47 protein-coding genes (1 of these 47 running past the window's edge) are annotated in these 57671 nt (G+C 60.6%); 24 read left to right on the top strand and 23 right to left on the bottom strand.

The genetic code is table 11. The features are described 5' to 3' along the window. Together folE2 and HU743_RS12705 are read right to left on the bottom strand one after the other, a co-directional pair. Positions 1 to 356, bottom strand: partial view of a GTP cyclohydrolase FolE2 gene (folE2, locus tag HU743_RS12710; protein ID WP_186648969.1) — the 5' end (the start) only. 541 nt of this gene lie to the left of the window's left edge; the window shows 356 of its 897 coding nt (coding positions 1-356); its start codon is at positions 354 to 356; its stop codon lies beyond the left edge, outside the window. A gap of 281 nt (positions 357 to 637) precedes the next feature. Next, a complete protein-coding gene (locus HU743_RS12705; protein ID WP_186648967.1) occupies positions 638 to 1015 on the bottom strand; it encodes a glutamine synthetase in 378 nt (125 codons plus the stop codon). A 179-nt stretch (positions 1016 to 1194) separates the two neighbouring features. Here HU743_RS12705 and zigA point away from each other — a divergent pair, with 179 nt between their 5' ends. After that, complete coding sequence (gene zigA / locus HU743_RS12700) at positions 1195 to 2400, top strand: zinc metallochaperone GTPase ZigA (RefSeq protein WP_186546167.1); 1206 nt, start codon at positions 1195 to 1197, stop codon at positions 2398 to 2400. Continuing rightward, complete coding sequence (locus HU743_RS12695; RefSeq protein ID WP_186649049.1) at positions 2400 to 3050, top strand: DUF1826 domain-containing protein; 651 nt, start codon at positions 2400 to 2402, stop codon at positions 3048 to 3050. Before zigA ends, HU743_RS12695 begins: the two co-directional genes overlap by 1 nt. A 3-nt stretch (positions 3051 to 3053) precedes the next feature. Here the strand turns inward: HU743_RS12695 and HU743_RS12690 are convergent, their stop codons facing one another. Then, entirely contained in the window at positions 3054 to 3410 is a 357-nt protein-coding gene (locus HU743_RS12690) for an NADH:ubiquinone oxidoreductase (RefSeq protein WP_186546165.1), read from the bottom strand. A 41-nt stretch (positions 3411 to 3451) separates the two neighbouring features. On the opposite strand from HU743_RS12690, the gene HU743_RS12685 reads away from it, so the two are divergent. Next, positions 3452 to 4417, top strand: coding sequence for a CobW-like GTP-binding protein (locus HU743_RS12685; protein WP_186648965.1), 966 nt, complete (start codon positions 3452 to 3454; stop codon positions 4415 to 4417). Positions 4418 to 4423: 6 nt separating this feature from the next. Here the strand turns inward: HU743_RS12685 and HU743_RS12680 are convergent, their stop codons facing one another. Continuing rightward, complete coding sequence (locus HU743_RS12680) at positions 4424 to 4837, bottom strand: DUF3301 domain-containing protein (protein ID WP_186546337.1); 414 nt, start codon at positions 4835 to 4837, stop codon at positions 4424 to 4426. 117 nt (positions 4838 to 4954) lie between these two features. Here HU743_RS12680 and pdxY point away from each other — a divergent pair, with 117 nt between their 5' ends. After that, positions 4955 to 5827 carry a pyridoxal kinase PdxY gene (gene pdxY, locus HU743_RS12675; protein ID WP_186630750.1) on the top strand — a complete coding sequence of 291 codons (873 nt, stop codon included), beginning with the start codon at positions 4955 to 4957 and terminating at the stop codon, positions 5825 to 5827. Between the two features lie 117 nt (positions 5828 to 5944). Here the strand turns inward: pdxY and HU743_RS12670 are convergent, their stop codons facing one another. After that, the gene (locus HU743_RS12670; protein WP_041073853.1) at positions 5945 to 6427 is read right to left on the bottom strand and encodes an acyl-CoA thioesterase; all 483 of its coding nucleotides are present in this window, start codon (positions 6425 to 6427) and stop codon (positions 5945 to 5947) included. A 279-nt stretch (positions 6428 to 6706) separates the two neighbouring features. Here HU743_RS12670 and HU743_RS12665 point away from each other — a divergent pair, with 279 nt between their 5' ends. Continuing rightward, positions 6707 to 8470: a cation:proton antiporter gene (locus HU743_RS12665; RefSeq protein ID WP_186618804.1), complete on the top strand. Its 1764-nt coding sequence runs from the start codon at positions 6707 to 6709 to the stop codon at positions 8468 to 8470. 21 nt (positions 8471 to 8491) lie between these two features. On the opposite strand, the gene HU743_RS12660 is transcribed toward HU743_RS12665, so the two are convergent. The 3 genes from HU743_RS12660 to uvrD all read right to left on the bottom strand — a co-directional run bounded on the left by HU743_RS12660 (position 8492) and on the right by uvrD (position 12383). After that, a complete protein-coding gene (locus tag HU743_RS12660) occupies positions 8492 to 8899 on the bottom strand; it encodes an SMI1/KNR4 family protein (protein ID WP_003187120.1) in 408 nt (135 codons plus the stop codon). Between the two features lie 134 nt (positions 8900 to 9033). Continuing rightward, positions 9034 to 9909, bottom strand: coding sequence for a Tim44 domain-containing protein (locus tag HU743_RS12655; RefSeq protein WP_186648963.1), 876 nt, complete (start codon positions 9907 to 9909; stop codon positions 9034 to 9036). 290 nt (positions 9910 to 10199) lie between these two features. Next, positions 10200 to 12383: a DNA helicase II gene (gene uvrD, locus HU743_RS12650; protein ID WP_186618803.1), complete on the bottom strand. Its 2184-nt coding sequence runs from the start codon at positions 12381 to 12383 to the stop codon at positions 10200 to 10202. A gap of 258 nt (positions 12384 to 12641) precedes the next feature. Here uvrD and HU743_RS12645 point away from each other — a divergent pair, with 258 nt between their 5' ends. The 3 genes from HU743_RS12645 (at position 12642) to HU743_RS12635 (ending at position 16923) form a co-directional block, all read left to right on the top strand. Next, the gene (locus HU743_RS12645; RefSeq protein WP_186648961.1) at positions 12642 to 15515 is read left to right on the top strand and encodes a GGDEF domain-containing phosphodiesterase; all 2874 of its coding nucleotides are present in this window, start codon (positions 12642 to 12644) and stop codon (positions 15513 to 15515) included. A 127-nt stretch (positions 15516 to 15642) separates the two neighbouring features. Beyond that, positions 15643 to 16509 (top strand): transcriptional regulator HexR, encoded by an 867-nt coding sequence (hexR, locus tag HU743_RS12640; protein WP_007962240.1) that lies wholly within the window; start codon positions 15643 to 15645, stop codon positions 16507 to 16509. A 210-nt stretch (positions 16510 to 16719) separates the two neighbouring features. Further along, positions 16720 to 16923, top strand: a complete 204-nt coding sequence (locus HU743_RS12635; RefSeq protein ID WP_186546158.1) for a hypothetical protein — start codon at positions 16720 to 16722, stop codon at positions 16921 to 16923. Here HU743_RS12635 and HU743_RS12630 read toward each other — a convergent pair. Beyond that, positions 16865 to 17827, bottom strand: coding sequence for a LysR family transcriptional regulator (locus HU743_RS12630; RefSeq protein ID WP_186648959.1), 963 nt, complete (start codon positions 17825 to 17827; stop codon positions 16865 to 16867). The two genes, HU743_RS12635 and HU743_RS12630, sit on opposite strands and share 59 nt — an antisense overlap. A gap of 190 nt (positions 17828 to 18017) precedes the next feature. Between HU743_RS12630 and HU743_RS12625 the strand changes: the two genes are divergently transcribed. Both HU743_RS12625 and oadA read left to right on the top strand, forming a co-directional pair. Then, entirely contained in the window at positions 18018 to 19433 is a 1416-nt protein-coding gene (locus HU743_RS12625; RefSeq protein WP_186546156.1) for an acetyl-CoA carboxylase biotin carboxylase subunit, read from the top strand. A 98-nt stretch (positions 19434 to 19531) separates the two neighbouring features. Then, complete coding sequence (gene oadA / locus HU743_RS12620; RefSeq protein ID WP_186648957.1) at positions 19532 to 21340, top strand: sodium-extruding oxaloacetate decarboxylase subunit alpha; 1809 nt, start codon at positions 19532 to 19534, stop codon at positions 21338 to 21340. 210 nt (positions 21341 to 21550) lie between these two features. Here the strand turns inward: oadA and HU743_RS12615 are convergent, their stop codons facing one another. The 3 genes from HU743_RS12615 to HU743_RS12605 all read right to left on the bottom strand — a co-directional run bounded on the left by HU743_RS12615 (position 21551) and on the right by HU743_RS12605 (position 25703). Next, on the bottom strand, positions 21551 to 23761 hold the full coding sequence (locus tag HU743_RS12615) for an autotransporter outer membrane beta-barrel domain-containing protein (protein WP_186648955.1): 2211 nt from the start codon (positions 23759 to 23761) through the stop codon (positions 21551 to 21553). Between the two features lie 287 nt (positions 23762 to 24048). After that, positions 24049 to 24885 carry an amino acid ABC transporter permease gene (locus tag HU743_RS12610; protein WP_186648954.1) on the bottom strand — a complete coding sequence of 279 codons (837 nt, stop codon included), beginning with the start codon at positions 24883 to 24885 and terminating at the stop codon, positions 24049 to 24051. Next, on the bottom strand, positions 24882 to 25703 hold the full coding sequence (locus HU743_RS12605; RefSeq protein ID WP_186648952.1) for a transporter substrate-binding domain-containing protein: 822 nt from the start codon (positions 25701 to 25703) through the stop codon (positions 24882 to 24884). Before HU743_RS12605 ends, HU743_RS12610 begins: the two co-directional genes overlap by 4 nt. Positions 25704 to 25816: 113 nt before the next feature. On the opposite strand from HU743_RS12605, the gene HU743_RS12600 reads away from it, so the two are divergent. Continuing rightward, positions 25817 to 26719, top strand: coding sequence for a homocysteine S-methyltransferase family protein (locus tag HU743_RS12600; RefSeq protein ID WP_186648951.1), 903 nt, complete (start codon positions 25817 to 25819; stop codon positions 26717 to 26719). Positions 26720 to 26840: 121 nt separating this feature from the next. On the opposite strand, the gene HU743_RS12595 is transcribed toward HU743_RS12600, so the two are convergent. The 3 genes from HU743_RS12595 to HU743_RS12585 are packed head-to-tail and all read right to left on the bottom strand — an operon-like array spanning position 26841 to position 28605. Then, complete coding sequence (locus HU743_RS12595; protein WP_186648949.1) at positions 26841 to 27512, bottom strand: GNAT family protein; 672 nt, start codon at positions 27510 to 27512, stop codon at positions 26841 to 26843. A gap of 10 nt (positions 27513 to 27522) precedes the next feature. After that, positions 27523 to 27969, bottom strand: a complete 447-nt coding sequence (locus HU743_RS12590) for a GNAT family N-acetyltransferase (RefSeq protein ID WP_186546147.1) — start codon at positions 27967 to 27969, stop codon at positions 27523 to 27525. Between the two features lie 12 nt (positions 27970 to 27981). Beyond that, positions 27982 to 28605 carry an FMN-binding negative transcriptional regulator gene (locus HU743_RS12585; protein WP_186648947.1) on the bottom strand — a complete coding sequence of 208 codons (624 nt, stop codon included), beginning with the start codon at positions 28603 to 28605 and terminating at the stop codon, positions 27982 to 27984. A gap of 92 nt (positions 28606 to 28697) precedes the next feature. Between HU743_RS12585 and HU743_RS12580 the strand changes: the two genes are divergently transcribed. Continuing rightward, positions 28698 to 30251, top strand: coding sequence for a PLP-dependent aminotransferase family protein (locus HU743_RS12580; RefSeq protein WP_186648945.1), 1554 nt, complete (start codon positions 28698 to 28700; stop codon positions 30249 to 30251). On the opposite strand, the gene HU743_RS12575 is transcribed toward HU743_RS12580, so the two are convergent. The 6 genes from HU743_RS12575 to aspA all read right to left on the bottom strand — a co-directional run bounded on the left by HU743_RS12575 (position 30208) and on the right by aspA (position 42110). Beyond that, positions 30208 to 34824, bottom strand: coding sequence for a DUF6543 domain-containing protein (locus HU743_RS12575; protein WP_186648943.1), 4617 nt, complete (start codon positions 34822 to 34824; stop codon positions 30208 to 30210). The genes HU743_RS12580 and HU743_RS12575 overlap by 44 nt on opposite strands. Positions 34825 to 35083: 259 nt before the next feature. After that, positions 35084 to 36109 (bottom strand): histone deacetylase family protein, encoded by a 1026-nt coding sequence (locus tag HU743_RS12570; protein WP_186648941.1) that lies wholly within the window; start codon positions 36107 to 36109, stop codon positions 35084 to 35086. Between the two features lie 257 nt (positions 36110 to 36366). After that, positions 36367 to 37362 carry an AraC family transcriptional regulator gene (locus HU743_RS12565; RefSeq protein ID WP_186648939.1) on the bottom strand — a complete coding sequence of 332 codons (996 nt, stop codon included), beginning with the start codon at positions 37360 to 37362 and terminating at the stop codon, positions 36367 to 36369. Positions 37363 to 37562: 200 nt separating this feature from the next. Continuing rightward, a complete protein-coding gene (locus HU743_RS12560) occupies positions 37563 to 38567 on the bottom strand; it encodes an asparaginase (RefSeq protein WP_186648937.1) in 1005 nt (334 codons plus the stop codon). A 171-nt stretch (positions 38568 to 38738) separates the two neighbouring features. Further along, positions 38739 to 40187: an alanine/glycine:cation symporter family protein gene (locus HU743_RS12555; protein ID WP_186618786.1), complete on the bottom strand. Its 1449-nt coding sequence runs from the start codon at positions 40185 to 40187 to the stop codon at positions 38739 to 38741. A gap of 498 nt (positions 40188 to 40685) precedes the next feature. Next, entirely contained in the window at positions 40686 to 42110 is a 1425-nt protein-coding gene (gene aspA, locus HU743_RS12550; RefSeq protein ID WP_186546138.1) for an aspartate ammonia-lyase, read from the bottom strand. Positions 42111 to 42290: 180 nt separating this feature from the next. Between aspA and HU743_RS12545 the strand changes: the two genes are divergently transcribed. The 5 genes from HU743_RS12545 (at position 42291) to HU743_RS12525 (ending at position 46093) form a co-directional block, all read left to right on the top strand. Further along, complete coding sequence (locus HU743_RS12545) at positions 42291 to 43199, top strand: LysR substrate-binding domain-containing protein (protein WP_186546137.1); 909 nt, start codon at positions 42291 to 42293, stop codon at positions 43197 to 43199. A 330-nt stretch (positions 43200 to 43529) separates the two neighbouring features. After that, the gene (gene purE / locus HU743_RS12540; RefSeq protein ID WP_007920220.1) at positions 43530 to 44021 is read left to right on the top strand and encodes a 5-(carboxyamino)imidazole ribonucleotide mutase; all 492 of its coding nucleotides are present in this window, start codon (positions 43530 to 43532) and stop codon (positions 44019 to 44021) included. Between the two features lie 10 nt (positions 44022 to 44031). Further along, positions 44032 to 45114, top strand: a complete 1083-nt coding sequence (locus tag HU743_RS12535; RefSeq protein WP_186546135.1) for a 5-(carboxyamino)imidazole ribonucleotide synthase — start codon at positions 44032 to 44034, stop codon at positions 45112 to 45114. A 106-nt stretch (positions 45115 to 45220) separates the two neighbouring features. Beyond that, entirely contained in the window at positions 45221 to 45466 is a 246-nt protein-coding gene (locus HU743_RS12530) for a GlsB/YeaQ/YmgE family stress response membrane protein (protein WP_016772475.1), read from the top strand. Positions 45467 to 45556: 90 nt separating this feature from the next. Further along, the gene (locus HU743_RS12525; RefSeq protein ID WP_186648935.1) at positions 45557 to 46093 is read left to right on the top strand and encodes a DUF3299 domain-containing protein; all 537 of its coding nucleotides are present in this window, start codon (positions 45557 to 45559) and stop codon (positions 46091 to 46093) included. A 124-nt stretch (positions 46094 to 46217) separates the two neighbouring features. On the opposite strand, the gene HU743_RS12520 is transcribed toward HU743_RS12525, so the two are convergent. Beyond that, positions 46218 to 47117, bottom strand: coding sequence for a D-hexose-6-phosphate mutarotase (locus HU743_RS12520; protein ID WP_186648933.1), 900 nt, complete (start codon positions 47115 to 47117; stop codon positions 46218 to 46220). A gap of 57 nt (positions 47118 to 47174) precedes the next feature. Then, on the bottom strand, positions 47175 to 47579 hold the full coding sequence (locus HU743_RS12515; RefSeq protein ID WP_003229628.1) for an acyl-CoA thioesterase: 405 nt from the start codon (positions 47577 to 47579) through the stop codon (positions 47175 to 47177). 377 nt (positions 47580 to 47956) lie between these two features. Here HU743_RS12515 and HU743_RS12510 point away from each other — a divergent pair, with 377 nt between their 5' ends. From HU743_RS12510 to HU743_RS12480, 7 genes are all read left to right on the top strand, one after another. Further along, positions 47957 to 49255 carry an MFS transporter gene (locus tag HU743_RS12510; RefSeq protein WP_186648932.1) on the top strand — a complete coding sequence of 433 codons (1299 nt, stop codon included), beginning with the start codon at positions 47957 to 47959 and terminating at the stop codon, positions 49253 to 49255. A 233-nt stretch (positions 49256 to 49488) separates the two neighbouring features. Beyond that, a complete protein-coding gene (locus HU743_RS12505) occupies positions 49489 to 50487 on the top strand; it encodes a phosphate ABC transporter substrate-binding protein PstS (protein ID WP_042561820.1) in 999 nt (332 codons plus the stop codon). Positions 50488 to 50960: 473 nt separating this feature from the next. Continuing rightward, on the top strand, positions 50961 to 52994 hold the full coding sequence (locus HU743_RS12500) for an ABC transporter permease subunit (protein WP_186546336.1): 2034 nt from the start codon (positions 50961 to 50963) through the stop codon (positions 52992 to 52994). A 16-nt stretch (positions 52995 to 53010) separates the two neighbouring features. Beyond that, positions 53011 to 54681 carry a phosphate ABC transporter permease PstA gene (gene pstA, locus HU743_RS12495; protein WP_186648929.1) on the top strand — a complete coding sequence of 557 codons (1671 nt, stop codon included), beginning with the start codon at positions 53011 to 53013 and terminating at the stop codon, positions 54679 to 54681. Positions 54682 to 54775: 94 nt separating this feature from the next. Beyond that, complete coding sequence (pstB, locus tag HU743_RS12490) at positions 54776 to 55609, top strand: phosphate ABC transporter ATP-binding protein PstB (RefSeq protein ID WP_186546130.1); 834 nt, start codon at positions 54776 to 54778, stop codon at positions 55607 to 55609. Between the two features lie 118 nt (positions 55610 to 55727). After that, entirely contained in the window at positions 55728 to 56489 is a 762-nt protein-coding gene (gene phoU / locus HU743_RS12485) for a phosphate signaling complex protein PhoU (RefSeq protein WP_186531114.1), read from the top strand. A 167-nt stretch (positions 56490 to 56656) separates the two neighbouring features. Continuing rightward, on the top strand, positions 56657 to 57601 hold the full coding sequence (locus HU743_RS12480) for a response regulator (protein ID WP_186648927.1): 945 nt from the start codon (positions 56657 to 56659) through the stop codon (positions 57599 to 57601). Positions 57602 to 57671 lie beyond the last annotated feature (70 nt).

Below are 57671 nucleotides of genomic sequence, written 5' to 3'. Positions count from 1 at the left end.
CATCCGGCGAGAGGACTGACCAGCGCCGGTCTGTTCAGCAGTAATTCGGTGCGGATATTCAGGTACGCGCAGTGCGATAAACCCGCGTGGCTCTGCAGAAACTGCTCAAGAACCTGGCGCAGTAAAGCGGGGGAAAGTGCCTCTTGCTCGAGAGGCTCCAATGCCACAAACAGGCGCGACATATGAATGCCGCGTGCCTCACCATTATCCAGACTGACGCCTGCATCGGCCTTGGCGGTCAGCCGTTGCCCCTCCAGCCATACAGGCAATGCGATGCCGCGCATGCCCACCCAGTCGAGGGGCAAGGCCTCACGAGCGGCCTGCGCGGCGATGTCCGGTAGCGTCAACGCGTTCATGTTCAGACTCATCGTGTGATTTCATTTAATGTTATAGTATAACATTAAATAGCACGATAGCTTTTTCATGAACACACTTTCATGTGGGCAAGCCGCCCGTTAGCTGGGCCTCAGCTAAAGCGGGTTTCTCTGGGCTATGAGGAACACTCCGGCCCGCCGTTTGATGGCAGATTATCAGCGCAAAAAGTACATCAGCAGCCCGAGCGTTCCACGTGAAACACCGCATTCTGCGCTACAGCCAAGGCTAATCGCGTCCGGAATGCATTGGGCAAAACGACGAGCTAACAGCCGGTGACCCGGCTGCACGTGAATTTCGCCCTGCTTCCCCCCGAACTGGAGAAGCGATTGATGGTGGTCCAACCCACCCGCCGGGTGTAGCCAACCCATGCTTCGCCATCGGAGGCGATCCCGGTGAAGAAGGTCAACTGGCCAAAGCGGCTATTGGTCTGTGCCCAATACCGATTGCCGTTCTTTTCGAACCCGCGCAAGTACAGCGTGGTACCGACGGTATTGACGCTATAGGCGTTGCCCTCGGCATCCTGACACGCCAGCAGATTTGCGCTACGCGTGCAGGTGGCGAGTTCCGGCAGTTGCGCCCAGGCGTTGCCCGTCGTCAGTAACGCAAAGCTCAATATCAAGCGCCTCAGCGTAGCGTTCATCGTCGTGTCCTGAGTTTGATTCACTCTTTACCGAAGGAAGCCAAAGGAGGGCTCGCTTGTTTGTGTTGTTATACTATAACATCAATCGAAAGCCAGCCTGAGCACTGCCGATTACCAGCGCTAAAACGCAATGCGCCAGCAAAAGCGCACATCGGCTGCCACCTGTAGAGGATTATCCAATGTCAGCCGAACTGCCTGTGACCGTACTTTCAGGATTTCTCGGTGCCGGAAAAAGTACGCTTCTCAATTACGTACTACGTAACCGGGCCGGACTGCGTGTAGCCGTCATCGTTAACGATATGAGCGAAATCAACATCGATGGCAGTGAAGTTCAGCGTGATGTCAGCCTGAACCGCGCGGAAGAGAAAATAGTCGAGATGAGCAACGGCTGCATTTGCTGTACGTTACGCGAAGACCTGCTGGAAGAGGTCAGCAAGCTCGCCCGCGAAGATCGCTTCGATTATTTGCTGATTGAGTCCACCGGCATCTCCGAGCCACTGCCGGTAGCGGAAACGTTCACCTTCCGCGATGAGCACGGGCAAAGCCTCAGTGACATCGCGCGTCTGGACACCATGGTCACGGTGGTCGATGGCATGAATTTTCTGCCGGACTTTCAGGCTGCCGAAAGCCTCGCCTCGCGTGGCGAGATTCTCGGGGAAGAAGACGAACGCTCCATCACCGATCTGCTGATCGAGCAGATCGAGTTCGCCGACGTGTTGCTGATTAGCAAGATTGACCTGATCAGCCAGCGTGAACGCGAAGAATTGATCGCGATCCTGCAACGCCTTAACGCCCATGCCGAAATCATCCCGATGGTGATGGGTGAGGTGCCGCTGGAGAAAATCCTTAACACCGGTCGCTTCGATTTCGACAAAGCCGCACAGGCACCCGGCTGGCTGCAAGAGTTGCGCGGTACGCACACACCGGAGACCGAGGAATATGGCATCGCCTCAACGGCCTACCGTGCGCGCCGGCCTTTTCATCCGCAACGCTTCTTCAGTTTCATCGACCGTCCATGGCCGAACGGCAAACTGCTGCGTTCCAAAGGCTTCTTCTGGCTCGCCAGCAAGCCCACGGACGCGGGCAGTTGGTCGCAGGCCGGCGGTTTGATGCGCCATGGTTTCGCCGGCCGCTGGTGGCGTTTCGTGCCGAAGGACCAGTGGCCACAGGACCAGGAGAATACCCGCGCCATCATGGAAAACTGGACGCCGAGCGTCGGCGATTGTCGCCAGGAGCTGGTGTTCATCGGGCAGAACATCGATTTCGCCCGATTGTCTGCCGAACTGGACGAATGCCTGCTGACCGATGATGAAATGGCACTGGGTGTCGAGGCTTGGCGGTTGTTGCCGGATCCGTTCGGCGCCTGGGACGAAGAGGCCGCATGATGCTTGCACTGAAACCATTACAAAAGCGGACTCGCCTGCACCATCAGGGGCCGACGCCTACAGCGCTGGCGCGAATTCTCGACGACGACGTCAACCTCGCCATCTGGCAGCGGCAATTGCCCCTGCATGTCGCCGATTTTGCCCGTTTGTTGCTGTCGCTCGACGAACCCCTGGCGGAGTCGTTGTGCCTTGAGCTTGCGGATGAGGACAGCGAGCCGGATCTGGCCGGGCTGGCCTCGGGATTTCGCGACCTTGAGGGCTACGAAGGCTTTGTTGCCGACCTGAAATGGCTGGTCGGTGCCTTCGCCTGTCTGTTGGGCGCGCGACGCATCGGCCTGCGTCTGCGCGCGTTGGATAAGGCGATGTGTCCCCGTTTCCATGTCGATCATGTGCCCGTACGCCTGATCACCACCTATGCCGGCGTGGGTAGCCAATGGCTTGAGGAAGGCGTGATGGATCGCAGGCAACTGGGTCAGGCCACCGCGGAGCCTGAGGATGCCGCACAGATTCAGCAACTCGGCAGCGGCGAGGTCGCGCTTCTGAAAGGCGAGAAGTGGCACGGTAACGAGGGGTTCGGGCTGATCCACCGTTCGCCGCAATTGGCCGTCGGCGAACGTCGGCTGATAGTGACCCTCGACTGGCTCGGCTGACCGTCAAGGCTTGCGCCATGATCCGCGGCTTTGTGCTTCGCAATAGGGCTTCAGGTAGGCTGCATCGGTCGCCACGCCGTAATAGTGGATATCCTGGCGATAGGGCATATTGGCAACCTGCGCGTTGCTGCACACGCCGAACGCGCCGCTCGGGCACTGGTCGAGGTATTGCACCTCGACTTTCTGCCCGGCCAGCGTCGGTTGGCAGAAACCGCCGCTGAACAGTTTTTTCGGGATGGAGCGATTCTGCTGGCAGACTTTGACATCGAGGCGCTCGCCCTGGCTGTGTACCAGACAGGCCTGAGCCAACGCTTCGCTCGACACCAGCAGCAACAGCAACGACCATCCCATCCAGCGCATTTGCAAACTCCTCAAAAACGTTCTTCAAAGAAATGCCCACCATGCTGCAGAACATTCCGACCCATGTCATCGCAGGCCCCTTGGGCGCCGGCAAGACCAGCCTGATTCGCCACCTGATGGCGCAGCGACCGGAGGGCGAACGCTGGGCGGTGCTGATCAACGAGTTCGGCCAGATTGGCCTGGACGCGGCGCTACTGAGCAGTGACGCCGATGGTATAGCACTCGGCGAAGTGGCCGGCGGCTGTTTATGTTGCGTCAACGGCGCGCCGTTCCAGATCGGCCTTGGCCGATTGCTGCGCAAGGCCAGGCCAGACCGGCTGTTTATCGAACCGTCCGGGCTGGGTCATCCGGCGCAGCTCCTCAGGCAGTTGAACGAGGCTCCGTGGCTGGGTGTGCTGGCGGTTCAGCCCTGTGTGCTGGTGCTGGACGCGCAGGCTCTGCACGCTGGGAAACCGTTGCCGCAGGCCCAACGGCAAGCACTGACTGACGCAGGTCTGTTGCTGCTGAACAAGGCGGAAAACCTTGATCAAGCGGCCCAAGAAGAAATCGCCAGCCAGTTGCCACCCGTCAGCCTGATCTGGACACAGCAGGCGCAGCTGTCTTTGAGCGAGTTGCCGGGGCGGACGGCACGAGCCTCGACGGGCGTCGATAAGCTGGTGACGCCCAAAGGGCTGGGCCAGATCCCGGCCGTCTGGAGCGATCCGGCGCTGCCGATCTGCCTGAGTCAGGCCCAGGCGGGGGGCTGGAGCATCGGTTGGCGCTGGCATCCGGGGCAGACGTTCGATACGCAAGGCATCATCAAGTGGCTGACACGCCTTGATTGGCAACGGGCCAAGCTGGTTATCCACAGCGCGGATGGCTGGGTGTCGGCGAATGCGCTGGATAATGCCGAACTGACCTGGCGCGCCAGCGAATGGCGAAAAGACTCGCGCCTTGAGCTGATTTTTACCGAGCCGCAGAATGTCGATGAGTTACAGGCGAGTCTGGAGCAATGCCGGATTCGGTGAAACAGCTTAAGGTTTCCACTTCGTGTGTTCCTGCCGCCACTGGCTGAGCTCGACCACCTGCGCCCGCGGTTTTTGCACCTCAACCACCGGCGGTGTGTCGTCGAACGGCGCGGGGTAGGGCGCCAGTTCGATCTGTGCGCTGTGCGCGCCGAATTGCGTGACCGTACCGTTATGGCGGCTTTCGCCTGTCACGGTGAACTCGAAATTGTAGACCCGCGCCAAGCGGCGTCGCCCGTTGGCGTCCTTGATCAAGCCGATCTTTTTCAGGGCCACGTTGCCGTCAAGCAACTCGACGCCAACGTTGAGGCAATGCTGCTTGACCCGTTCCAGCGCCCGTTCGCGCAAGCCGTGGTTGTGCCATAACCACGCACCGGCAGCGGCGAACAGCATCAGCACAAAGATGTTTTCCAGGGTCAGCATCAACATCGAACTCCAAAAGATGGCATCAGCTTAACTGCGTCGCCGGTCTGTCGTACAGGCTGTGTTTCGTCGCATACTGCGCGGCTTGAATTTCAATCGTTTTACGGAATGCCCCGAATGAAACGTACGCCTCATCTGCTCGCCATCCAGTCCCATGTGGTGTTCGGCCACGCCGGCAACAGCGCAGCGGTTTTTCCGATGCAGCGGGTCGGGGTCAACGTCTGGCCGCTCAATACCGTGCAGTTTTCCAATCACACTCAGTATGGTCAGTGGGCCGGTGAAGTGTTGGCACCGCAGCAGATTCCCCAGCTGATCGAAGGCATCGCCGCGATTGGCGAACTGGGCAACTGCGATGCGGTACTGTCGGGTTATCTGGGCAGTGCCGCCCAGGGCCGGGCAATTCTCAGCGGCGTAGCGCGCATCAAATCGGTCAATCCGAAAATGCTCTACCTGTGTGATCCGGTGATGGGTCATCCCGAGAAGGGCTGCAGCGTGCCGACCGAGGTCAGCGATTTCCTGCTGGACGAAGCGGCGGCGGTGGCGGACATCCTGTGTCCGAACCAACTGGAGCTGGACAGCTTTTCCGGGCGCAAGCCGCAGTCGCTGTTCGATTGCCTGGCCATGGCGCGAGCGCTGCTGGCGCGTGGGCCGAAGGCAGTGCTGGTCAAGCATCTGGACTACCCGGGCAAACCGGCGGATGGCTTCGAGATGCTGCTGGTGACGGCTGAGGGCAGTTGGCATCTGCGCCGCCCATTGCTGGCGTTTCCGCGTCAGCCGGTGGGTGTCGGCGACCTGACGTCCGGCCTGTTTCTGGCGCGGGTGCTGCTCGGCGACAGCCTGCTGGCGGCGTTCGAGTTCACTGCAGCGGCGGTGCACGAGGTGCTGCTGGAAACTCAGGCGTGCGCCAGTTATGAGTTGCAACTGGTGCGGGCGCAGGACCGGATAGCGCATCCGCGGGTAAAGTTCGAAGCGACAGCGATCAGTCTGTAACACCGAGTCGTCTTTATTCGCGAGCAGGCTCGCTCCCACATTTGGAATGCGTTCCACCTGTGGGAGCGAGCCTGCTCGCGAAAGCTATCTATCAGTCGGCATCAATCCAGCGTCTGATCAAGCGTCGCCCTTGATCTCCTGATAACGCTTCTCCAGCTCCTGACGAATCTGCCGACGCTGCTGCGCCTGCATGTAGCGGCGCTTGTCTTCGCTGTTCTGCGGTTGCAGCGGCGGTACCGGGGCAGGCTTGCGCTGGTCATCCACCGCGACCATGGTGAAGAAACAACTGTTGGTGTGACGCACCGAGCGTTCGCGGATGTTCTCGGTCACCACCTTGATGCCGACTTCCATCGAGGTATTGCCGGTGTAGTTGACCGAGGCGAGGAAGGTCACCAGTTCGCCGACATGGATCGGCTCGCGGAAAATCACCTGATCCACCGACAGGGTCACCACATAACGGCCGGCATAGCGGCTTGCGCAGGCGTAGGCCACTTCGTCGAGGTATTTGAGCAGGGTGCCGCCGTGGACATTGCCAGAGAAGTTGGCCATGTCAGGGGTCATCAGTACCGTCATCGACAGCTGGGCGTTTCCGGGTTCCATAACGTTCTCACGGATCAAGGCTGATTGCTGGAAGCACCTCTGCGGGCGCCTGGTCGCTTTTCAAAAAGCACCGTTATCGGGACGCCGGGCAACGGGTCGCCGTCACGCGGGTGTCGATCTGTTTCCATATATTGCACCGGCTTCCAGACGGAAGTCGCGGTGTTAACCTGCAAAAGCCCTGCCCAAGGGCAATTCCCACACCAAAAGCGGATTTTTACCCTGCTCGCGCAGACCTTTCTGACGTCTGTCCATGAGCCTCGTGATCAAGGAGCCCACGCCATGCATGCCATCAGTTTCATTCAGGATCTGGCAGTGATCATGTTGGTTGCAGGCGTGGTGACCGTGTTGTTTCATCGTTTCAAGCAGCCGGTGGTGCTTGGCTACATCGTCGCCGGCTTCATCATCGGCCCGCACACGCCGCCGTTCGGCCTGATCCACGACGAAGAAACCATCAAGACCCTCGCCGAGCTCGGGGTGATATTCCTGATGTTCTGCCTCGGCCTGGAGTTCAGCCTGCGCAAGCTGTTCAAGGTCGGCGCCACGGCGTTTATCGCGGCGTTTCTCGAAATCATCCTGATGATCTGGATCGGTTACGAAATCGGCCGCTGGTTCGACTGGAACACCATGGACTCGCTGTTCCTCGGCGCGATCCTGGCGATTTCCTCGACGACCATCATCGTCAAGGCTCTCAATGATCTGAAGATGAAGAACGAGCGCTTTGCCCAGTTGATCTTCGGCGTGCTGATTGTCGAGGACATCCTCGGCATCGGTATCATCGCCTTGCTGTCGAGTATTGCCGTCAGCGGCACAGTGAGTTCGGGCGAGGTGTTTTCTACAGTCGGCAAGCTGTCGCTGTTCATGATTGTCGCGCTGGTCATCGGCATCCTTCTGGTGCCGCGCCTGCTGGCCTACGTGGCGAAATTCGACAGCAACGAGATGCTGCTGATCACCGTGCTCGGCCTGTGTTTCGGCTTCTGCCTGCTGGTGGTCAAGCTCGAATACAGCATGGTCCTCGGCGCCTTCCTGATCGGCGCGATCATGGCCGAGTCGCGGCAACTGCTGAAGATCGAACGGCTGGTCGAGCCGGTTCGCGACCTGTTCAGTGCGATTTTCTTTGTCGCGATCGGCCTGATGCTCGACCCGCTGATCCTCATCGAATATGCCTGGCCGATTGCGGTAATCACCGTGGCTGTGGTGCTCGGCAAGATGTTGTCCTGCGGCCTCGGCGCGTTTATCGCCGGCAACGACGGACGTACCTCACTGCGGGTTGGCATGGGTCTGTCCCAAATCGGCGAGTTCTCCTTCATCATCGCCGCGCTGGGCATGACTTTGCAGGTCACCAGCAACTTCCTTTATCCGGTCGCCGTGGCCGTGTCGGTGATCACCACGCTGCTGACGCCATACCTGATCCGCGCGGCGGATCCGCTGTCGATCAAGCTGTCTGCCGTCGTGCCCAAGCGTCTTGGCCGCGTGCTGGGCATGTACGGCGAATGGTTGCGCAGCATTCAGCCGCAAGGCGAGGGCGCGATGCTGGCGTCGATGATCCGGCGAATTCTTTTGCAGGTCGGGGTGAATCTGGCACTGGTGATTGCGATCTTCTTTGCCGGCGCGTATTTCGCCGAGCGCATGTCGCTGTGGCTGCAAGACTGGATTGGCGACCCGAGCTGGCAGAAGGCATTGATCTGGGGCGGGGCGCTGCTGGTATCGTTGCCGTTCCTGATAGCTGCGTACCGCAAGCTCAAGGCGCTGTCGATGCTATTGGCGGAGATGGGCGTCAAGCCGGAAATGGCCGGGCGTCACACGCAGCGAGTGCGCCGGGTGATCGCCGAAGTGATTCCGATCCTCTCGCTGCTGGTGATTTTCCTGCTGTTGGCAGCCTTGTCGGCCAGTATCCTGCCGACCAACAAGTTGCTGGTGCTGATTGCCGTGGTCGCGGCCGCCGTGGCGGCGCTGCTTTGGCGCTGGTTTATCCGTGTGCATACGCGGATGCAGGTGGCCTTGCTGGAAACCCTCGACAACCACAAGGAGTCGTCGGGGCATTGACCACTCGGGGCGTCAGGCGAATCAGCTTTCCAGCCAGACGTCCCGCGCCCAGTGCCAGACCGATTCCCAGGTCTCTTCGGCAATCAGCTCTTCCTCGGCCTGCCACAACACCACAGTGCCGTCTTCTTCGACACAGTAGTAATCGTCGCCGTCCTGGCAGATAGGGATCAGGCTGCGATCGACACCGGCATCCCAGGCATTGGCGGCGACGTCCGGCAGGTAAGTGTGTGATTGCGGGTCGGTGACCGTCACCGGTTCCAGGCTGCCGTACACCACATCGCTGACCGTCAGCAAAAACTCCCTGAAGACAAACGGGATATCGATGAACAGTTGTTCTTCGATTTCCACCAGCAGGTCTTCGTCAGGCAACTCCAGCGGAACCGGCACGGGTTCGTTGGCTTCGCGCAGTTGTTCGATGATTTCTTCCACGTCCGGGATCCTCTTGCTGAATGGCGCGGTTCATATGGGCCGGTTTATACAGTAGCTCGCTATAGATGCAACCGTGAAATGAAAAACCCCGGCCTGGGCCGGGGTCTGTTACCACAAGGAAGCGCAGGAAGGGATCAGCCGTTCTGGCGGATACCGGCCACCAGCCAAGGCTGGTTCTCGCCCTGCGGACGTTCCATGTTCCAGCTCTCGCTGAACACTTCGCCCTGGTCGAAACGCGAAGTTTTCGAAACGCCGGTGAAGGTCAGGGTGGCGATGGTCTTGTCGGCACGATCGTCGACGCCGTCCAGCTGCACCTGCAGGTTGTCGATGTAAGTCGACTGGAAGCCCTCGCCCAGGTCCGCACGCTCACGCTTGAGGAAGTCGAGCATTTGCGGGGTCACGAACTCGGCGATCTTGTCCATTTCGTTGGCGTCCCAGTGCTGCTGCAGCGACTGGAAGTGGCTACGCGCGGCTTCAAGGAAGTTTTGCTCGTTGAACCACGCCGGTGCGTTGATCACTGGGCGGGCGGCAACAGGCGCGGCCGAACCACCAAAGATCGAACCCATGGCAGCAGGCTTTTGCTCGAAGGCTTCACGCTGCATCGGCGCGCCGGCCGGAGCGAATTGCTCCTGCTGCTTGCGACGACGGGCGGCGATGAAGCGGAAGATCACGAACGCGATCAGGGCCATGATCAGGATGTCGAAAATCTGCATGCCCTGGAAACCGCCGCCCATGAACATCGAGGCAAGCAGGCCACCGGCAGCGATACCGGCCAGCGGGCCGAGCCATTTCGAGGCACCGCCGGCCTTGGCCGCAGTGCCCGCCGCACCGGCAGCACCCGCGGTTGCGGCAGCGCCACCAACGCCTGGAGAAGAAGGAGCCATCTGGCTGGTCTGGTGCGTCGGCGCAGCGCCGGCGCTTTTGCCACCACCAAAGCGCTTGGCGTTGGCGTCGAGGCTCATCGTCAGGCCGATGCACAACGCCATGGCGATGCTAAGAAAACGTTTCATAAAAGGTATTCCCGTTTTGTGGAGACTCGCGCGTCATGTTGCACAGCTGAAGTGTTACTGGCTAGCGAGAGAGTGTTTCGGGCTTTTGCCTGACAGGTTGCGTTCAGCTTGGCGAGGCAATCGGCCGATGTACTTTTGGCTGTAGGAAAAGACGATTGGTTCAGAAAGATAACGGCCTCCTGTAGGAGTGAGCCTGCTCGCGATGAGGGTGTGTCAGTCAATACATTGATAATAGACAGACCGCTATCGCGAGCAGGCTCACTCCTACAGAAAAGCAATCGAGTTGGGCTTTAAATGGCTTCCAGCTTGGCGTAGCCGAGCATCAGCCACTTGCTGCCTTCACTGAAGTTGACCTGCACCCGCGCCTGGGCACCGGAGCCTTCGAAGTTGAGGATCACGCCATCGCCGAAGATCGAGTGGCGCACGGTCTGACCGAGGCTGAAGCCGGTTTCCGGGATCTCGCTGCCACTGAACAGGTTGCTGCCGCTCATCGACTGGTTGCCGCCGAACGGGCGGCTGACACTGTTCGACAGGCGCACTTCCTGAATCAGGCCTTTCGGCACTTCACGGACGAAACGCGAGACCTTGTTGTAGGTTTCACTGCCGTATAAACGGCGGGTCTCCGCATAGGTCATGACCAGATTCTGCATCGCCCGAGTGATGCCCACGTAGGCCAGGCGCCGCTCTTCCTCAAGGCGACCCGGTTCTTCCAGGCTCATCTTGTGCGGGAACAGACCTTCTTCCATGCCCACCAGGAACACGTAAGGGAACTCCAGACCTTTGGCGCTGTGCAGGGTCATCAGTTGAATGCTGTCTTCGTGTTCGTCGGCCTGGGTGTCGCCGGCCTCCAGCGAAGCGTGGCCGAGGAACGCGGCCAGCGGTGTCAGCTCTTCATCTTCTTCGGTGTTCTCGAAGTTGCGCGCGGCGCTGACCAGTTCCTCAAGGTTTTCCACCCGGGCCTGGCCTTTCTCGCCTTTTTCCGCTTCGTGGTAGGCGATCAGGCCGGACTGCTCGATAACGGTCTGGGTCATCAGGTGCAGCGGCATCTCGGCACACTTGGCGGCGAGGTTTTCGATCAGCTCGATAAAGGCGCCGAGGGCGCCCGCCGCGCGTCCAGTCAGGCCTTTGTTGGCGACCAGTTGGCGCATCGCTTCCCACATCGACACGTCGCTGTGGCGCGCATGTTCGCGGATCGCTTCGACGGTTTTCTCGCCGATGCCACGGGCCGGCACGTTGATTACCCGCTCCAGCGCCGCATCGTTGCCGCGACCTTCGAGCAGGCGCAGGTAGGCCATGGCGTTTTTGATTTCCGCCCGTTCGAAGAAGCGCTGACCGCCATAGATGCGGTACGGAATACGCTCGCGCAGCAGGGCTTCTTCGAGAACGCGCGATTGGGCGTTGGAGCGGTACAGAATCGCAATGTCGCTACGGGCCAGACCGGTTTTCAGCGCGCTTTCGATGGTTTCGACCACGTAGCGCGCTTCGTCGTGTTCGTTGAACGCGGCGTACAGGTTGATCGCTTCGCCATCGCCGCCGTCGGTCCATAACTCTTTGCCCAGGCGCCCGGTGTTGTTGGCGATCAGGGCGTTGGCGGCTTTGAGAATACCGGCGGTGGAGCGGTAATTCTGCTCCAGGCGAATAGTCTCGGAATCCGGGAAGTCAGACGAATACTGATGGATGTTTTCGATCTTCGCGCCGCGCCAGCCGTAAATCGACTGATCGTCGTCGCCGACCACCATCAGGCTGTCGCCGCCCTTGCCGAGCAGGCGCAACCAGGCGTACTGCACGGCGTTGGTGTCCTGGAACTCGTCGACCAGAATATGCCGGAAGCGCTTCTGATAATGCGCGAGCAGGCCGGGGTGGTCGCGCCACAGATCGAGGGCGCGCAGCAGCAGTTCGGAGAAGTCGATCACGCCGGCACGCAGGCATGCTGCCTCGTAGGCTTCGTAAATGCCGCGCATGGTCGCCAGGTACAAGTCGCCGCTGGCCTGAATGTGTTGTGGACGCAGACCTTCGTCTTTCTGTCCGTTGATGAACCACTGGGCCTGACGGGCCGGCCAGCGCTGCTCGTCCAGGCCCAGCTCGCGGATCACCCGCTTGACCAGGCGTTGCTGGTCGTCGCTGTCGAGAATCTGGAAGGTCTGGCTCAGGCCCGCTTCCTGCCAGTGTGCCCGCAGCAGGCGGTGCGCGAGGCCGTGGAAGGTGCCGACCCACATGCCGGCCGGGTTGATGCCCAGCAACTGCTCGATGCGGTGACGCATCTCGGCAGCGGCCTTGTTGGTGAAGGTCACCGACAGAATGGAGTGAGGCGAGGCGTTTTCGACCTGGATCAACCAGGCGATACGGTGCACCAGCACTCGGGTTTTACCGGAACCGGCACCGGCCAGGACCAACTGACGGCCAACGGGGGCCGCTACGGCCTGGCGTTGGGCATCGTTGAGGGAGTTCAGCAGAAGGGAGAGATCATCGCGCATCGGGGCATTCTAGGGTGCGCCGCAGGCCCGGGCAAACCGAGCTTTGCATTAGCCGATGAAAGTGCCGTCAATGACGACCGGTCGGTCACTGGCTGCAGGCTTCGGCCCGTCTCGCTTGAGGGGTTGAAGCGGTGCCTGGGCAGCGGGAAATTTCGCGCAAATTCTGATCTGCAGCAGTTTGGCAACGGGATCGCCTTGTGTATGCTCCGTCCACGTTTCGGGCGCAGGCCCTTCCTTATAAGAACAAGAACGTTGCCCATGACCCTCAGCGCCGAACTGTCGGGCCCCTTCGTGGAACCCCGGGTGATCCGCAAGCACTATGCCGTCGAAATGGCGGTGGAGCGTACGCGACTGCTGTATCAGGGCTCGCTGCTGCCCACGCTGTTCATGTTGATCAATGGTCTGATCTGCGCCGCTTTGCTCTGGAGCCCGCAGCGCTACTTCGTGGTCAGCGTCTGGCTGGTGTGGTTGCTGTCGCTGGTCGCATTGCGGGTGATACAGGTGGCCGCGTTCGATTCGGCGATCCCCGAGCGCCAGGCCCAGCCAATCTGGTTTCGCATGTTCCTGCTCGGCTCGACCCTGACCGGTCTGACCCTGGCCGGTGCGGGCATCGCCTTGGTGCCTGCGGACAATTTTATCCAGCAAGCCTGGGTATTCGGCCTGATTGGCGCGGCGACCCTGTCGGCCAGCGTCGCCTATGCGGTGAGTCTGCCGGCATTCCTGTCGTTTACCTTGCCGTGCCTGCTGCCGGCGATCGGCTATCTGTTCTGGGGCGGCGACGATCAGGCGCGTGGCTGGGGCTGGCTCGGCTTGATTCTGCTCGGCTCGCTGAGTGTGGTGGCGTGGCAGGTCAATCGACTGATTGATCGCGGATTGCTGCGGCGTTTCCAGAATCAACACCTGATCGAGCATTTGCAGCAAGCGCAGACGCGCAGCGAACAGCTCAACCAGGAATTGGGCAAGGAGGTCGAACAGCGCCGTTGCGCAGAAGCGCAGTTGCGTAAAGCGCAGGTCGATCTCGAGGACCGCGTGGCCCAGCGCAGCCGTGAACTCGATGCTGCCAATCAGGCCTTGAGCAAAAGCGAAGCGCGGCTGGCACTGGCACTCAAGGCCAGCGAACTCGGGCTGTGGGACTGGAACCTGCAAACCGACGAAGTTCATCACACGCAGATTCAGGAACTGTTCGGCCTTGCCCCGGAATACGTCACGGCGCTGCTGCGCGACCTCAAACCGCGACTGCACCCCGAAGACGTGCCGTCACTCAAGTTCGCGCTGGTCGAACATCTGAAGGGGCGCACGGAGGACTATCAAGTCGAATACCGCCTGCGCCATGGCGACGGCCACTGGGTGTGGATCGAAGACCGCGGTCGTGCCGTGGAGCGCAGCGACAGCGGTCGGGTGATGCGCATGGTCGGCACCCGTCGCGATATCAGCGCCAGCAAAAGCCTGGAAGAGCAGCAGCGGCTGGCGGCCACAGTGTTCGAGGCAGCCAGCGAAGGGATCGTGATTCTGGACCCGGATTACGCGCTGATTGCGGTCAATCAGGCCTTCAGCCGCGTCACCGGCTATGAAATCGACGACATGCTCGGGCGCAACGTCGTCGAGTTGCCGTGCAGTCGCGATGCCCGCCGTCACTACGTCGCGATCCGCCACGCGCTGGAGCAGCACGGCACTTGGCAGGGCGAACTGGTGGAAACGCGCAAGAACGGTGAGTTGTATCCCCAATGGCTGCAACTCAATGCCGTGCGCGGCAGCCGAGGCAATGTCAGCCATATCGTCGGCTTTTTCGCTGATCTCTCGGCTCGGCGCGAGTCCGAAGAGCGGATGCGCTACCTGACCCACTACGACGAACTCACCGGCCTTGCCAACCGTTCGCTGTTCCGCGAGCGCCTGCACGAAGCCCATCAGCGGGTTCGGCAGGGCGGGCGGCGCAGTCTGGCGCTGCTGCACATCAACCTGGATCGTTTCAAGTTGCTCAATGACAGTCTGGGCCACGAAATCGCTGACCAGTTGTTGCAAAAAATGGCCCGTCGACTGGTTAACGCGTTGCCCGAGGCCGACACCATCGCCCGCTTGTCCGGCGACGAGTTTGCGGTGCTGTTCGATGCGTACGGCAATCTTTCCAGCCTGGCTCGGGTGGCGACGCGGTTATCGGCCAAGTTGCGTCTGCCACTCAGCGTCGACGGGCATGAATTGGTGGTCAGCGCTTCGATGGGCATTAGCCTGTTGCCGGACAACGCGCGGGAAATTGCCGCACTGGTCAGTCAGTCGAACATGGCCATGCAACATGCCAAGCACTTGGGCGGTAACAATTTCCAGTTTTACACCGACAGTCTGCAAGCGAGCACGCTGGAGCGTCTGCAACTGGAGAATCAGCTGCGCAAAGCCATTGAAGACCGACACCTCAAGGTGTTCTATCAGCCGAAGTTGTGCCTGGCCACCGGGCGCATGAATGCCGCCGAAGCGCTGGTGCGTTGGGACCATCCGACGCTGGGTCAGGTCCCGCCGGGGGACTTTATCGGGCTGGCCGAGGAAACCGGGCTGATCGGGCCGATTGGCGAGTTCGTCCTGCGTCAGGCTTGCTGGCAGGCGTGCCAATGGCAGCGCGAGGGGCTGGCGCCGATCCGCGTATCGGTGAACCTGTCGGTGCATCAACTGCGTCAGGGCAAGTTGGTCAGCCTGGTGCGTCAGGTCCTGGAGGAAACCGGTCTGGCGCCGCACTACCTCGAACTGGAACTGACTGAAAGTCACTTGCTCGACAGCGTCGAGCACATCATTGCGACGTTCCGGCAATTGCGTGAGCTGGGGGTGAAACTGGCCATCGACGATTTCGGCACCGGTTATTCGTCCTTGAGCTACCTCAAGCGGATTCCGGTGGATTACGTGAAGATCGATCAGGCTTTTATCCGCGGTCTGGGCGAGGGCAGCGAAGACGCGGCGATCACCCGGGCGATCATTGCCATGGCCCACGGGCTGTCGTTGAAAGTGGTGGCCGAAGGCGTCGAACGCGAAGATCAGCTGGCGTTTCTGCGCGCCGAAGGCTGCGATGAAGTGCAAGGCTATCTGATCAGCCGTCCCGTGGAGGCCGCTGGGCTGGCCGGGATTTTGCGTGAACAGCTCAATCCGTTTTAAGGGCTACATGCACTTGATCATGCCTGATTCGGGGACATCGAGTTACGCATTGAGCAGGCAAAATGCCAATTCATGTAGTATAACTACAAGCGTGCTACATCCCTGCCCATAAGAAGAGTCCAGCCCCTTGAATCTGCTGCAACACATCGCCCAGTCACGTCACCTGTTACGCAAGTCGGAGCTCAAGGTCGCCGACCACGTGCTGCTTGACCCTGCGGCCGTGATGCACAGTTCCATGGCCGATCTGGCCCACAGCGTCGGTATCAGTGAGCCGACCATCGTGCGTTTCTGTCGCGCCATCGGTTGCTCGGGCTTTCAGGATCTGAAACTGAAACTGGCGCAAAGCCTCGCGGCCGGGGCCAGCTTCGGCCAGTTCGCGATCCACGAAGACGACTCTGTCGCCGATTACAGCCTGAAGATTTTCGACACCACGCTGCACACCTTGATGGAGGTTCGCGAGAAGCTCGATCCGGTGGAGCTGCAGCGTGCGGTAACGCTGATGTCCCAGGCCCAGCGGGTCGAATTCTACGGCTTTGGTGCGTCGGGTGCGGTGGCGGCGGATGCGCAGCACAAGTTCTTCCGCTTGCTGCTGACAGCGGCGGCGTATTCCGATCCGCACATGCAGGCGATGTCGGCCGTGACCTTGAAGCCGACCGATGTGGCGATCTGTATTTCCCAGTCGGGGCGCTCCAAGGATTTGCTGATTACCGCCAATCTGGTGCGTGAAAGCGGAGCGTCGTTGATCACCCTTTGCCCGAGCCAGACGCCGTTGGCGGAATTGTCGACCGTGAACCTGGCGATCGATGTGCACGAAGACACCGAGATCTATACGCCGCTGACTTCGCGGATTGCCCACCTGGTGGTGATCGACGTGTTGGCAATGGGCGTGGCCATGGCGCGTGGGCCGAGTCTGGTCAATCATCTCAAGAGCGTGAAGCGCAGTTTGCGCAGTTTGCGCTTGTCGCCCAAAGCCGTGAAAGCGCTGGATGACTGACCGCTGTTGTGGTGAGAGAGCTTGCTCCCGCTGTTATGTGCAGCGGCCCTGAAATTTTGGGCCTGCTGCGCAGTCCAGCGGGAGCAAGCTCCCTCGCCACAATGGATCGGCTATCTGCGAAACTTTCATCAGTCTGTAACCCCGGCGCAGCCAAACCGTCATCCTGTCTGCCTATCTTGAAACTCCCGTCATCGCCTTGGGAGACTCGAAATGGCTCAGCCCTACGAAGAACGCAACAGCGCCGCGAAAACCCGTCGTCAGCAGGAAGACCAGCGCCGCATGGAATTTCGCCGCGCGATTGAAGATCGCTTCGAACTTCGCCAGCTTCAGGCCGAAATCGGCGATTTTCCCGAAATCACTCACTGGCAGGCAGCGCCCGCAGCTTCCCGTCGAAACGCTCAACCAACGCGCTGATCTGCGCGCGCTCGCTGCGGATAAACGCCAGGAAGGCGTGCGCCACCGGTGACAGCCGTTTGGCTTTGGCCTGCACCAGGCACCAACTGCGCAGCAGTGGCAACTCTTCGACCGGCAGATCGACCAGCCCGCCGGTCGCCAGCTCCAGGTTCAGGGCGTGGCGCGTCAACAGCGCCAGGCCCAGACCCGCCAGTACGCATTCGCGCTGAGCTTCGGCCGAGGCCACCTCCTGGGTCTGGGTGAAATGCACGCGCTTTTCCTTGAAATACTCTTCGCACGCCAGCCGCGTGCCTGAGCCAGACTCGCGGATCAACAGCGTGTAGGGCTCAAGGTCCTGTAAACGCAGCGGGCCCATGTGTGCCAGCGGATGATCGGGACGGGCCACGGCAACAATCGGGTTGTTGAGAAATGGCAAGAACTCCAGGCCCATGTCCTGCGGCACCATCGACATGATCACCAGATCGTCGCGGTTGTCCGACAGGCGCCGGATCACTTGGCCACGGTTGACCACGGTCAGTTGCAGGTTCACTTCCGGATGCTGGCGCTTGAAAGCGGCGAACAGGTGCGGCACGAAGTATTTGGCGCTGGATTCCACTGCCAGTTTCAGCTGACCCTGCAGCGAGCCCTGCATATCCGACAGCTGCATGTCGAGGTTTTCCAGCCGCCCGAAAATGTCACGACTGGCGCGCTGAAGGGCTTCGGCGGCCTCGGTCATGTAGAGTTTTTTGCCGACATAATCGAACAATGGCTGGCCGATCAGCTCTTCGAGCTGACGAATCTGTAGGCTGACGGCCGGTTGGGTCAACGACATTTCTTCGGCGGCGCGGCTGTAAGAGCGTAAATCGCACACTTCATTGAAGATCTGCAACTGACGCAACGTCATACGCATCAATGACTTACGCATATTATTCTGGCTCTGGGCACAAGCGGATGCTTCAACTATAAGTGTTTACTTATGCCTGACCCAATTATTATTCATTTTTGTTAATCCCTTGTGAGCGCTAGTGTGGGCCTGCGACTGAATTGAAACATTTGGTCACGCGTCGACCTGGGTCTAGCAGGTCGTGGTGCCACCGGCTCAAGGGAACCTCCAAGTGATAAAAAAGATCCTGATCGCCAACCGTGGTGAGATTGCCGTACGAATCGTACGAGCCTGCGCCGAAATGGGCATTCGCTCGGTGGCGATTTTCTCCGACGCCGATCGCCATGCCTTGCATGTTAAGCGTGCGGACGAGGCCCACAGCGTCGGTGCCGAGCCACTGGCCGGCTACCTGAACCCGCGCAAACTGGTGAACCTGGCGGTAGAAACCGGCTGCGATGCGCTGCACCCCGGCTACGGTTTCCTGTCGGAGAACGCCGAACTGGCGGAAATCTGCGCCGAGCGTGGTATCAAATTCATCGGCCCGTCGGCGGAAGTCATCCGGCGCATGGGCGACAAAACCGAAGCGCGCCGCAGCATGATCAAGGCCGGCGTACCGGTGACGCCTGGTACCGAGGGCAACGTTGCCGGTATCGAGGAGGCGCTGATCGAAGGCGACCGCATCGGTTACCCGGTGATGCTCAAAGCCACTTCCGGTGGTGGCGGCCGTGGTATCCGCCGCTGCAACAGTCGCGAAGAACTCGAACAGAACTTTCCCCGAGTGATTTCCGAGGCCACCAAGGCTTTCGGTTCGGCGGAAGTCTTCCTGGAAAAATGCATCGTCAATCCCAAGCACATCGAAGCGCAGATTCTCGGCGACAGCTTCGGCAACGTCGTGCACCTGTTCGAGCGTGACTGCTCGATCCAGCGGCGCAACCAGAAGCTCATTGAAATCGCACCGAGTCCGCAACTGACTCCGGAACAGCGCGCCTATATCGGTGACCTGTCGGTGCGGGCGGCCAAGGCGGTGGGATACGAAAATGCCGGTACCGTGGAGTTCCTGCTCGCCGAGGGCGAGGTGTACTTCATGGAGATGAACACCCGGGTGCAGGTGGAACACACCATCACCGAAGAAATCACCGGCATCGACATCGTCCGCGAGCAGATCCGCATCGCCTCCGGCTTGCCGCTGTCGGTCAAGCAGGAAGACATCCAGCACCGTGGTTTCGCGTTGCAGTTCCGCATCAATGCGGAGGATCCGAAGAACAATTTCCTGCCAAGCTTCGGCAAGATCACCCGCTACTACGCTCCCGGCGGTCCGGGCGTGCGCACCGACACGGCGATCTATACCGGCTACACCATTCCGCCGTTCTACGACTCGATGTGCCTGAAACTGGTGGTCTGGGCGCTGACCTGGGAAGAGGCGATGGACCGTGGCCTGCGCGCCCTCGACGACATGCGTCTGCAAGGTGTGAAAACCACGGCCGCGTACTACCAGGAAATCCTGCGCAACCCGGAATTCCGCAGCGGCCAGTTCAACACCAGCTTCGTTGAAAGCCACCCGGAACTGACCAACTACTCGATCAAGCGCAAACCCGAAGAGCTGGCCCTGGCCATCGCCGCCGCCATCGCCGCCCACGCAGGCCTTTAAATGCAGCTGCGAGCTGTCAGCTACAAGCTTCAAGCAAGAGCGACTGGGCTTTTTCTTGCAGCTTGCAGCTCGAAGCTTGCCGCTATGAGGACATACCAATGACAAAGAAAATCTTCGTTACCGACACCATCCTGCGCGACGCCCACCAATCGCTGCTCGCCACCCGCATGCGCACCGAAGACATGCTGCCGATCTGCGACAAGCTCGACAAGGTCGGCTACTGGTCGCTGGAATGCTGGGGCGGCGCGACGTTCGACGCCTGCGTGCGCTTCCTCAAGGAAGACCCGTGGGAGCGTCTGCGCCAACTGCGTGCGGCGCTGCCCAACACCCGCCTGCAGATGCTGCTGCGCGGGCAGAACCTGCTCGGCTATCGCCATTACAGCGATGACGTGGTCAAGGCCTTCGTCGCCAAAGCAGCGGTGAATGGCATCGATGTATTCCGCATCTTCGATGCCATGAACGATGTGCGTAACCTGCGTGTCGCCATCGAAGCGGTGAAGGCGGCCGGCAAACATGCGCAAGGCACCATCGCTTACACCACCAGCCCGGTGCACACCATCGATGCCTTCGTGGCGCAGGCCAGGCAAATGGAATCCATGGGTTGCGATTCGGTGGCGATCAAGGACATGGCCGGCTTGCTGACGCCATACGCCACCGGTGAACTGGTGCGCGCGTTGAAAGCCGAACAGTCGCTGCCAGTGTTCATCCACTCCCACGACACCGCTGGCCTGGCGGCAATGTGTCAGCTTAAAGCGATCGAAAACGGTGCCGATCACATCGACACCGCAATCTCCAGCTTCGCTTCCGGCACCAGCCATCCGGGCACCGAATCGATGGTCGCCGCGCTCAAGGGCACCGAGTACGACACCGGTCTCAATCTGGAACTGCTGCAGGAAATCGGTCTGTACTTCTATGCGGTGCGCAAGAAGTACCATCAGTTCGAAAGCGAGTTCACTGCCGTCGATACCCGCGTGCAAGTCAACCAGGTGCCGGGCGGGATGATCTCCAACCTCGCCAACCAGTTGAAAGAACAGGGCGCCCTGAACCGCATGGCTGAAGTGCTCGCGGAGATCCCGCGGGTGCGTGAAGACCTCGGCTTCCCGCCGCTGGTGACCCCGACGTCGCAGATTGTCGGCACCCAGGCGTTCTTCAACGTGCTGGCTGGTGAGCGGTACAAGACTATCACCAACGAAGTGAAGCTCTATTTGCAGGGCGGCTACGGCAAGGCGCCGGGTGTGGTCAACGAGAAGCTGCGCCGTCAGGCGATCGGCAGCGAAGACGTCATCGACGTGCGTCCGGCGGACCTGCTCAAACCGGAAATGACCAAGCTGCGTGCCGACATCGGTGCACTGGCCAAGTCCGAAGAAGACGTGCTGACCTTCGCCATGTTCCCGGACATCGGCCGCAAGTTCCTCGAAGAGCGCGCTGCCGGCACCCTTACGCCCGAAGTGCTGCTGCCGATTCCGGAAGCGGGCACGGTTGCCTCGGTGGGCGGTGAAGGCGTGCCGACCGAGTTCGTCATCGACGTCCACGGCGAAACCTACCGCGTCGACATCACCGGTGTCGGCGTCAAGGCCGAAGGCAAGCGTCACTTCTATCTGTCCATCGACGGCATGCCGGAAGAAGTGGTGTTCGAGCCACTCAACGAATTTGTCGGCGGTGGCAGCAGCAAACGCAAACAGGCTTCGGCACCGGGCCACGTCAGCACCACCATGCCGGGCAACATCGTCGATGTGCTGGTCAAGGAGGGTGACACCGTCAAGGCTGGCCAGGCTGTGTTGATCACTGAAGCCATGAAGATGGAAACCGAAGTCCAGGCCGCCATTGCCGGCAAGGTCGCCGCGATCCATGTGGCCAAGGGTGACCGGGTCAATCCGGGCGAAATCCTTATCGAGATCGAAGGCTGAGATAACCGCCGCGATCCAACGCTTTAAACCTCGGGGGAGCATGTGCTCCCCTTTTTTTTGCCTGCGACTTTTCGACTTTGCAGGCCATTGCAGGAGATCCAATGTGGGAGCGAGCCTGCTCGCGAATGCGTCGGATCAGCCAACATCATTGCTGAATGACTTACCGCTTTCGCGAGCAGGCTCGCTCCCACAGGGAGAATGTTCAGCCTGTCAGAACGCCATGCGCCATTGACCTGCCACGCCATACGTTCGGCTGTCATTGCCCATTTCGCCGGTTAACGCTACACCAAGGGTGTGCGCCGCCGACAGTCCGAGATCCAGCCCCGCCTCCATGGACAGACTGTTTCGATCCAGCGCGGCACCGGCCACCTCGAAACGCTTGCCGCCCTTGAGCAGTTGCTGACGGGTATCGCTTTCGATCTCGCCGAAGGTGTGTTTCCAGCCCGCGCTCAGCCGTGGGGTCAAGTGCATGCCGTTATCCAGCGAATTGATCTTCGCAACCCGCAGGCCGAAGGTGCTGCTGAAATTGTCACGGGTCTGGCCATAGACTTTCAGCGCCGCATCGCCGCCCTTTTCGCTGTAGGTGTCGCGCTGATAGCGCTGATAACCCAGGCTGGCGAAAGGCTCGAGGGTCAGATGGTCGCGGCCCAGATTGAACCCGGCCTCGGCAAACGCCTGTTGAGTATTGGCGTCGTAGTTGCCTTTGAGGCGATCACTGAAACCCTTGAAGGCGACCCGCCGTGTGCTGCTGCCGTCATGGCGGGCGTAGGTGGCGCCGAGGCGCAGAGACAAGGGGCCGTCCTGGCGCACGGCGTAGGCGCCGAGATGCCAGCTGTCGAGATCATCATCGTATTGACGGGCATCGAGCTGCGTCTGTGATTTGCCGCCGAGCAGGCCGACATGCCATTGCTCGTCGAGCCGCCAGTCGGCGCCCATGACCAGACCTTGGGTGGCGTGCTTGAGGGTGGTGTCGACGTTGCGATCAACTTTGCCGCCATGACCCAGCGCCTGAATCCAGACTCGACCGGAATCTTCGCCGCCCGCCGCTTGGCGAGGTGAGCTGCGCGAGCCGTAAGTTGCGCCGGAACGGTTGTCCAGTTGCCGCATCGCCGAGAGCATGCTCGCACTGACCGGCATGATGCTGTTCAGCGTGGCTTTGGCGAGGTTGGCGCTGCTGCCGGCGGCGAGTTGTTCCAGCGCAATGGGAGCAGTGTTTTTATCGCTGGCCAGCAATGCAGCGACGGCTGCGTTAGCGGGTATTACAGGTTCAGGCACTGGCTGTGCAGCGGCTTCGCTGGTTTGTGCAGTCACGATTTCGTTTGGTATCGATGATGCCGCTGGCGCGGAGCCTTCGATCAAGGTTGAAACTGAAGTCAGGACGGCCGCTGAAGCTGCGGCCGTTATCGCAATTGAATCATCAGATGGCGCCAGCGATGCAGGTGTTGATATCGGTACCACTGGGGAGGGGGAAGCTTCTGGCTCGGTAATACTTTCGCCAAGTGCACTACCGTTTTCTGTAGTGGCAAGATCCTTAAGCGGTATATCGTTGCGAGCGTAAGTCAGTCCGACGGATTTCTTGTTGTACTGGGCTGTGGCGGTCATGAACGCCAGATCGTTCTCGATCCTGCCGAACTGGCCTTTCACCTCGCGCGCTTCAATGATTTTGTATTGGCTGCTTTGCGGATATTCGCCGGGAGCTGCAACGATTTTCAGGGTGGCGCCTTCCAGCTGGGCGGTGCCATCGACCTTGATAGTCTGAGCGCCGCCGGGAGTAACCTCGTAAGCCAGTTCGGCAGTGGGGGACAAATGCAGATTGCCTTTCACTCGCGGACTGCCGAGGGCTTCATTGACGGTGAGCAACCCGTCGACCTCAAGATTTGCCACTGTGCCTTTACCTGCGAAGCCGCCGCCCTTCTGGACATAAACATCACCCTTGATGCTTCCAAGGTTGGTCAGGGCTGCGCCGCTGTTTACCAGCACGCCTTCCTGAAAACTGCCTTTTGGGCTCAGCGTCCAGTCGCCCTGGGCGATGAATAGTCCATTAAAGTTGCGCGTGTCGCTCAACGTGCCGCCGTTCGCAGCATCCAGGAGCAGCACGTTATCGCCCTTACCCCCATCCAGCCGGCCAGTGAAGCTGGCGCCGTCCTTGAGAATGATCAGGTCGTTGACGTCGGTACCGTTGAAAGCGGTTTCTGGTGCTGTGAAGGTGATGGGGACCGTGCTCGCGTCGCTGAGAAAGCCCTGAAGTCGTTGCATGGCTTTTTCTTTAGGGCTTGTTTCCGGCACCTCGGTCGCGTCCACGCTTGGGGGCGGCTCGGTGCCTTCAGCGGGTTGCTCGGCATTGGCCAGCGCTACGCAACCCATTGCCAGCGAAATAGCCAGAGCCAAGTGTTTTGGTGCGAATACATATTGAGCGGTCATCGAGTTCAACCTCCTTGTATGGAGGCCCCAACTCTATTGATGCACCACAAAAACCGCTGTCGGCCGCTTCCCGTAGCCATGCAGCCGACGTCGGATCATTCTGTAGTAAATCCCCACTGGATTTCGCAAACAAAGCTTTTGCGCGGCGGCGCCTGTTCTTTTTCCTACAGCCGATCAGGGGTACAGCGCCAACTGAAAATCACTGAACGCAATGTTCCGCCCATTCGGCATGAAGGTGGGCGTTGTGCGGATTCGCCGGGACAACCTTTGAACCGCGTCGCCCCCCCTCAGCTGCGCCGCAAATACGCCTTGCCGTAGTGCCGCTCCATCCGCGCCTGGATGAGTTCCAGCCCGATCGACATCAGCCAGTAGATGATCGCCGCGGTGGTCAGCATCTCGATGTAGCGATAGCTCGAACGGCCATACGATTGTGCGAGAAACATCACTTCCCAGACGCCCATCACCGAGATCAGCGAGGAGTCCTTGAGCATCGAGATGAACTGGTTGGTGGTCGGCGGAATGATGGTGCGCATCGCTTGGGGCAGGGTGATGCGCCAGAAGATCACACTTTCACGCAGGCCAAGCGCCAGCGACGCTTCGCGTTGGCCGTGATCGACCCCGACGATGCCGGCGCGGAAGATTTCGCTCAGGTAGGCGCCGTAATTCAGCGACAGGGCAATGATGCCGGCGACAATCGCGCCGGGCACGATGCCCAGTTGCGGCAGGCCGAGGTAGATCAGCAGGATCTGGATCAGCAATGGCGTGCCGCGAAAGAACGAGGTGTAGAAACTGGCGATGCCGAACGCCACGGCGCTATTCGACAGACGTGCCAGAGCGGTAACAAAGCCCAGCAGTGACGAAGCGATAATTGAGCAGGCGCACAGGAACAGCGTCAGCGCTGCACCTTGCAGAAAGCCATTAGGCGCCAGTTTAAGACCGACGAGATTGGGCAGCTTGTCGAGGATGATCGCGAACTTCAGATCGAAGCTCAGAAAAAATCCGGCAAACAGGCAGAACAGCGCGAACCAGGTCAGGTACAGCCGGGTGCGAAAGCCGAACAGCCTTTGCAGGCGCGATTCAGCCACCGGTTGCGGTGGCTGTGGCGGAGGCGGAAAAGAAGTCATCGACTGATATCGGCGCCGATCCATTTCTGCGAAAGCTTGCTCAGCGTGCCGTCCTGTTTGAGCTGGGCAAACACCTCGCGCACTTTGCCGTCCCACTGTGGATCACCTTTTTCGATGGCCACCGAGTTTGGCTCGGAGTACAGCGGTTCGCCGGCCAGTTTGAAGCGTGGGTCCTGGTTCAGACGCGGCTGCGCGGTGACCAGATTGGTGAGAATCGCATCCAGCCGCACCCCGGCGCCCAGGCCCAGGTCCTGGAAGGCGACGTTGTCGGTGTCGTAAGGCGCGATCTGCACATCCTCGAACGGATATTGCAGTTGCGTGTCCTCGGCGCCTTCGATGACCAGGTTCTTGTTCAGATAGCTTTCATAGCTGGAGGCGCTGGTCAGGCCGATTTTTTTGCCGCTCAGGTCTTTGGCGCTGTGAATGCGCTCATCCTTGGCGTTGACCACGATCACCGCTGGCGAGGCGTAGTACTCGACGGGGAAGTCGAACACTTCGGCGCGGGCCTTGCTCGGGGTCATCGAGCAAATGCAGATGTCGTAGCGCCCGCTCCAGCGGCCGGCGGCAATCACGTCCCAGGACGGGGTTTCGAGGCGCAACTTGACCCCGAGTTTCTCGGCCACGGCTTTGGCCACGTCGACGTCGAAGCCGTCGAGCTGATTCTGCTCATTGAGAAACGAGAAGGGCGGATAGCTTTCCATCAGCACGCCGACCAGCTCTTTTTTCGCCTCGATGCGATCCAGCGTCGCGCCGCCGAAGGCTTGGGTAGAGGCGGCCAGTATCGTCAGGCCCAAGGCCAATAGCGGTTGGAATTTCACAGTCGATCCCTGTTGAAAAAAGAGGTTGTTATTAACCGAGTGGTGCGTATTAAATAGTTATAAGAACGACTCTGATAGTGAGTTATTTTCATAAGCATATGAGTGAAAAGCATATGGGCGCAGCAGATACGGTCATTCTTGATGGCGGCATGGGCCGAGAGTTGCAACGCGCGGGTGCGCCGTTCCGCCAGCCCGAGTGGTCGGCACTGGCACTGAGCGAGGCGCCGCAAGCGGTCGAGGCCGTGCATGCCGCCTACATCGCCAGTGGCGCCAACGTAATCACCAGCAACAGCTATGCGGTGGTGCCGTTTCACATTGGCGAGGCACGATTTGCCGCTGAAGGCCAGGCGCTGGCGGCGCTGGCCGGGGAGCTGGCGCAGCGCGCCGTGCAGGCGTCGGGCAAAGCCGTGCGAGTGGCCGGCTCGTTGCCGCCGCTGTTTGGCTCGTACCGTCCAGACCTGTTCGAAGCCGATCGCGTGACCGAGTTGCTGACGCCGCTGGTTCAGGGGCTGGCTCCCCACGTCGATCTATGGCTGGCGGAGACCCAGAGTTCCATCGTCGAGGCGCGCGCCATCCACGCCGGTCTGCCGAAGGATGGCAAGCCATTCTGGCTGTCGTTCACCCTCAAAGATGAAGACACCGATGAAGTACCGCGCTTGCGCTCCGGTGAGCCTGTGGCCGAAGCGGCTGCTGCGGCGGCGGAACTGGGTGTGCAGACGCTGCTGTTCAATTGCAGCCAGCCGGAAGTGATTGGTGCGGCGATTGATGCGGCGCGCGACACTTTCCAGCGTCTTGGGGTGGCTATCAATATTGGCGCTTACGCCAACGCCTTTCCACCACAGCCCAAGGAAGCCACGGCCAACGACGGGCTCGATCCGTTGCGCGATGATCTCGATCCGCCGGGTTATCTGCACTGGGCGCTGGACTGGCAACTGCGCGGCGCCAGCCATCTGGGTGGCTGCTGCGGGATCGGGCCGGAACATATTGCGGTGCTGGCGCAAAAACTCGGTTGTTAAGCCATACACGGTCCATTGTGGGAGCGAGCCTGCTCGCGAAGGCGGCGGATCAGTTGCATAGGCATTGACCGATACACCGCTTTCGCGAGCAGGCTCGCTCCCACAGGGCTATCTGTGACATTCAGATTCGGCATTCGGCCAGGGTTTTCAGTTGCCCCGACGTGGTCTGATTCGCCTCTGACAGCCAACGCTCAAACCCTGCGCCGATCGCCGGCCACTCCGAATCCAGCATCGAGAACCACGCCGTATCGCGGTTCTGTCCCTTGACCACCATGTGCTGACGGAACACGCCTTCGAAGCTGAAGCCCAGACGCTCGGCGGCGTATCGGGAGCGGGCGTTGCCGTTGTTGCACTTCCATTCCAGCCGACGGTAGCCGAGTTCGAACGCGTACCTGGCCAACAAATACACCGCCTCGGTACTTTTGGGTGAACGCTGCATCGGTGCGCCGAAGGTGACGTGGCCGATTTCGATACGGCCCTGCGCCGGGACAATCGACATCAGGCTGAGAATGCCCTGCACCTGACCCGTAGCGTTGTCGATGACGCTGAAAAAATAGGGGTCGCTGTTGACCGCGTGGTTGTTCAGCCAGGCGTCGAACGCACTGCGCTGGGCGAACGGACCGTAAGGCAAATAGTCCCAGAGTTTCGGATCAGCGCCGGGGCCTTCGAGGGCGGCGTACAGTTCGTCGGCATGACGCGCCGGATCGAGTTTTTCCAGACGAATGAAGCGGCCCTCGAGCAGGGTGGCGGAAGGGGCGGGTACGCCTTTCCAGTCAGCGAGTGAAGCGGTCATGCGCACCTCCTTAAAGAGCTTTGCGAAACTGGATGAAGCCCGGGCGTTCAGCGATGCGCTCGTAGAGCTGGATCGCCGTGGCGTTGGTTTCGTGCGTCAGCCAATGGACTTTGCAGCAACCATCAGCCTTGGCGGTCGCATAGACATGTTCGATCAGCAGGCGACCGACTCCGGTGCCACGCGACTCGGGGACCACCAGCAAATCCTGCAGATAGCAGGAGTTTTCGATGCTCCAGTTCGAGCGGTGATAAATGTAATGCACCATGCCCAGCGCCCTGCCATCGGCCCAGGCCAGCGCCGCATGCGTTGGTTCGGTCGGGTCTAGAAAGCGCTGCCAGGTACTCTCGCTGACGGCCTCCGGCAGGTCGGTGTTGTAGAAGCGCAGGTAGGCCTGCCACAGCGGCAGCCACGCGGCGTGATCAGCGGCGCTGACCGTGCGAATGTCGATCCGGGTCATGGTGATTTTTCCTTAGCGCATCAAGCGGGCGAGGGTTTGATCGTCGGCGTCCGGGCTGGCGGCGAGGCCATCACGCACGCCGGCAATGTCGGCGGCGCTGCGGTTCTGGCTGAGCTTGCGCTTGCCCTCGAGACGGTCGATGGGGATGGCGAAACCGACGATGGCTTTGAGCATCCCGTCAATGTAATCGGCCGGCGCGTCGTCGACTGACCAGGGCTGAGCGCGGCCCGCTTCATGGCGGTTGGTCAAGGTGCTGACGATGTCGAGCAGGCGCCCGCCGTCGCTGAAGGTTTCGGCATGGCCATAGGCATGCACCGCGACATAATTCCAGGTCGGCACGACTTTGCCGTGCTCGGCCTTGCTCGGGTAGAAGCCGGGGCTGACGTAGGCGTCTGGGCCAGCAAAAATCAGCATCGCCTCGGCGCCGTCACGCAGGTCTTTCCACTGCGGATTGGCCTTGGCCAGATGCCCGTACAGCGTGCCGTACTCGCCTTGCTCGCAATGCAGCAGTACCGGCACATGGCTGGCTTGCAGACCGTTTTCGCCGTGGCTGAGCAGAATGGCCAGGCGCGTGGCGAGGATCAGTTCGTGCAGTTGGGACAACTCTTCGATGGCAAAGGCGCGTGGCGTGTACATGAGCAGATTTTCCTTGGCGAATGCCTGCATCCTAGGCAGGCTATTGGTCTGTTGTAAGAGCCATTGATGGCCAATTTCATAGGTCCATTGCCATGCCTGATTCGCCACCGTTGTCGATGCCCTTCAACCCGGCCGGTATAGCGCTCGATCGCCGCCAAGGCTTGAGCCGCCAGCTCTATCAGGCGTTGCGCCTGCGCGTGCTTGATGGGCGTCTGGCCAGCGGCACGCGGTTACCGGCCAGTCGTGATCTGGCGGGGGCCCTGGGTATCTCGCGCAACAGTGTCGTACGCGCCTACGATCAGTTATATGCCGAGGGGTTTATCGAGGGGCGCGTCGGCGATGGCACCTACGTTGCTCGATTGACCCCGGCGTTGATCCCAACGAAAAAATTATCCACAAAACCATCCACAGGTTTGTCAACAGGCTTACCCACAGCCTTATCCACAGAATGGCTGGATTTTCCTGTAAATCCATCCAGTAAAGTTATCCACAGTGGCGGTTTTTCCCGCATCGAAAAACACCATTTGCCTCGCCCGCCGAGCGGTCCGCCGCGGGCTTTTCGGGTTGGCGTTCCGGCGTTTGACCTGTTTCCTTTCGAGGTCTGGGCCAAGCTGAATGCGGCTTTCTGGCGCAAACCGGATCTGCAGCAACTCTGTTACGGCGATCCGGCGGGTGATGCGCGACTGCGCACGATGATCGCGGCCTATTTGCGCAGCTCGCGTGGCATGCAATGTGCCGCTGAGCAAATAGTGATCACCAGTGGTGCGCAGCAGGGCATCAGCCTTTGTGCACAGTTGCTGGTCGAGCCGGGAAGCGGCGTAGCAATCGAAAATCCTGGCTACCGTGCGGCAGGTCATGCCTTTGCCGTGGCGGGTGCACGCTTGCATGGGATCCGTGTCGACAGCGAAGGCATCGATTGCAACGAAATGGCTCGCCTCAGCGACTGTCGCGTGGCCTACGTGACGCCCTCCCATCAATACCCGACCGGCGTGGTCATGAGCCTGGCCCGACGCCTGGAGCTGCTCGCCTGGGCCGAGCGCACCGATGGCTGGATCGTCGAAGACGACTATGACGGCGAATACCGCTACACCGGCGCGCCGCTGGCGCCCTTGGCCGCGCTCGACCGGCAGGGACGCGTGCTCTATGTCGGCACCTTCGGCAAGGTGGCGTTCCCGGCGCTGCGCCTCGGCTATCTGGTCTTGCCACCGGGGCTGGTGCATGCGTTTGCGCAACGCCGCGCGGTCGACGTCCGGCATTCGGAAGTCAGTACGCAAGCAGTCATGGCCGAGTTCATGGCCGCCGGGCATTTCCAACGGCATATCCGGCGCATGCGCCGTGCGGCGCTGAGTCGGCGCAATGCGCTGCTTGCCGGTTGGCCGGCGGCGGTTGCCGGTGTGGGCAGTCTTCCCGCGGCCTCGGCCGGACTGCACCTGACCGTGGCGGTGGACAGCATCGAGCGCGAGCAGCAGTTGATCGAACTGGCCGCTCGCGCGGACGTGGAAATCAACGGTTTGAGCAGTTATTGGCTAGCCGACTCGGCGACGCCCCTGTTGCAGCGCGCCGGACTGGTGTTGGGGTTCGCTGCCGTGCCCGAAGCGGCCATCAGCGCTGCACTGGCGCGCTTGCGCCAGGCGTGGCAGGGCTGAAGAACAACGCTTGCGCCAGGGTGCTGTCAATTTTGCTGCGGTAAATTTCGATGAGCTCTTCGTTGCTTTTGCCTTGTTGATAGAACGCTCGGCCCAAACGCCGTTGGGCGGCGGTTTTCATGTGCCCAGCGGTGAACGCACTGACCGCGTCGTTGGCGTTGGCATAATGGAAATGGGCGTACCACAGCACCCCGCCGTCTTTATCGCGGACTTCGTATTCGTCCATATAGTCCCGTCGCGAACCCTTGAGCAGGCGTCGGGTAACGGTCTTGGCGATGCGCACGTCGTTGCGACTTTTCAACCACTGCACCCGAGCGGCCGTCGGCGGCTGTTGCTTGATCAGCTGGATGCGCGCCGCAGTACCTTTTTCATAAAGCGCGGTTGCCGCTTCACTGAGCGAATGCCCAAGCCTCTCGGCTGATCCTGTCGAGTCTGCACTTTGGTTCGCTGCGGTCAGTGCCGCATCGATGGCATCGCCAGCGCGGCGTAAACGCGCCGCGTGTTGATGGTAGATTTCTTCGATCTCCACCGGGATCCGCGCGCCTCGCTTGATGTGAGCCTCGTTCTGTCGATAAAACTGCGCTAAGCCGTCCACCAGTGCCGTCGCTGACGCGACGCTTTCTTCGACACTGGGTACGGTCTTGGCAGGCGTCGGAGTCGAGGTGACATGTTCGACCCATTCCCCTGGTGATTTTTCATGAAAGGTGGCGATGACGCCGGTCAGTTGGGTGCGCACCTCGACCAGATCGGTGTCCTCGCCGTTGAGGCTTTTTTTCCGTTCGCCAACCAATGTCCCCTTGAAGCGGGTTTTGATGATCTTTCGGTTCCCTGCCGCCGGTGCTGGCCTGGAGGGACCCGGTAACGGCTCCAGTACGTGCTTGTTGCGCAGCAGGTCGGCGAGCCGTACGTCGCTGCGCGCCTTGAACTCGACCACCCGTTTGCGCACGTGTGCCAACCGCTCGGTGTTGATCTGCTCTGGATATTCTTCGGCGAAGTCGGCGAAGCGTTGATCGACCGCGCTGAATTGTTCGCAAACGTTGCTCAGCGCATCAATCCGTTCACGCAGATCGATCAGGCTTTCGTCCTCGATGAGGCTCAGCGAACTCTGAATGTTCAGCGCAGCATCTTCGATGAGCTCGGCGAGGACCTTTCTCGCATCGGCATGGGCTGCGGTAGTGCCGGTCTTGAGGCAAATATTTTCCGCAAGGCTGATTTGCAGCAGCTTGAGATCGTGCAACTCGTAGCCCGGCAGTGCCTCGCTGTAGGTAAGACGGACCTCGACGGCTTCCTTCCCCAGTCGTTCCAGTTCTTCGAAGCGTGTCTGGGCGAATTCGATTTTTTCAATGATCTTTTGGGTCTGGTCGGTCGTGACTTCCTGGGCCTGAATGTACGCCTGGTCGTCGGCGCGGGTTCCACTGGCGATCATTGCCATCACCGATTGCAGCTGTTGCTGATACTCCGGGATATTTTGACTCAGCCACTCTTGCCCCAGGAACAGCTGCATCTCCAGCCGCTCGATCATGACCGTACGATAATTGGGAATGGATTCTTCCAGCTGCAATGCCTTGATCTTTTCGATGATCGCCTCGTACGCCTGACTTTGCGAGACGAGGGTAGCCAGGTAGCGTTCGCGTGCCTGCGCACGTGTTGCCGGGAGGGCTGTTTGCAAGGCCTGACGGTCTTCCTGTAGACGTGTTTCCTTGGTTTGCATCGTTTGGTCGAATGCTGTGATGTCGGTTTTCAGTGCCTCGATATGCGTGTTGCGTTTTTCTCTTGCCTTGCGCCGGCGTGCGGACAGCCCGCCACCGCGCAGACGCAAGCGCAGATCGATCACCCACTGCGCACCGCCGGCCCGGCTGAGCAATGGTCCGACACGAGGGGGAGGCTGGCGTGAGTCGATGATCTGCACATCCCCGTGCTCATTGAGCATCACCTCGAACCAACGCTCGCCAACCGGCGCGTACCAGCGCTCTTGATGCGCATGGAGAAAACGATGCGCGCCTGTGCTGGCGGCTGTGCCGAGCGCCTTGGGTTTGTCAATCTTGAAGCGGTCGAGTAATTCGTTGAGCGCCACGGGCGAACGTTTCAATGCCGCGACACCGTTGAGCGATGCTTCATGATTGGCCGACAGCTCCGTGCCGGTGATATCGGGTAAGCGTAGCGGCTCGATGAGTTTTAGCGGTGCTGTCGGGAGTGGCGTCATCTCTTCCGTCATCTCTTCCGTTATCGTTGCTGGTTTCGACTCGGGTAACGGCCTGTTGCCCACGGCTGCGCGGTGGGCCAGCACCATGCCCAACGCCAGCAGAATGTCGGCGATGGCGCTCCAGGCGACCTTGCCGGGTTGCTGATTGGCCTCGTCGCTGACTTCCTGAAGGTCATCCAGGATCTGCCAGATCCAGGCGGCCGTGCCGACACTGCGCCCGAGAAACGGCAGGGCTGCGTTGAACATTGCCCAGCCGCCACGTTTGAGCGAGGCCCAGCGCGCTTCGGCGTTGGACACTGACTGGCGGTCAGCCTGGGCGATGATGGCCTGGACATTGGCCTTGTGCAGTGTCGTCAGCACATCGCTTTCGATCGCTGGGGTGCCCAGTGCTACCGGCCCCGACATGTCGAGGGCCGTACTTGGGTTGACGAGCAATTGCGGGATTGTCCAGACCGAAGGCAGGCTGGCCGTGAACACGAACTGGCTGTAGTTGAATCGCGCGTCATCCGGCAGCCAGGCGAGTACCGATTCGCGCAGTTGCCGTGAATGCTCAATGGCATACAGCAGGTTGGCGTGGCTGGGGTACTGCAGCAGCGTCTGCTCGAACAACGGCTGATAGAGCACGCAGGGACCTTTGTCCGTTTCCCGCGGGCCGATGACATACATGTTGGCGACCTTATCGGCCCGCGATGTGCTTCGATGGGCGACGAATGCCAGTTCACGGATGACGATCTCATGGCCATCGACGTGGCGCGTGCCGTGGGTATTGGCCAATGCTGCGACGACATACCGGTAACCCAGCTCATCGATGCCGGCGCGGGCCCGAATCTTGTGTTGCAACGCCAGCAGCGGCAGTTCGATAGCCAACTGGCTGGTGTACAGCGCTTGCAGCGAAGTGGCCTGCCGGATGTCGTCGACCAAGTGCTTTTTCAAGTATGCCGGGTAGGTTTCACCAATGTTGACCGTATTCACCAGCGATTCGACATAGGCCACGGTCATCCAGTCCGGGACGGCGCTGGCGTCTTTGTAGCGGACGGTCTTGTTGCCCAACGGCTGTCCCGCGAGGTTTTGCAGGGCCAGATCCATCAGCGACAGGGACTGGGTCTGGGTATTGCCTGGCCAGACGAACGTGCCCCAGACCTGCAGGCTGGTAATACTGATTTCGATGTCATCAAGGTTTACCTCACTGGCGGTGGGATGGTCCTTGCGTATTTGTTGTGTCAGGGCATCGCGGGTAAACGTTTGCAGGCTGGCCAGTTCGCTCTGAAAGGTCTTGCCGTTGTGTTCATGCTGGACGGTTGTCAGATCCAGCAGATGGCGGCTGTAACGGGTCTGGTCGGCCGCCGGAGCGTTGCTCAGCCAGTCGGGCAGCAACGGGCGCAGGCGCTCGATGTGCGGCTCCAGACGTGGTGTCGGGCGATCAGGATTGCCGGTTGCGCCGGAATGAGGGAACAGGTTGGAGAGGGTCGAACCCTCGAAAAAATTGATTGCGCCGAGGGCGTCGGCCTCAAGGGCAATCAAGGTGCAGGCCTGATGGTCGAAAAAAAGGCCTTGGGGCTCGACCAGGCGCCATTTGAAGCTGGCGCCGGGGGTTCCTTGCCGAAAGCGGCGCGGCAACGCCTTGGCGATGTCCTCCACCGAATCGAAGCGCTGGAAGCCGTTGACCACCGAGTGGGTCACGATCAATGTACGTTTTTCAACCGTCCCGATAATGACCGCCGTATCGAGCATCATCCTGTGACGGCGGTCAGTACCCTCGTCCTGGTCGATGTCGATCAGGCAGGCTCGCGTCTGGTATGGGTCCGCGACTCGCTGAAGCTTGTCCGGGTGGTTGAAAACAGCCTGGGCCATGGCGCACTGGTCGGCATCCCAGCCAAGGCTTGCATCGACATTCCAAACATTGCGCAAGGCATCTGACATTTGCTGCCAGCGCGGTTGACCCGGGTAGGTGAAATCGTCCCAGTAGTCAACCTGCTGCTCTTGATAGGCAATGAACAGTAACGGCGCCAGTTCGTTGAGCAGGCAACCGATGGCGGCGATTTTCACCGGCAGATGAATGGGCGAGAGCAGCTCGGCCTCCCGGGCCAGGAAATGTTCGCCATCGATGTAGGTCACGCTGGAGCCAGACAGGGCGAGCCGTACCAGAACGCCGGTCAGGGACTCGATTTGATTGTCTCCGGGGATGACCCGGTCGCCGACGACAACCCAGGCAGGTGTCACCACCAGGGTCAGTTGCGGATCAAGATCAAGTTGCGGATACAGCGTCTCGAGTGCCGGGCGCAGTGTCTTCGAGGCGACCTCGCGCAACGACGGTCCAGTGACCAGTTGGGTTACGACATCAACGGCACTGGGTGTGGGCATTTCGGACATGGGCACTACCTGCTCTGATTGGAGCGCCGGAAGGCGCGGAATCGGAGCAGGCTAAAGCGGCCGTGGAAAGGTCGTGCGGTAGATAAATATCGCCGGCCAAAAAAGCCCGTACGCGCGATCACTGTGGCGAGGCAGCCCTCGTCACAGTGATCGCGTCATTTTTAAGTGCACCAGTTTTAGACGCGCAGGGTGCGTTCTTCGGCGTGGGCGCCAGCGCTCAGCATCGCGGCGCACAGCGCCGAGGTGATCAGTCGCTTTTTCATTGTTCAAAACCTTCCAGCACGTTCACCGCGTTGATGCCGATTTCTTCCACCGCATAGCCACCTTCCATGACAAACAGCGTCGGCTTGCCGAGGGCGGCAATGCGTTTGCCCATGGCCAGGTAATCCGGGCTGTCGAGTTTGAACTGCGAGATCGGGTCGTCCTTGAACGTGTCAACGCCGAGTGAGACGACGATGACGTCAGCAGCATAGCGGTCGATCTCGTTGCAGGCCCGATCCAGCGCCGCGCTCCACACATCCCAGCCGGAACCGGCCGGCAGCGGATAGTTGAAGTTGAACCCTTCGCCAGCGCCTTCGCCGCGCTCGTCGTCATAGCCGAGGAAGAACGGAAACTCGGCTTCCGGATGGCCATGGATCGAAGTGAACAGCACGTCGCTGCGGTCATAGAAGATCGACTGCGTGCCGTTGCCGTGGTGGTAGTCGACATCGAGGATCGCAACCTTTTTGTGGCCCTGATCGAGAAAGGCCTGGGCGGCGATAGCGGCGTTGTTGAGGTAGCAATAACCGCCCATCAAATCGCTGGCGGCGTGGTGTCCCGGCGGGCGGCACAAGGCGAAGCCACTGTGTGCGCCGGCCTGTATGTGTGCTTGCGCGGTCAGTGCCACCTGCGCCGCGCTGTATGCCGCTTGCCAGGTGCCGGCGGTGATCGGCGCGCCGCCGTCGAAGCTGTAATAGCCGAGCTGGCCGTGCAGGCTGGTCGGTTTGATCGCCCGCAGGGTGCGCGCCGGCCAGGTGTACGGCAGCAAGTCACCGTCGGTGTTGAACGCGGTCCAGCGATCCCACGCGCCTTTGAAAAATTCCAGATAGTCGCGGCTGTGAATGCGTGCGATTGGTTCCAGACCGAAGTCCTTTGGCGCCTGGACCGCACCGAGGTTCTGCTGCTGTACGCGTTGCAGCACATGGTCGGCGCGCGAAGGCATCTCGAAACACGGTTTGAGCTGGCCATCGATGAGTTCACAGCGGCCATGGTGCAGGTGGTGATCATCTGAGTAGATCGTCAGCATTTGTTGTTCTCCGCAAGGCTGATTCGGTTGACCTCAGTGTTGCGGTGCACGGCGAATCGGAGAACGTCGGGAGCGGCCAAAAGGGGATTGATATGGCCAAAACCTGTGACCGCAATTCGCCCCTCGTTGACGCAGGCTGAGGGGTGAAATACGAACCCTTGTAGGAGTGAGCCTGCTCGCGATAGCGGTCTGTCAGCCAACAAAAATGTTGGATGATAAATGGCTATCGCGAGCAGGCTCACTCCTACAAAGGGATATCAATGCGGGCGAAACTGACTCGGCGCCACACCACTCCAGCGCACAAACGCATGACGAAAACTCGCCGTCTCGCTGAAACCCAGCGTCTCGGCAATCCGATAGATCGGCAGTTGATCCTCACACAACATCTGCTTGGCCCGCTCGAAGCGCAGTTCATCGAGCAGTTCCTGATAACTGCTGCCCATGTCTTTCAGATGTCGGCGCAAGGTACGCGGCGAGCATTTCATCTGCTGCGCCAAACCTTCCAGCCCCGGCGCGGCATTCAATTGCGCGCCGAGCAACTGCCGAATCCGCCCCAGCCAGGCCTGGCGCCCGGTAAATTCCAGATTCTGCTTGCGGCAGCGCTCAGCCATGGCTTGATGGGTAATGGCGTCGGCCAGTGGCAACGGTTGATCCAGCCAGTGACGGTCAAAAGCGAACGCGTTGTCTTTCGCCGAAAAGTGCAAGGGCGAGTCGAAGGGGTCGGCATAGCTGTCCCGGTAGTCCGGCGCGGCATGTTCGAAACGCGTGGCGCGTAGCGGCAGCGGATGGCCGAGCAAGTCGTCGCAGATGACTTTCAGCGAGACCAGGCAAAATTCGGCATTGAACACGGCCATGGCCGGGCTTTCGCGATAATCGGCGGCGACGAACCAGACCTGTTCGCCAGCGTCTTCCAGGCTCAGTTCGAAAAGTGTTCCCAACAGCGCCGGATAGCGGATCGCCAAACGCAAAGCGTCACCGAAGGTGGCACAAGTCAGCAGTGCATATCCGAGCATGCCGTAACAGGACACGTGCATGCGCCGGCCTAGTTCGAGGCCGATGTCACGCTTGAGCGCGACGGCGTTGGTGCAGACCTGCATTTCCTGATGGGTGGTGATACGCGTGTCGGCACGCTGCAGATCCGCCGCTACGATGCCGCTGCCGGCCAATAGCGCCTCGCTCGACAGGCCTTCGGCCTTGAACGTGTTGAGGATCAGCGAGACGGCGTTGAGGGTAGTGAGGTGGGAGTGGAGCATGGGATCTTCCAGTCTGGAGATAGCTGGAATGCAGCAAGTTATATGCCGTACGAATATCCAGATGAACACACTTTATTGTGGCGAGGGAGCTTGCTCCCGCTGGATTGCGCAGCAATCCCAAACCTTGCGACTGCTTCGCAGCCGAGCGGGAGCAAGCTCCCTCGCCACAGTGGTGTGATCCCGCAGGGACTTGTGTCAGTTCAGATCAGTTCGCCGCAGAGATCCAGTTCGATCAGTCGGCGCACTTCAGCTGTTTCCAACCCGGCACCCAGCAACCCATGCAATTTGCCAAACGCCGCTTCCCGCGTCATGCCCCCACCGGACAACACACCCACGCCGCGCAAACGGCTACCGGCCTCGTAAACATCCAGTTCCACGCCACCTTCATGGCACTGCGTGACCGCGACCACCACCACGCCGCTATCCCGCGCGCGGGCGAGGCTGGCGAGGAATTGCGGGTTGTCGCTTGGCCCGGTACCGCTGCCGTAACATTCCAGCACCAGGCCTTGAAGGCCACTGTCGAGCAGGCCGTCGAGGATTTCGGCACTGATGCCGGGGAACAGCGGCAGCACCGCGACGTTCGCCAGTTGCCTGGGCTGGTTGTAGTTCAGAGAGGCAGGGATCGAAGCGGCTTTCGCTCCGCCGCCCTGACGCTCCAGGCGTTGGAACGGATGGCGGCCGAAGCTGCGCACTTTCGCGCAACGGGTCGGGTCCAGCAACTCACCGTGGAAATACAGATGCACACCCGGTGCCAGGCCCCGACCGAGAGCAACCAGCGCGCCGCTGAGGTTTTCCCAGGCGTCGCTGTCGGTCACGCCCGCCGGCAACATCGAGCCGGTGAAACACACCCGGGCATGCAGGCCGAGCAACTGGAAGCTCATCGCGGCCGCGCTGTAGGCCAGCGTGTCGGTGCCGTGCAGGATCAGCACGCTGTCGCAGCCCTGTACCTCAACGGCATCGACCACCGCTTCGCGCAGTTGCTGCCAATAAGCCGGGGTCATGTTGGCGCTGTCGATCAGCGGCGACATCTCGCGGAAACGCCACTGCGGTACGACGAGTTCAGGCTGGCTGTGCAGATAGTCGCGCATCCGTGTTTCGAAACCGGACGCCGGAGCCAGACCGTTGGCGCTGGCCTGCATGCCGATGGTGCCACCGGTGTAGAGCACCATGACGTGTTGAGCGGCGGGATAAGTCGACGAATTCATAGGATTCTCCGAAACGATGAGGTCCCTGTGGGAGCGAGCCTGCTCGCGAAGGGGGAATCCCTTTCAACATTAATGTCGACGGATCAACCGCTATCGCGAGCAGGCTCACGCCTACAGGTTATTGCACCACAATAACCGACGGGCGCAGGGGATGCGCCCGTCATTTACCTGTCAGCGTTGCGCAGCAGGTACGCCTTGCGGCGCAGTTTCAGTGTTGCCCTCAGCTGCCGGCGGGTTGACCGGCCAGGCGTTGCGATCCAGATCGAGATCGGCGAACTTGCTGGAGTCGAACACTGGCTGTTTAACGCCGGCGCGGCGCTGCTCGTCGTAGTCGCGCATCACCCGCAGGCCTACCTTGAACAGCATGGCCAGGGCCACCAGGTTGACGAAGGCCAGGCAGGTCATGGTGATGTCGGCAAAGGCGAACACGGTCGACAAGTCCTGCATCGAACCCCATACCACCAGCGCCAGCACCAGACCGCGGAAAAGCATCAGCAGGGCGCGGTTGCGGCTGAGGAACTGCAAGCTGTTCTCGCCCAGATAGTAGTTGTAGAGAATGCAGGTGAAGACGAACAGCGACAGCGCGACGCTGACGAACATTCGACCCCAGTCACCGACCACGGCGGCGAGCGAGTTCTGGGTCAGGACAATGCCGTCACCTTCGAAGCCTGGCGTATAGAAGCCCGACAGCAGGATCAGCAGCGCGGTACAGGTGCAGATCACGAAAGTGTCGAGGAACACACTGAAAGCCTGGACCACGCCCTGCGCGCCCGGGTGTTTCACGGCGGCCACGGCGGCGACGTTCGGCGCACTGCCCAGGCCCGCTTCGTTGGCGAACACGCCACGCTTCACGCCCATGACGATGGCGCTGCCGAGCAGGCCGGCAAAGGCCGGGTCGAGGCCGAAGGCGCTCTTGAAGATGGTTTCCAGCATGGCGGGCACGTGTTCGATCTGGGTACCGATCACGTACAGGGTCACGCCGATATAGGCCAGCGTCTTGATCGGTACCAGCAGATCGGACACCGAGGCGATGCGCTTGATGCCGCCGATGAAGGTGATGGCCAGCAGCACCGCCAGGACAATGCCGGTGTGCTGTGGGTTGAAGTCAAAAGCGTTCTGCAGCGAGTGAGTCACGGTGTAGGACTGCAGGCCAATGAAGGCGAAGCCGTAAGTAACCAGCAGCAGAACGGAGAACACTATTGCCATGCCCTTGAGCTTGAGGCCGTGCTGGATGTAGTAGGCCGGGCCGCCGCGGTACAGGCCGTCGCCATCGGCGCGCTTGTAGACCTGAGCCAGGGTGCATTCGAAGAAGCTGCTGGACATGCCGACCAGCGCGGTCACCCACATCCAGAACACCGCACCCGGACCACCGAGGGTCACGGCGATGCCGACACCGGCGATGTTGCCGGCACCGACGCGGCCGGCGAGGCTGAGCATCAAGGCCTGGAACGAGCTGAGCTGTCCGGCGCTGCCTTTGAGGCTGTCGCGGAACACCGCGAACATGTGGAAGAAATGCCGCAATTGAACGAAACGCGAGCGAATCGTGAAGTAGCTACCGAGCCCGACAATGAGCACGATCAGTACTTTCCCTGAGAGGAAGTCGTTGATGACTTCGAGCATGGATTTTTCCTCGCTGTTTTTTGTGGGTGCAAATGCTGGATCGGAGAAACATCGTGTTACACCGGTCTGCGCGCGGCACGACGGGTGAGGCGAAGGTTTCGTCCCGGATCCATATCGCGGGTTTTGTTATTAGTTCGGGTTTCGCATGGGTTTGGGCCTCGTTACCGACGACCGCTCACGCGAAGAGGGGCGGCACTATACCGATCAGTGGCGCGCCCGTCTGCACGGTTGTGGTGCAAGCGACGAAACGAAGCTTTGAAACACCCGGCGTTACCGGCGCCGGGCTTTTGTAGGAGTGAGCCTGCTCGCGATGCAGGCGCTGCGGTTCTCATGGCACACCGCGTCATCGTTCATCGCGAGCAGGCTCACTCCTACAGAAGACGTTTGTCCTTCAAACAGTTAAAAAAAAGGGCTCGGGGACAAAATCCCCAAGCCCTCAAAAGGTGAGAGGTGTCTAGTCCCTCGACCTGGTGAGCGGTGCTACAAGTGCGCGTCGGTTCAGGCTTTGAGCGGAACCAGGCGCGGGGCAATCATGTTTTCCGGGCGCAGGATGTCGGCGAGCATGGCTTCATCGAGCAGGCCTTCTTCGCGCACCAGTTCCAGCACACCACGGCCGCTTTCAAGGGCGAGGCCGGCGATGCGCGTGGCGTTTTTGTAGCCGATGTACGGGTTCAGTGCGGTGACCAGACCGATCGAATGTTCGACCAGTTCACGGCAGCGCGCTTCGTTGGCGGTGATGCCGACGATGCAGTGTTCGCGCAGCATGTCCATGGCGCGTTGCAGCAGGCGGATCGAGTCGAAGATCTTGAAGGCGATCAGCGGCTCCATCACGTTCAGTTGCAGCTGACCGCCTTCGGCGGCCATGGTCAGCGCCAGATCGTTGCCGATGACCTGGAAGGCCACCTGGTTCACTGCTTCCGGAATCACCGGGTTGACCTTGCCGGGCATGATCGAACTGCCTGGCTGACGCGCTGGCAAGTTGATTTCGTTGATGCCGGTACGTGGGCCGCTGGACAGCAGGCGCAGGTCGTTGCAGATCTTCGACAGCTTGACCGCGGTGCGCTTGAGCATGCCGGAGAACAGCACGAAGGCGCCCATGTCGGAGGTCGCTTCGATCAGGTCGGCCGCCGGAACCAGCGGTTGACCGCTGATCAGCGCCAGACGCTGAACCGCCAGCGCCTGATAACGCGGATCGGCGTTGATGCCGGTGCCGATCGCAGTGCCGCCCAGGTTCACTTCGGTCAGCAGTTCCGGGGCCAGTGTCTTCAGACGCGCGAGGTCTTCGCCCATGGTGGTGGCGAACGCGCGGAACTCCTGGCCGAGGGTCATCGGCACGGCGTCTTGCAGTTGGGTACGGCCCATTTTCAGGACGTGGTCGAACTCTTTCCCCTTGGCCGCGAACGCCTGGATCAGGCTGTCGAGGCTGGCCAGCAGGGTGTCGTGACCCAGCAACAGACCCAGACGGATCGCGGTCGGGTAGGCGTCGTTGGTCGACTGCGCCATGTTCACGTCGTCGTTCGGGTGCAGGTACTGGTACTCGCCTTTCTGGTGACCCATGGCTTCAAGAGCAATGTTGGCGATCACTTCGTTGGCGTTCATGTTGGTGGACGTACCAGCGCCACCCTGAATCATGTCGACCACGAATTCTTCGTGGTAATCACCGCGGATCAATCGTGCACAGGCTTCGCTGATGGCAGCGTGCTTGGCTTCGCTCAGATGGCCCAACTCACGGTTGGCGTCAGCGGCGGCCTGTTTGACCATCGCCAGGCCGACGACCAGTTTCGGGTAGTGCGAAATCGGAACGCCGGAGAGACGGAAGTTATTCACCGCTCGCAGGGTCTGGATGCCGTAATACGCTTGAGCGGGTACTTCGAGGGCGCCAAGCAGGTCGGTTTCTGTGCGGAAAGATGCAGCGGAGGACATGATAGAAATCATCTCGATAAGGACCCGGTCTGTGCCGGAACGCTGCGAATGCTAGGCTTGTAGGAATTTTTGGGCCAATGCTGTTCAGCACTGCCCTATGCACATTCGGCATAATGCCGATGTGACGCCGCCTGTGCGGCAGACGTGTGACCTGTTTTGGTGCGTGTCCGGGAGGACGTGATGAATCTGGAAAGCAAATGGCTCGAGGACTTCAGTGCTCTGGCTGCCACTCGCAGCTTCTCGCAGGCCGCCGAACGGCGCTTCGTGACTCAGCCGGCGTTCAGTCGGCGGATCCGCAGCCTTGAAGCGGCGCTGGGCCTGACGCTGGTCAACCGCTCGCGTACGCCGGTCGAACTGACGGCGGCGGGGCAGTTGTTTCTGGTTACCGCGCGCACCGTGGTCGAACAGCTCGGTGAAGTGCTGCGCCACCTGCATCATCTGGAAGGCGGGCAGGGCGAAGTGATGCAAGTCGCTGCGGCTCACTCGCTCGCGCTGGGTTTCTTTCCCCGCTGGATCGCCCAGTTGCGCAACGAAGGGTTGAACATCGCCACGCGGCTGGTGGCAACCAACGTCGGCGACGCCGTGCATGCACTGCGTGAGGGTGGTTGCGATCTGATGCTGGCGTTCTACGACCCCGATGCGGCGATGCAGATGGACCCGGAGATCTTCCCGTCGCTGCATTTGGGCCAGACCGAAATGCTCCCGGTGTGCGCGGCGGATGCCGAGGGCAAACCGCTGTTCGATCTGGAAGGTGACGCCAGCGTGCCGTTGCTCGCCTACAGCGCCGGGGCGTTTCTCGGCCGCTCGGTCAATGGTTTGCTGCGTCAGCGCCAGTTGCGCTTCACCACGGTCTACGAAACGGCCATGGCCGACAGCCTGAAAAGCATGGCGCTGGAAGGCCTAGGCATTGCCTGGGTGCCACAGTTGAGCGTACGTGCCGAACTGGCGCGCGGCGAACTGGTGGTGTGCGGCGGCCCGCAATGGCATGTGCCGCTGGAGATTCGTCTTTACCGCTGCGCGTTGGTGCGCAAGGCGAACGTGCGGTTGCTGTGGCGCAAGCTTGAAGGCGGTGCTGCCCAATCCTCTTGAGTGCACCGAAAACCCTGTGGGAGCTGGCTTGCCAGCGATAGCGTCGGGTCTGTGACTGATCTGTTGTCGGTCTGACGCCATCGCTGGCAAGCCAGCTCCCACAGGGGATCGAGTGATGTCTCGGCGCTGACCTTCAAGTCAATAAAACCGGGCCTTTCGCTCATTTGACAGATGGTCGTTTCGGGGGCTGTTTATTGCTTTCTTTGCGGTATACTGCGCGGCCTTCGGCCGGCACGTCCGGCCATTTTTCGTACAATCAAGCCACGCAACCTGCGTGGCTTGTTGTTTTATGACGCGCCTGCGGGCGCTCCAGAGAGAAGAGGCGCGACGATGAGTGCACTGGTTGGCGTGATCATGGGCTCCAAGTCCGATTGGTCCACCCTTAGCCACACCGCCGATATGCTGGAAAAGCTCGGCATCCCGTACGAGGTCAAGGTGGTTTCCGCCCACCGCACCCCGGATCTGCTGTTCCAGTACGCCGAAGAGGCTGAAAGCCGCGGCATCGAGGTGATTATCGCCGGTGCTGGCGGCGCGGCCCACCTGCCTGGCATGTGTGCGGCCAAGACCCACCTGCCGGTGCTGGGTGTGCCGGTGCAGTCGGCCATGCTCTCGGGCGTCGATTCGCTGCTGTCGATCGTGCAGATGCCAGCGGGCATTCCGGTTGCCACCCTGGCCATCGGCAAGGCTGGCGCGATCAACGCCGCGCTGCTCTCGGCGAGTATTCTGGGCGCCAAGCACCCGCAGTTCCACGCGGTACTGAAAACCTTCCGTGCCGAGCAGACAGACAGCGTCCTGGACAATCCAGACCCACGTATTGCCTGAGGTTGTTGAGATGAAGATCGGTGTAATCGGTGGCGGCCAGTTGGGCCGCATGTTGGCCCTGGCGGGCACTCCGCTGGGCATGAACTTCGCTTTCCTCGACCCTGCACCGGACGCCTGTGCGGCCGCGCTGGGCGAACACCTGCGGGCCGATTACGGCGATCAGGATCATCTGCGCCAACTGGCCGATGAAGTCGATCTGGTGACCTTCGAATTCGAAAGCGTCCCGGCCGAAACCGTGGCGTTTCTCTCGCAATTCGTGCCGGTGTACCCGAGCGCCGAAGCCCTGCGCATCGCCCGTGATCGCTGGTTCGAAAAGAGCATGTTCAAGGATCTGGACATTCCGACCCCGGCCTTCGCCGACATCCAGTCGCAAGCCGATCTGGACGCCGCCGTCGCTTCGATCGGTCTGCCGGCCGTACTCAAGACCCGCACCCTGGGTTACGACGGCAAGGGACAGAAAGTCCTGCGCAAGCCGGAAGACGTCGCCGGTACTTTCGCTGAACTGGGCAGCGTCGCCTGCCTGCTCGAAGGCTTCGTGCCGTTCACCGGTGAAGTGTCGCTGATCGCTGTGCGCGCTCGCGATGGTGAAACGAAGTTCTATCCGCTGGTGCACAACACCCACGACAGCGGCATTCTCAAGCTGTCCGTCGCCAGCACCGATCACCCGTTGCAGGCCTTGGCGGAAGACTATTCCAGCCGCGTGCTCAAGCACCTCGACTACGTCGGCGTGATGGCCTTCGAATTCTTTGAAGTCGACGGCGGCCTGAAAGCCAACGAAATCGCGCCGCGCGTACACAACTCCGGACACTGGACCACTGAAGGCGCCGAGTGCAGTCAGTTCGAAAACCACCTGCGTGCCGTGGCCGGTCTGCCGCTGGGCTCGACCGCCAAGGTCGGCGAGAGCGCGATGCTCAACTTCATCGGCGTTGTGCCGCCGGTTGAAAAAGTCATCGCCATCCAGGACTGCCATTTGCACCACTACGGCAAAGCCTTCAAGGCCGGGCGCAAGGTCGGTCACGCCAACCTGCGCTGCGCCGACATGGCCACGCTGCAAGCGCAGATCGTCAAGGTCGAAGCGTTGATTGCCGAGTAAAACAGTTTCATGTGACAGCGGCGGAACCATTCAGGCCCCGCCGTTCTCTGATGGCAGGATGCCAAAGTCTGGCTAGGCTATAGCCAATCAATCAGAGGGAAATGTCATGGGAATTATCGGAACCATTTTTATCGGCTTGATCGTCGGCCTGCTGGCGCGGTTCCTGAAACCGGGCGATGACAGCATGGGCTGGATCATGACCATCCTGCTCGGTATCGGCGGTTCGCTCGCGGCCACCTATGGCGGTCAGGCTCTGGGTATTTATCAGGCTGGTGAGGGTGCCGGTTTCCTAGGCGCGCTGGTTGGCGCGGTCGTGCTGCTGGTGATCTACGGCCTGATCAAAAAGAACTGATCCAAAGCGACAAAGTCCTCTCTGCCATCGCGGCAGGGAGGGCTAGAATGCTCGGCGATTCACTGTTCTCTCTTTCATACCGAGCACCTCATGCGCCATCTTCTGTTGACTCTCTTCTTGCTGGGCAGCGGCTTGGCCCACGCCGGCGAACTGCCGGAAACCGACTGGCTCGACCTGATGCCCAAGTCGGACCAAAAGGCCCTTGAGGCCATGCCGGAAATCGACCACAACTCCCCCGAAGCCAGCGGCACCTTCACCGAGAAAGGCGGGATGAAGCAGGCCAAAGGTTTGCCGGCGGTGATGTATTCAAGCAAAACCGTAGCGTCGATGAACGACAAGCACATCCGCATCGGCGGTTACCCGGTGCCGCTGGAATCCGATGCCAAGGGTCGCAGCACACTGTTCTTCCTGGTGCCGTACCCGGGCGCGTGCATTCACGTGCCACCACCGCCGCCAAATCAATTGGTGCTGGTGCGTTATCCCAAGGGCCTGAAGCTGGATGACATCTACACACCGCTGTGGGTAACGGGCACGTTGAAGATCGAAAAGATCAGCAATGACCTGGCCGATGCGGCGTATGCACTGGAGGCGGAGAAGGTGCGGGTGGTGCAGGAAGCGGATCTCTAAAGACCGCCACAGATAAATGTAGGAGTGAGCCTGCTCGCGATAGCGATTTGTCAGATCCATCTTGATTGACTGACACAACGCTATCGCGAGCAGGCTCACTCCTACATTGGTGTTGCGGTGTCGGTTAGAGCGGCGTAGTGGCTACGCTCACACCCATGGTATGGCTCGCCCCCGGCGCCAGGGAGACGATGTCATCCATCACATTCGCCGTCTCGATGCACAGCATGCGTTGCCAGCCGTCGTTGTCCATGTCGGGCAGTGCGGCGGCGCGGTCGATCCACGGGTTCCAGATCACGGCGGTGCGCGAGCCCGTTGAGGTCAACACGATGCGGCGTTCCCAGGTTGGATCAATGATGCTCAACTGCGGCGGTACGTCGAGGTAGATGCGATCGGTCTCGCCGGTGAACTGCAGATCGCCTTGCTGGCTGGCAATGTTCCAGTCGTCCAGGGTCTCGATGTAATCCAGCCCGGCCACGCCGTTGACGTGCACGTTACGCACATCACTCACGGAGAAATAGGTGTGCAGCGCCTGGCTCAGGCTGACGGTGTCATGGCCACGGTTATGGCTGGTCAGGCTGTAATGCAATTGATCCGAGAGATGCAGGGTCAGGGTCAGGTCGACTTCATGCGGCCAGCCCGGCAGGCCACCTTCCGGGTAGGGCAGCTTGAACTCCACCTTGATGCCGTCAGCCTCGGATTCGATGCCGCCCAGCTCCCAGTCCATCGCTCGCACCAGACCGTGCGCGGGGGCCGGTTGCTCGCCGACGTACATGTTCTGCACGCTCTGCGGGTTGCGTTCGAATTTGCCGAACCACGGCCAGCACACTGGCACGCCGGCACGAATGCTCTTGCCGGTTTTCAAGTCGGCTTTGTCGTTCAGCCAGATGATCGGCGGCTGTCCGTCGATCTGATAACTGAGGATGTGCGCGCCTTGCTGGGCCGCCAGCACTTCAGCCTTGCCGTGGCGGATGCGCCAGCAGTTCAGTTCATCCAGTTTCACGGCTTCAACGTTTGGCGTGTTCATGGGCAACTCTCGATCAGACACTGGGGACGACTATCGACCGCGAAACGGCCGCGAGGTTTAACGCGCGCGTGGCGGAACCGAGCGCGTGCGACCACTGCCGTCGATGGCAACGAAGACAAAGACCGCTTCGGTGACTTTGCGCCATTCGCTGGAGAGTGGGTCATCGCTCCACACCTCGACCATCATCTGGATCGAGCTGCGGCCGATTTCCAGGGTCTGCGTATAAAAGGACAACTGTGCGCCAACGGCGACCGGTACCAGGAACGCCATGCGGTCGATGGCGACCGTGGCGACGCGGCCACCGGCGACACGGCTGGCCATCGCGGTGCCGGCCAGGTCCATCTGCGCAACCAGCCAGCCGCCGAAAATATCGCCAAAGCCGTTGGTTTCGCGCGGCAGCGCGGTGATTTGCAGGGCCAGGTCGCCCTGTGGGATCGGATCTTCTTGTTCGAGCTCTATCATGCCGGGGGGCCTCTGACCCGTGACTCTTCGTGGGTAATGCGGGTGGTAGCCGTCTTCGCGAAAAACGATTCAACACCGAACATACTACGTTCGTCACGTTTTCCATCAGGCGCCTAAAGGGAAACTCTGCGAAAAAGGCTAAATCCCGAGCAAAGGACGGGCCAACAACGTTTTCGCACAGCAACCTCCTACAAAGCCTGCGCAGGTGGCGAGTATATCGGTCGACAGACGCCACGACGACCACCCGGTTCTGATTTCGACCGTCAATTACGCGCCTCTATGTGCTTTTTCGAACAATTTGCTATGGTGCCGAACCTGTCCAAGCCACTGCCAGCGTTGTTGTGGCGACAGATTCGACTATAAGAGAAGCCCTTGCCATGACCTCAGCGCCTTCGAGCCTCGCGCAGCCCGAGCAACCCGCACGACCGTTGACCCGCAATGACTACAAGACTCTGTCGCTGTCCGCCCTCGGTGGCGCGCTGGAATTCTATGATTTCATCATCTTCGTTTTCTTCGCCACCGTGGTCGGCAAGCTGTTCTTCCCGGCCGACATGCCCGAATGGCTGCGCCTGATGCAGACCTTCGGCATTTTCGCCGCCGGCTATCTGGCGCGTCCTCTGGGCGGCATCGTCATGGCGCATTTCGGCGACCTGCTGGGGCGCAAGAAAATGTTCACCCTGAGCATTTTCATGATGGCCGTGCCGACCCTGATCATGGGGCTGCTGCCGACCTATGCGCAGATCGGCATCTGGGCGCCGATCCTGTTGCTGTTGATGCGGGTCCTCCAGGGCGCAGCGATCGGCGGTGAAGTGCCGGGGGCCTGGGTATTCGTTTCCGAACACGTTCCGCAAAAGCACATCGGATATGCCTGTGGCACCCTCACCAGCGGCCTGACGGCCGGTATCTTGCTCGGCTCGCTGGTCGCCACGGCGATCAACAGCCTTTATACGCCAGCAGAGGTGTCGGATTACGCCTGGCGGATCCCGTTCCTGCTCGGCGGCGTGTTCGGCCTGTTCTCGGTGTACCTGCGCCGCTGGCTGCACGAAACCCCGGTGTTCGCCGAACTGCAACTGCGCAAGGCGCTGGCCGAAGAAGTGCCGTTGCGCGCGGTGCTGCGTGACCATCGCGGGGCGATCGCCATTTCGATGTTGCTGACCTGGCTGCTCTCGGCTGGCGTGGTCGTGGTCATTCTGATGACGCCGACGGTGCTGCAGACGGTTTATCACTTCTCGCCAACCACCGCGTTGCAGTCCAACAGCCTGGCCATCGTGTTCCTCAGCCTCGGTTGCATCGGCGCCGGCGCACTGGCGGATCGCTTTGGTGCCGGCCGGGTCTTCGTGTTCGGTTGCCTGGGCTTGCTGATCAGTTCCTGGACCTTCTATCACAGCCTTGCCGATCACCCGAACTGGCTGTTTCCGCTGTACGCGCTGACCGGTCTGCTGGTCGGCACCATCGGCGCGGTGCCGTACGTGATGGTCAAGGCGTTCCCGCCAGTGGTGCGTTTCAGCGGGTTGTCGTTCTCGTACAACGTGGCTTACGCGATCTTTGGCGGGTTGACGCCGATGGTGGTGAGCCTGCTGCTCAAGGAAAGCGCGATGGGCCCGGCTTACTATGTCGCGGTGTTGTGCGGGGTGGGGATGCTGGTCGGCGCGTGGCTTTGGAAAAAAGGTCGCTGATTGGCGCCTGATCATTCCCACGCTCCGCGTGGGAATGCATCCCGTGACGCTCTGCGTCACCTCTCGAAGCGGACGCAGAGCGTCCCTGGCGGCATTCCCACGCAGAGCGTGGGAACGATCTGTCGCGACATGCTGGCCTTTCATCCAATTGTCATATTTCAGCCATAGAGTGTTCACACGGCCTGCTGATACTTGGCCCCGACTTAACACACCCTATCTGCTAGGAGTAAGGCATGAAACTGAAGCGTTTGATGGCGGCAATGACTTTTGTCGCTGCTGGCGTTGCGACTGCCAACGCGGTTGCCGCTGTTGACCCTGCTATCCCGAGCTACACCAAGACCACCGGTGTGTCGGGCAACCTGTCCAGCGTCGGTTCCGATACCCTGGCCAACCTCATGACCCTGTGGGCCGAGAACTACAAAAAAGAATACCCGAACGTCAACATCCAGATTCAGGCCGCCGGTTCTTCGACCGCGCCACCGGCGCTGACGGAAGGCACCGCTAACCTGGGCCCGATGAGCCGCAAGATGAAGGACAACGAGCTGCAGGCCTTCGAAACCAAATACGGCTACAAGCCAACCGCGATCCCGGTGGCGGTGGATGCCCTGGCCGTGTTCGTGCACAAGGACAACCCGATCAAGGGCCTGACCATGGAGCAAGTCGACGCGATCTTCTCGTCCACTCGCCTGTGCGGCGCTAAAACCGACGTGAAAACCTGGGGCGACCTGGGCGTGACCGGCGACCTGGCGAACAAGCCGGTTCAGCTGTTCGGTCGTAACTCGGTATCGGGTACCTACGGCTACTTCAAAGAAGAAGCCCTGTGCAAAGGCGACTTCAAGCCAAACGTCAACGAACAACCCGGTTCGGCCTCGGTCGTGCAGTCGATCAGCTCCTCGCTCAACGGCGTGGGTTACTCAGGCATCGGTTACAAGACCGCTAGCGTGAAAACCGTAGCGCTGGCCAAGAAAGGCAGCACTGACTTCATCGAAGACACCGAAGAAAACGCCCTGAACGGCAAGTACCCGCTGTCGCGCTTCCTCTACGTTTACGTGAACAAGGCACCGAACAAGCCTCTGGCCCCGCTGGAAGCCGAGTTCGTCAAACTGATCCTGTCCAAACAGGGTCAGGAAGTCGTGGTCAAGGACGGCTACATCCCGCTGCCAGCCAAGGTTGCTGCAAAAGCACTGGCTGACCTCGGTCTGCAGGAAGGCGGCGCTGTCGCCAAGAAGTAACACCCTGAGTCCGGCCTGAAACCGGACTCCTGTGGGAGCGAGCCTGCTCGCGAAGGGGACATCACATGCACCATTCATGTGACTGACCCGATGCTTTCGCGAGCAGGCTCGCTCCCACAACCACCAAATTTTCGACTCCGCTGCCGGACCTCCCCGGTGGCGGATTTGCTGCGTCACTGCATTGTCATCTTTCTGTCATACAGGATCGCTAGGGTGTGCGCATGAATGATCTGGCCAATTCCCCAATGACTACGACTTCCCCTCCCAAGCGCATTGATTTCAATACGCCTGAGCTGCAACGCAAGCGCCGCATTCGCGCGCTCAAGGATCGCTTCACCCGTTGGTACGTCCTCGTCGGCGGCCTGGCGGTGCTGGCAGCCATCACCCTGATCTTCTTCTTTCTCGCCTATGTGGTCGCGCCGCTATTCCAGGGTGCCGACCTGACCGCGAAAGACTCGATCACCCCGGCCTGGATGCAGGACGCCGGCAAGCCGCTGATGATTTCGCTCGAAGAGCAGAATCAGGTGGCAATGCGCGTGTCCGACAAGGGGCAGGCGCTGTTCTTCGAGGTCGACAGTGGCGCTGAACTCAAGCGCGTCGATCTGCCATTGCCGGCCGGCGCAACCGTGACTTCCATTGGTGAAGACCAGCCCGGTCATCCGCTGGTGGCCGTAGGCCTGTCCAACGGTCAGGCACTGGTGTTCCGTCACACCTATAAAGTCACCTACCCCGATGGCAAGAAAACCATCAGCCCGGCCATTGAATTCCCGTATGGCGAGGCGCCGATCGCGCTGAACGAAAGCGGCGGCGCGCTGGAGCATGTCAGCCTCAACGCCACCGACTCGACCCTGGTGCTGGTTGGCTCCACCGGTTCGCAACTCAATGTGCTGTCGCTGACCAGCGAAGAAAACATGATGACCGGCGAAGTCACCAACGAGCAGAAGCGTATCGATCTGCCGCAGATGACCGAGCCGGTGAAAAACATCTTCGTCGACCCGCGCCAGCAGTGGCTGTACGTGGTCAACGGGCGTGCCCAGGCGGACGTGTTCAGCCTGCGCGACAAGAGCCTCAATGGTCGCTACAAGCTGCTGGAAAATGCCGACGCCGAAGTCACCGCGACGACGCAACTGGTCGGTGGCATCTCGCTGATCGTTGGCGATTCCAAGGGCGGTCTGGCCCAGTGGTTCATGGCCCGCGACACCGATGGCGAGCAGCGTCTGAAGCAGATTCGCACCTTCCAGATGGGCACCACGCCAATCGTCGAAATCGCTGCCGAAGAGCGCCGCAAAGGCTTCCTCGCCCTTGATGCCAGCGGCAAGCTTGGTGTGTTCCACAGCACTGCGCATCGCACTTTGCTGGTTGATCAAGTCGTTGAGGGCCAAGGCCTGTTCGGTCTGTCGCCACGCGCCAACCGGGTGATTGTCGAGGCCGGCGGCAAGCTGCAACCGCTGCTGCTCGACAACCCGCACCCGGAAGTTTCCTGGAGCGCGTTGTGGAGCAAGGTCTGGTACGAGAACTACGATGAGCCTAAATACGTCTGGCAATCGACCGCCGCCAACACCGATTTCGAACCTAAGCTGAGCCTGTCGCCGCTGACCTTCGGTACTCTGAAAGCCGCGTTCTACGCCATGCTTCTGGCTGCGCCTCTGGCTGTCGCCGCTGCGATCTACACCGCGTACTTCATGGCCCCGGGCATGCGCCGCAAGGTCAAACCGGTGATTGAGCTGATGGAAGCGATGCCGACGGTGATCCTCGGTTTCTTCGCCGGTCTGTTCCTTGCGCCGTATGTCGAAGGCCACCTGCCGGGCATCTTCAGTCTGCTGATGCTGTTGCCGATCGGCATCCTGGTCGCCGGTTTCGGTTTCAGCCGTTTGCCTGAGTCGATCCGCCTGAGAGTCCCGGACGGCTGGGAAAGTGCGCTGCTGATCCCGGTGATCCTGTTTGTGGGCTGGCTGTCGCTGTACATGAGTCCGTTCATGGAGAACTGGTTCTTCGGCGGCGACATGCGCATGTGGATCTCCCACGACCTGGGCATTACCTACGACCAGCGCAACGCTCTGGTGGTCGGTCTGGCCATGGGTTTCGCGGTGATCCCGAACATCTACTCGATCGCCGAAGACGCCGTGTTCAGCGTGCCGCGCGGCCTGACTCTGGGTTCGCTGGCCCTCGGTGCCACGCCATGGCAGACCATGACTCGTGTGGTCATCCTCACCGCCAGCCCGGGCATCTTCTCGGCGCTGATGATCGGCATGGGCCGTGCGGTCGGCGAAACCATGATCGTGCTGATGGCGACCGGCAACACCCCGGTGATGGAAATGAACCTGTTCGAAGGCCTGCGCACCCTGGCCGCCAACGTCGCGGTGGAAATGCCCGAGTCGGAAGTCGGCGGCAGTCACTACCGTGTGCTGTTCCTCTCGGCGCTGGTGTTGCTGCTGTTCACCTTCGTCATGAACACCCTGGCAGAACTGATTCGTCAGCGTCTGCGCAAGAAATACTCGTCGCTTTAAGCAAAGGTAGAAGTCTGTGAAACAGAACTCCCTGAAAGGTTGGTTCAAGAGCGGCGCCCCGGGCGTCTGGATCAGCGGTGGCGCGGTGTCCATCGCGGTCATCATGACCATTGGCCTGTTGGCGGTGATTGCCGTGCGCGGTCTCGGTCACTTCTGGCCGGCGGACCTGATCCACGCCCATTACGACGTGCCGGGCCAGGCCAATCACCTGGTCGTCGGCGAAGTGGTGCAGAAAGAACAAGTGCCCCGCGCGCGTTTGAAGAGTGCCGGCCTGCCGGTGCCTGACGAAGGCCCGGAATTCATGACCCGCGAGCTGATCAAGGTCGGCAACCGTGACCTGAACGGCAACGACTTCACCTGGATCGTCGGCGAGTGGCTGACCAACCAGACCACGCCGCCCGAGCTGATGGCGATCGAGCGTCGCGAATGGGGCAACTTCTACGGCTACCTGGTCAACGTCAAACAAGACGGCAAGGTTATCGCTGAAGGCGAAGCCGCGTGGCCTGAGCTGCAAGCGCGGATCAATCGTGTGAACGAACTCGCCGCTCAGCTCAAGACGCTGGAAAAAGTCGACATTGGCGCGATCAACGCCGGTCTCGAACGCATCCGCCTGCACGGCCGCAAACTGGAACTGGAAGGCAAACTCGACGCCACCGCACAAGCGGACATGGAATCCGAGCGCGCCGAGCTCAATGCCCGCTATCAAGACATCGAAGCGCGCCTGGCCGACCTGCATGCCCAGTTCAACCGCGATGCCCTGACGGCTCGCGATGCCAACGGCAAAGAGATCGAAATCGGCCTGGGCAAAGTGGTTCACGCCTATCAGCCGAACGCCATGGGCACCCTGACCAAAATCGGTTTCTACTTCAGCAAGATCTGGGAGTTCCTGTCGGACGACCCGCGTGAAGCGAACACCGAAGGCGGGATCTTCCCGGCGATTTTCGGCACCGTGATGATGACGCTGATCATGGCGATGATCGTGACCCCGTTCGGCGTGCTGGCGGCGGTGTACCTGCGTGAATACGCCAAACAGAACACCCTGACCCGCATCATCCGCATCGCCGTGAACAACCTTGCCGGCGTACCGGCGATCGTTTACGGCGTGTTCGGCCTGGGCTTCTTCGTTTACGTGCTGGGTGGCTCGGTTGACCGTCTGTTCTTCCCTGAAGCATTGCCGGCGCCGACCTTCGGTACGCCGGGCCTGCTCTGGGCGTCGCTGACCCTGGCGCTGCTGGCGGTGCCGGTGGTGATCGTCGCGACCGAAGAAGGCCTGGCGCGGATTCCGCGTACCGTGCGTGAAGGCTCGCTGGCACTGGGCGCGACCAAGGCGGAAACGCTGTGGAAGATCGTCATTCCGATGGCCAGCCCGGCGATGATGACCGGCATGATCCTCGCCGTGGCCCGCGCCGCGGGTGAAGTGGCGCCGCTGATGCTGGTGGGTGTGGTGAAACTGGCGCCGTCGCTGCCGGTGGACGGCAACTACCCGTACCTGCACCTGGACCAGAAAATCATGCACCTGGGCTTCCACATCTATGACGTCGGCTTCCAGAGCCCCAACGTCGAAGCGGCCCGCCCGCTGGTGTACGCCACGGCGCTGCTGCTGGTGCTGGTGATCGCGACGTTGAACCTGTCGGCGGTGTATATCCGTAACCATCTGCGCGAAAAGTACAAAGCACTGGATAGCTAAAGCCATTAGCCACAAGCGGCAAGCTACAAGCCGCTTTTGCTCAAACTTGCAGCTTGCAGCTAGAAGCTTGCAGCTACGAACGGAGTGAGACCCCATGCAGCACGAAACACACAGCCACGGCATCAACATGTCTGCCCTGGGCCGCGACAAGCAGAGCCTGAACCTGGCGCAGGAAACCGTCGCCATCGAAGTGCCGGGCCTGAGCCTGTACTACGGCGACAAACAAGCACTGTTCGACGTCAGCATGAACATCCCGAAACAGCGCGTGACCGCCTTCATCGGCCCGTCCGGCTGCGGCAAGTCCACGCTGCTGCGTACCTTCAACCGCATGAACGATCTGGTTGACGGCTGCCGCGTCGAAGGCGCGATCAACCTGTACGGCAACAACATCTATCGCAAGGGCGAAGACGTGGCCGAGCTGCGTCGTCGCGTCGGCATGGTGTTCCAGAAGCCTAACCCGTTTCCGAAAACCATCTACGAAAACGTGGTGTACGGCCTGCGCATCCAGGGCATCAACAAAAAGCGCGTCCTCGACGAAGCCGTCGAGTGGGCACTCAAAGGCGCAGCGCTGTGGGACGAGGTCAAGGACCGTCTGCATGAGTCGGCGCTCGGCCTGTCCGGTGGTCAGCAGCAACGTCTGGTCATTGCCCGCACCATCGCCGTTGAGCCGGAGGTCTTGCTGCTCGACGAACCGTGCTCGGCCCTCGACCCGATCTCGACACTGAAAGTCGAAGAGCTGATCTACGAGCTGAAATCCAAGTTCACCATCGTCATCGTGACCCACAACATGCAGCAGGCGGCGCGGGTGTCCGACTACACCGCGTTCATGTACATGGGCAAACTGGTGGAATTCGGCGATACCGATACCCTGTTCACCAATCCGGCGAAGAAGCAGACCGAAGACTACATCACCGGTCGCTACGGCTAACCGTGCAGCTGCAAGCCGCAAGCTTCAAGCTTCAAGCGGCAAGTAAGAGCGGTTCGAGTACGACACAAATCAGCTTGCGGCTTGTAGCTTGCAGCTCATGGCTTTTGCGGAGCAAATCATGATTTCGAAGGAAGGTTTAACCCATCACATTTCCGCGCAGTTCAACGCTGAACTGGAAGAAGTGCGCAGCCACCTGCTGGCCATGGGCGGGCTGGTCGAGAAGCAGGTCAACGATGCGGTCACGGCGCTGATCGAGGCCGATTCCGGTCTGGCTCAGCAGGTCCGCGAGATCGACGACCAGATCAACCAGATGGAACGCAACATCGACGAAGAATGCCTGCGCATCCTCGCTCGTCGCCAGCCAGCGGCATCTGACCTGCGCTTGATCATCAGCATTTCCAAGTCGGTGATCGACCTGGAACGCATCGGCGACGAAGCCACCAAGATCGCCCGCCGCGCCATCCAGTTGTGCGAAGAAGGCGAGGCGCCGCGCGGTTATGTCGAGGTTCGTCACATTGGCGACCAAGTGCGTAACATGGTTCGCGATGCGCTCGACGCATTTGCCCGTTTCGACGCCGATCTGGCGTTGTCGGTGGCGCAGTACGACAAGATCATCGACCGCGAATACAAGACCGCGCTGCGTGAGCTGGCGACTTACATGATGGAAGACCCGCGCTCTATCTCGCGGGTTCTGAGCATCATCTGGGTCCTGCGTTCGCTGGAGCGCATCGGCGATCACGCACGCAACATCTCCGAACTGGTGATTTATCTGGTACGCGGCACCGACGTGCGGCACATGGGCCTCAAGCGCATGAAGGAAGAAGTTGAAGGCACAAGCGGTGAAACCGCTAATGTTCCGGGCGAAGCTGACGATAAGTAAGATTGCCTGAGAAAAGCGCCCGGCCCTTTGGCCGGGCGTTTTTGTTTACGGCTTTTGTATTGAAAAGCAGCACCCGCGAACGAAAAGTCCCGGCGTGACTGAAAAGTTTTGGCAAAGTGCCATCATTCAAGCGTTATGCTTGCCGGGATTTTTTTTAGGGGTGTTGGATGAGCAAGATCAGTGTGTTGGTCGTGGACGATGCTTCGTTCATTCGTGACCTGGTGAAAAAGTGCCTGCGTAATTACTTCCCGGGGATCCGCACCGAGGACGCCATCAACGGCAAAAAGGCCCAGGCCATGCTGGCCAAAGAGGCCTTCGACCTGGTGCTGTGCGACTGGGAAATGCCGGAAATGTCTGGACTCGAACTGCTGACCTGGTGCCGCGAGCAGGACAACCTCAAGACCATGCCGTTCATCATGGTCACCAGTCGTGGCGACAAGGAAAACGTCGTGCAGGCGATCCAGGCCGGTGTTTCCGGCTACGTCAGCAAGCCGTTCACCAATGAGCAGTTGCTGACCAAGGTCAAGCAGGCGCTGAACAAGGTCGGCAAGCTCGACACCTTGATGAACAGTGCGCCGACTAAAATGAATTCGGCGTTCGGCAATGATTCCCTGAGCGCACTGACTGGCGGCAAGCCTGCCGTGGTCGGCGCAGCGGCTGCCAATCCGTTCGGCAAGCCCGCTACGGCGGCGCCAGCCCCTGCCGCAGCGCCATCGCGCGGTCTGCTCAACAGCCCGCCGGTGCAGGCGCCTGGCACGTCGAAAGCGCCAGTCGGTGGTCGTGGTCAGGGCCAGTTGCGCCTGCCGAGCGGTACTCAGCAATGCGTGATCAAGGCCTTGAGCATCAAGGAAGCGCTGCTGGTGGTGAAACGCACCGAGACCCTGCCGCAGATCCTCGACAGCGCTGTGCTCGATCTGGAGCAGGGCGACAATGCCGAGATCGCCCGCCTCAATGGTTACCTGCATGCCATCGTCGCCCACGAGCAAAAAGCCGACAGCGACTGGCTGCAACTGACCTTCCGTTTTGTCGACCAGGACGCGCAGAAGCTCGACTACATCTCGCGCCTGATCGCCCGTGGCACGGCGCAGAAGCACTTCGTGCCGGGCGCCTGACCTTCGTCGCCTGACACACCGTCTTCGCGAGCAGGCTCGCTCCCACATGTGAAATGCATTCCAGGGTGGG

The organism is Pseudomonas sp. SWRI99 (assembly GCF_014270125.1).
Lineage (GTDB): Bacteria > Pseudomonadota > Gammaproteobacteria > Pseudomonadales > Pseudomonadaceae > Aquipseudomonas > Aquipseudomonas hamedanensis.
The sequence above is the reverse complement of the archived record's forward strand: the minus strand, read 5'-3'. Positions and strand labels throughout refer to the sequence as shown.

Excerpts from the sequence above, each read along its gene's own strand:
- HU743_RS12555 (WP_186618786.1), bottom strand. The coding sequence starts at position 40,187 with ATGCTCGAAGTCATCAACGACTTCCTCTCAGGGAAAGTACTGATCGTG.
- HU743_RS12590 (WP_186546147.1), bottom strand. The coding sequence starts at position 27,969 with ATGACCCGGATCGACATTCGCACGGTCAGCGCCGCTGATCACGCCGCG.
- oadA (WP_186648957.1), top strand. The coding sequence starts at position 19,532 with ATGACAAAGAAAATCTTCGTTACCGACACCATCCTGCGCGACGCCCAC.
- HU743_RS12655 (WP_186648963.1), bottom strand. The coding sequence starts at position 9,909 with ATGAAACGTTTTCTTAGCATCGCCATGGCGTTGTGCATCGGCCTGACG.
- HU743_RS12595 (WP_186648949.1), bottom strand. The coding sequence starts at position 27,512 with ATGACCGCTTCACTCGCTGACTGGAAAGGCGTACCCGCCCCTTCCGCC.
- purE (WP_007920220.1), top strand. The coding sequence starts at position 43,530 with ATGAGTGCACTGGTTGGCGTGATCATGGGCTCCAAGTCCGATTGGTCC.
- HU743_RS12480 (WP_186648927.1), top strand. The coding sequence starts at position 56,657 with ATGAGCAAGATCAGTGTGTTGGTCGTGGACGATGCTTCGTTCATTCGT.
- HU743_RS12705 (WP_186648967.1), bottom strand. The coding sequence starts at position 1,015 with ATGAACGCTACGCTGAGGCGCTTGATATTGAGCTTTGCGTTACTGACG.
- HU743_RS12580 (WP_186648945.1), top strand. The coding sequence starts at position 28,698 with ATGCCTGATTCGCCACCGTTGTCGATGCCCTTCAACCCGGCCGGTATA.
- HU743_RS12565 (WP_186648939.1), bottom strand. The coding sequence starts at position 37,362 with ATGCTCCACTCCCACCTCACTACCCTCAACGCCGTCTCGCTGATCCTC.
- HU743_RS12515 (WP_003229628.1), bottom strand. The coding sequence starts at position 47,579 with ATGATAGAGCTCGAACAAGAAGATCCGATCCCACAGGGCGACCTGGCC.
- aspA (WP_186546138.1), bottom strand. The coding sequence starts at position 42,110 with ATGTCCTCCGCTGCATCTTTCCGCACAGAAACCGACCTGCTTGGCGCC.
- HU743_RS12510 (WP_186648932.1), top strand. The coding sequence starts at position 47,957 with ATGACCTCAGCGCCTTCGAGCCTCGCGCAGCCCGAGCAACCCGCACGA.
- HU743_RS12615 (WP_186648955.1), bottom strand. The coding sequence starts at position 23,761 with ATGACCGCTCAATATGTATTCGCACCAAAACACTTGGCTCTGGCTATT.
- HU743_RS12500 (WP_186546336.1), top strand. The coding sequence starts at position 50,961 with ATGCAGGACGCCGGCAAGCCGCTGATGATTTCGCTCGAAGAGCAGAAT.
- HU743_RS12690 (WP_186546165.1), bottom strand. The coding sequence starts at position 3,410 with ATGCGCTGGATGGGATGGTCGTTGCTGTTGCTGCTGGTGTCGAGCGAA.
- HU743_RS12530 (WP_016772475.1), top strand. The coding sequence starts at position 45,221 with ATGGGAATTATCGGAACCATTTTTATCGGCTTGATCGTCGGCCTGCTG.
- HU743_RS12645 (WP_186648961.1), top strand. The coding sequence starts at position 12,642 with ATGACCCTCAGCGCCGAACTGTCGGGCCCCTTCGTGGAACCCCGGGTG.
- phoU (WP_186531114.1), top strand. The coding sequence starts at position 55,728 with ATGATTTCGAAGGAAGGTTTAACCCATCACATTTCCGCGCAGTTCAAC.
- HU743_RS12585 (WP_186648947.1), bottom strand. The coding sequence starts at position 28,605 with ATGTACACGCCACGCGCCTTTGCCATCGAAGAGTTGTCCCAACTGCAC.
- HU743_RS12600 (WP_186648951.1), top strand. The coding sequence starts at position 25,817 with ATGGGCGCAGCAGATACGGTCATTCTTGATGGCGGCATGGGCCGAGAG.
- HU743_RS12545 (WP_186546137.1), top strand. The coding sequence starts at position 42,291 with ATGAATCTGGAAAGCAAATGGCTCGAGGACTTCAGTGCTCTGGCTGCC.
- pdxY (WP_186630750.1), top strand. The coding sequence starts at position 4,955 with ATGAAACGTACGCCTCATCTGCTCGCCATCCAGTCCCATGTGGTGTTC.
- HU743_RS12520 (WP_186648933.1), bottom strand. The coding sequence starts at position 47,117 with ATGAACACGCCAAACGTTGAAGCCGTGAAACTGGATGAACTGAACTGC.
- HU743_RS12665 (WP_186618804.1), top strand. The coding sequence starts at position 6,707 with ATGCATGCCATCAGTTTCATTCAGGATCTGGCAGTGATCATGTTGGTT.
- HU743_RS12570 (WP_186648941.1), bottom strand. The coding sequence starts at position 36,109 with ATGCTGACGATCTACTCAGATGATCACCACCTGCACCATGGCCGCTGT.
- HU743_RS12505 (WP_042561820.1), top strand. The coding sequence starts at position 49,489 with ATGAAACTGAAGCGTTTGATGGCGGCAATGACTTTTGTCGCTGCTGGC.
- HU743_RS12610 (WP_186648954.1), bottom strand. The coding sequence starts at position 24,885 with ATGACTTCTTTTCCGCCTCCGCCACAGCCACCGCAACCGGTGGCTGAA.
- HU743_RS12630 (WP_186648959.1), bottom strand. The coding sequence starts at position 17,827 with ATGCGTAAGTCATTGATGCGTATGACGTTGCGTCAGTTGCAGATCTTC.
- HU743_RS12535 (WP_186546135.1), top strand. The coding sequence starts at position 44,032 with ATGAAGATCGGTGTAATCGGTGGCGGCCAGTTGGGCCGCATGTTGGCC.
- HU743_RS12670 (WP_041073853.1), bottom strand. The coding sequence starts at position 6,427 with ATGGAACCCGGAAACGCCCAGCTGTCGATGACGGTACTGATGACCCCT.
- HU743_RS12680 (WP_186546337.1), bottom strand. The coding sequence starts at position 4,837 with ATGCTGACCCTGGAAAACATCTTTGTGCTGATGCTGTTCGCCGCTGCC.
- HU743_RS12695 (WP_186649049.1), top strand. The coding sequence starts at position 2,400 with ATGCTTGCACTGAAACCATTACAAAAGCGGACTCGCCTGCACCATCAG.
- zigA (WP_186546167.1), top strand. The coding sequence starts at position 1,195 with ATGTCAGCCGAACTGCCTGTGACCGTACTTTCAGGATTTCTCGGTGCC.
- pstB (WP_186546130.1), top strand. The coding sequence starts at position 54,776 with ATGCAGCACGAAACACACAGCCACGGCATCAACATGTCTGCCCTGGGC.
- HU743_RS12685 (WP_186648965.1), top strand. The coding sequence starts at position 3,452 with ATGCTGCAGAACATTCCGACCCATGTCATCGCAGGCCCCTTGGGCGCC.
- HU743_RS12525 (WP_186648935.1), top strand. The coding sequence starts at position 45,557 with ATGCGCCATCTTCTGTTGACTCTCTTCTTGCTGGGCAGCGGCTTGGCC.
- uvrD (WP_186618803.1), bottom strand. The coding sequence starts at position 12,383 with ATGCGCGATGATCTCTCCCTTCTGCTGAACTCCCTCAACGATGCCCAA.
- HU743_RS12635 (WP_186546158.1), top strand. The coding sequence starts at position 16,720 with ATGGCTCAGCCCTACGAAGAACGCAACAGCGCCGCGAAAACCCGTCGT.
- HU743_RS12560 (WP_186648937.1), bottom strand. The coding sequence starts at position 38,567 with ATGAATTCGTCGACTTATCCCGCCGCTCAACACGTCATGGTGCTCTAC.
- HU743_RS12575 (WP_186648943.1), bottom strand. The coding sequence starts at position 34,824 with ATGTCCGAAATGCCCACACCCAGTGCCGTTGATGTCGTAACCCAACTG.